The organism is Pseudomonas sp. 05N433 (assembly GCF_056396925.1).
Genome location: NZ_JBFTML010000021.1, coordinates 1 through 57671 on the forward strand (window position 1 = coordinate 1; position 57671 = coordinate 57671).

Below are 57671 nucleotides of genomic sequence, written 5' to 3' on the forward strand. Positions count from 1 at the left end.
TAGCGACAGTTATTCACAGGGCTTAATCCACAGAAAAGGGCTGACCGAGCAAATCCCGGGCACGGAAAATCTGCCCGAACAGAAAAATCTGCTCGGGAGCGGAGGGCTATTTCAGAAGAAGAGGGGCAGACAGGCCAGAACGGCCTGTCTGTGGGTAACGCAGAAGGACTATTTACCGATGCAGAAGCTGGAAAAGATCCTGCCCAGCAGATCATCGGAGCTGAATGCCCCGGTGATCTCGCCCAAAGACTGCTGGGCTTGCCGCAAATCTTCGGCCAGCAGTTCACCGGCACCCGCTAACGTCAGCTGTGCGCGGCCGTGTTCGAGGGACGCACTCGCATGGCGCAGTGCCTCCAGGTGACGCCTGCGAGCACTGAAGCTGCTTTCAGAGGTCTGCTCGTAACCCATGCAGGCCTTGAGATGCTCGCGCAACAACTCCAGGCCTTCGCCGGCGGACCTGGCACTGAGGCTGATCGTGACGTGGCCATCGTTACTGACTTCCAGGGCAATTGCTTCGCCCGTCAGGTCTGCCTTGTTACGAATCAGCGTCACTTTTGCCGGATCCGGGCGGGTTTCGAGGAATTCAGGCCACAAGGCAAATGGATCAATGGCCTCGGGAGCCGTGGCATCGACCACCAGCAATACCCGATCCGCCTCGCCGATGGCTTTCAATGCCCGTTCGACGCCGATTTTCTCGACCTGATCGTCGGTATCCCGCAGCCCGGCAGTGTCGACCACATGCAACGGCATGCCATCGATGTGGATATGTTCGCGAAGAATGTCCCGGGTCGTGCCGGCAATCTCGGTCACGATCGCGGCTTCACGTCCGGCCAGGGCATTCAGAAGGCTGGACTTGCCGGCATTCGGCCGACCGGCGATGACTACCGTCATGCCGTCACGCAGCAAGGCCCCCTGCCCGGCTTCCCGAAGCACTGTGGATAATTCGTCGCGCACTTTGTCCAGCATGCTCAGCACGTGGCCATCGGCGAGGAAGTCGATTTCTTCTTCGGGGAAGTCGATAGCCGCTTCGACGTAAATGCGCAGGCCTATCAATTGCTCGGTTAGGTTATGCACACGCTGGGAAAACGCCCCTTGCAACGAACGCAGGGCATTTCGTGCTGCCTGTGCAGAACTCGCCTCGATCAGGTCGGCAATGGCTTCGGCCTGAGCCAGATCAAGCTTGTCATTGAGGAAGGCGCGCTCGCTGAATTCACCCGGTCGGGCCAGACGGCAGCCCAGTTCAAGGCAGCGTTTGAGCAACATATCCAGGACGATTGGTCCGCCGTGGCCCTGCAGCTCCAGCACATCTTCGCCGGTGAACGAATTCGGTCCCGGGAAATACAGTGCGATGCCTTCGTCCAGCACCTCTTCGTTTTCACTGAGGAACGGGCCGTAATGGGCGAACCGCGGTTTCAGCTCGCGGCCGCTGATGGCTTTGGCCGCCACACTCGCCAGCGGCCCGGAAATACGGACGATGCCCACACCGCCGCGACCTTGAGCGGTGGCAACGGCAGCGATGGTTTCACGAGGAACGCTCATAAACCGGTATCCAGACAAAAGTGACAGATAGCAAAACGCCCCACTAGGGGGCGTTTTGAGTGGTTATCCACAGTGTAAATCAGGCAGCTGCTTTGGTAGCCGCTTCGATCTTACGAGTGATGTACCACTGTTGGGCGATCGACAGGCAGTTGTTCACTACCCAGTACAGTACCAGACCGGCCGGGAACCACAGGAAGAAGAAGGTGAAGATGATTGGCATCAGCTTCATCACCTTGGCCTGCATTGGATCCGGAGGCGTCGGGTTCAACTGCTGCTGGATGAACATGGTTGCGCCCATGATGATCGGCAGAATGAAGAACGGATCCTTGATCGACAGGTCAGTAATCCACAGCATGAATGGCGCCTGGCGCATTTCCACGCTTTCCAGCAGAACCCAGTACAGCGAAAGGAAAACCGGCATCTGCACCAGGATTGGCAAGCAGCCACCCAGTGGATTGATCTTCTCTTTCTTGTACAGCTCCATCATGGCTTGCGACATTTTCTGCCGGTCTTCGCCATGTTGCTCTTTCAGCGCGGCCAGTTTCGGTGCCACTGCACGCATGCGCGCCATGGATTTGTAGCTGGCGGCCGACAACGGGAAGAAAATCCCCTTGATCAGCATGGTCAGGAAGATGATCGAGAAGCCCCAGTTACCAACCAGTGCGTGGATATGTTGCAGCAACCAGAAGATTGGCTGGGCAATGAACCACAGAATGCCGTAGTCGACGGTCAGTTCCAGACCTGGGGATAACTGTTTCAGCACAGCCTGGCTTTTTGGACCTGCGTACAGAACGGCGCTGGTTTCAACTTTGGCACCTGGCGCAGCAGTCAGCGAAGGACCGGTGTAGCCGATGATGTAGTTGCCTTTGCTGTCTTTACGGGTCTGGACGACGTTGTTTTCGCCCTTGGCCGGAATCCATGCGGTCACGAAATAGTGCTGCAACCAGGCAACCCAGCCACCGCTGACGGTTTCTTTCAGCTGAGCCTTGTCCATGTCCTTCATCGACACTTTCTTGTACGGCTCGTTACTTGTCCACAGGGCGGCGCCCAGGTAAGTCGCGGTGCCGGTGGCAGTGCTGGAAGAAGGATCGGAACTGGCGTCACGCTTCAGTTGCGCGAACATTGCACCGGACCAGGGCTGAGCGCTCTGGTTGTCGATCAGGTAGGAAACGGTTACGTCATACAGGCCACGTTTCAGGGTGAAACGCTTGATGTAGTTGACGCCGTCCTTGCTGAACTTCAGGTCCACGACCAATTGGTCCTGACCGTCAGCCAGTTGATAAATCTTCTTCTCGGAGGAGTAAACCGGACGACCGGCAGGACTTGCGTCCGGACCGTTGGTGCCGATCAGGCCGCTCTGAGCCAGATAAGTCCGCTCGTTGCCGTTATCGAACAACTGGAATGGAATTTCCGGATGGTCCTGGCGACGTGGATACAGCGGCAGCGTCAACTGGGCAACATCGCCACCTTGTGGATCGATGGCCAGGTTGAGCACATCCGTTTTGATCTGGATGAGGTCTTTGCTTGCAGCCACTGGCGTTTCAGCAGGTGCAGTTGCACTGGTATCGCTTGCAGCGCGCGGGATGTCGTCACTGGCGGAAGCATTATTGCCAGTCGCCGTATCCGGTAGACCCGGTGCGGTAGTACTGGAAGCAACATTCTGAGTCGGCAGGGCAGCCTGGCCATAGTCCTGGTTCCATTTAAGAACCATAACGTAGGACACGATTGCCAGGGCGACGATCAGGATCGTGCGTTTGATATCCATGATTACTCGGCCATCGAAGAAGAACGGGAGGTAGGGATAGGTGGAACCGGGTCATAACCACCGGGATTCCACGGATGACAGCGACCTAAACGACGAAAGGTCAGCCAGCCACCGCGCAGAAGGCCATGATTTTCTATGGCTTCTAACGCGTAGCAGGAACAACTGGGGTAGAAACGACAGTGATTGGCCATCAGGGGACTAATGGCATAGCGATAAAACTGGATCGGAACGAGTGCCAGTTTACGCATCGGGACTGTCTACCCCTACAGTTTCGGCTTTGACTGCTGGTACCGGCTTGCTGCGTGCCAGACGTTTCCAGAGTTTGCCGAAATGCTGAATCAATTCGGGGTTTTCTACGTCACCCAAACCTTTGCGCGCGACGATAACAATGTCCCAACCGACCAGTGAATCCTGGTTCAGGCGAAACGATTCGCGCATCAGACGTTTGAGGCGATTGCGCTCGACGGAGAGCTTTACGCTCTTTTTCCCGATAACCAGCCCGAGACGGGGGTGATCAAGATCGTTATTGCGCGCAAGGAGCAGGAGATTTTTCCCCGGAACCTTGCCGGTAGGGGAGTCAAAGACTGCCTTGAAATGCCGGGGAGTAAGCAGACGCTTATCCCGACTGAAGTCCTGACTCACCTCCAGTGCCGGATTATCAAACTGCCAGACGCGCACGACCTTTGGCGCGACGACGCGACAGGACGGCACGACCGTTCTTGGTAGCCATGCGAGCACGGAAACCGTGGGTACGAGCGCGTTTGATAGTGCTTGGTTGGAAAGTACGTTTCATTGTCGTGTTACCTGGTTCGTCCACAACGGGCCGGAATGGCCCCCGTTTTAAGAGACCGGGGATTCTAGAGAAAGCAAGCCTCTAGGTCAATTTCCAACCAACGTTTCCTTATAAATAGATCTCCAGAGGATTTGCTCGTCCGCAGGTCGTTCGCTAGATATAGAAATAAAGAAGGGAATTATTTAAAGCTTTTCTGTAAAGCTTGTAAAAGCTAGGCACGCGATCATCTGTGGATAACTGCCTTAAGCCCTTAAAAACCGTGATGTACAGAGAATGACAACTACAGTGGAAAACGGTGATCAGCCTGTGCTGCGCTATCGGATAAGCTGTGTGTGGAAAGGTCAGTTATCCACAGGCAGGTTATCCACCGAGTTTCGCCCCCACTTGTCCAGTGCCCTCATGGGCGGTTATCCACAGAGCTTATGCACATACCGTTGGTCTTCTTTTTGAGAGTTAACGCGTTGATAATTCATGCCCTGTGCGCAACCTGCATGTGGATAAGTGGGCGTCTGGCCGCTACAATGACCGCTTGTTTTTGCCTCACCGGCTTTCAACTTAGGGGATATCCGTGTCAGTGGAACTTTGGCAGCAGTGCGTGGAGCTTTTGCGCGATGAGCTGCCTGCCCAACAATTCAACACTTGGATCCGCCCGCTACAGGTCGAAGCCGAAGGCGACGAGTTGCGTGTCTACGCACCGAATCGTTTTGTTCTCGACTGGGTCAACGAAAAGTACCTGGGCCGCGTCCTTGAACTGCTGGATGAGCACGGCAATGGCATGGCGCCGGCGCTTTCCTTATTAATAGGCAGCAAACGCAGTTCGGCACCGCGTGCGGCACCCAATGCCCCGTTGGCCGCTGCGGCGTCCCAGGCTCAGGCGGCGGCCGCACCGGTCAGCGCTCCAGCCCCTGCTCCGGCGGCGGCACCGACCAAGCGTTCGACGCAAAAAGTTGCCGAGGTCAGTGAAGAGCCGTCCCGCGACAGCTTCGACCCTATGGCCGGCGCCAGTTCGCAACAGGCCCCGGTTCGTTCCGAGCAGCGCACGGTGCAGGTCGAAGGTGCGCTCAAGCACACCAGCTACCTGAACCGCACTTTCACCTTCGAGAACTTCGTCGAAGGTAAGTCCAACCAACTGGCACGGGCTGCGGCCTGGCAGGTGGCGGACAACCCCAAGCACGGTTACAACCCGCTCTTCCTTTATGGTGGCGTCGGTTTGGGTAAAACCCACTTGATGCACGCTGTGGGTAACCACCTATTAAAGAAGAACCCGAATGCCAAGGTCGTGTACCTGCATTCGGAGCGTTTCGTGGCCGACATGGTCAAGGCGCTGCAGTTGAACGCGATCAACGAGTTCAAGCGCTTCTACCGTTCGGTGGATGCGYTGCTGATCGATGACATTCAGTTCTTYGCTMRYAARGARCGWTCGCAGGAAGAGTTYTTCCACACCTTCAACGCCCTGCTCGAAGGTGGCCAGCAGGTCATTCTCACCAGTGACCGCTATCCGAAAGAAATTGAAGGCCTTGAAGAACGCCTTAAATCCCGCTTTGGCTGGGGCCTGACGGTTGCCGTCGAGCCGCCGGAGCTGGAAACCCGTGTAGCGATCCTGATGAAAAAGGCCGACCAGGCCAAAGTCGATCTGCCACACGACGCGGCATTCTTCATCGCCCAGCGTATTCGCTCCAACGTCCGTGAGCTGGAAGGCGCGCTCAAACGCGTGATCGCCCACTCGCACTTTATGGGTCGCGACATCACCATCGAGTTGATTCGCGAATCCCTGAAAGACTTGTTGGCGTTGCAAGATAAACTGGTCTCTGTGGATAACATTCAGCGCACCGTCGCTGAGTATTACAAGATCAAGATCTCCGACCTGCTGTCCAAGCGTCGTTCACGCTCGGTAGCACGTCCGCGTCAGGTCGCTATGGCGTTGTCCAAGGAATTGACCAACCACAGCCTGCCGGAAATCGGCGATGTGTTTGGCGGCCGCGACCACACGACTGTTTTGCACGCCTGCCGCAAGATCAACGAGCTTAAGGAATCCGACGCGGACATCCGCGAGGACTACAAGAACCTGCTGCGTACACTGACCACTTGATGAACACCAGCGCAGCTTATTAAGGCAAGGGACTAGACCATGCATTTCACCATTCAACGCGAAGCCCTGTTGAAACCCCTGCAACTGGTCGCAGGCGTCGTCGAGCGCCGACAGACCTTGCCGGTGCTTTCCAACGTGCTGCTGGTTGTCGAAGGCCAGCAACTGTCGCTGACCGGTACCGACCTGGAAGTCGAGCTGGTCGGTCGTGTGCAACTCGAAGAGCCTGCAGACCCGGGTTCCATCACTGTGCCTGCGCGCAAGCTGATGGACATCTGCAAGAGCCTGCCAAACGACGCGCTGATCGACATCAAGGTCGATGAGCAGAAGCTCGTGGTGAAGGCCGGCCGTAGCCGCTTCACCCTGTCGACCCYGCCGGCCAACGACTTCCCGACGGTGGAAGAAGGCCCGGGTTCGCTGACCTGCAGCCTTGAGCAAAGCAAACTGCGTCGCCTGATCGAACGCACCAGCTTCGCCATGGCGCAGCAGGACGTGCGTTATTACCTCAACGGCATGCTGCTGGAAGTCTCGGCCGGGATCATCCGCGCTGTGGCGACCGACGGTCACCGTCTGGCCATGTGCTCGATGCAGGCCGATATCGGTCAGCCGGATCGTCATCAGGTCATCGTGCCACGCAAAGGTATCCTGGAACTGGCACGTCTGCTGACCGAACCGGACGGCAACGTCAGCATCGTGCTGGGCCAGCACCACATCCGTGCTACCACCGGCGAGTTCACCTTCACCTCGAAACTGGTCGACGGTAAATTCCCTGACTACGAGCGTGTTCTGCCTAAAGGTGGCGACAAGCTGGTACTCGGCGATCGCCAGGCCCTGCGTGAAGCGTTCAGCCGTACCGCGATTCTGTCCAACGAGAAGTACCGCGGCATCCGTCTGCAGCTGGCCAACGGTCAGCTGAAGATCCAGGCGAACAACCCGGAGCAAGAGGAAGCGGAAGAAGAAGTGGGCGTTGAGTACAACGGCGGCTCTCTGGAAATCGGCTTCAACGTGAGCTATCTGCTCGACGTATTGGGCGTGATGACCACCGAGCAGGTTCGCCTGATCCTGTCCGACTCCAACAGCAGTGCGCTGGTGCAAGAGTCCGACAACGACGACTCGGCTTACGTTGTCATGCCGATGCGTCTGTAATCATGCTCAGCAGAAGCTAGATGTCCTTAAGTCGCGTCTCGGTCACCGCGGTGCGCAATCTGCACCCGGTGACCTTCTCCCCCTCCCCCCGAATCAACATTCTTTACGGCGCCAACGGCAGCGGCAAAACCAGTGTTCTGGAAGCCATTCATCTGCTGGGGCTTGCCCGTTCGTTTCGTAGCACCCGCCTGTTGCCGGTTATTCAGTACGAACAATTGGCGTGCACAGTATTTGGCCAGGTCGAATTGGCCGAGGGTGGGCACAGCGCATTGGGGATATCTCGCGATCGTCAGGGAGAGTTCCAGATCCGTATCGACGGGCAGAACGCCCGTAGTGCGGCACAACTGGCGGAGATCCTGCCGCTGCAGTTGATCAACCCGGACAGCTTCCGCCTGCTGGAAGGCGCGCCGAAGATTCGCCGGCAGTTTCTCGACTGGGGTGTGTTCCACGTGGAACCGCGATTCATGTCTACGTGGCAGCGCTTGCAGAAGGCCTTGCGCCAGAGAAACTCTTGGCTGCGGCATGGTACACTTGACGCCGTTTCGCAAGCGGTTTGGGACAGGGAACTGTGCCAGGCCAGCGATGAAATAGATGAATACCGCCGCGCTTACATCAAAGCCTTGAAACCAGTCTTTGAACAGACCTTGAGCGAACTGGTTGAGCTTGAGGGCTTGACGCTCAGCTATTACCGAGGCTGGGACAAAGACCGTGAGTTGAGTGCAGTGCTCGCTGGATCCCTTCAGCGGGATCAGCAAATGGGTCATACCCAGGCCGGACCACAACGGGCTGATTTGCGTCTCCGATTAGGCGCACATAACGCCGCGGACATTTTGTCCCGTGGTCAGCAGAAGTTGGTGGTCTGTGCATTGCGGATTGCCCAAGGGCACTTGGTCAGCCAGGCCCGACGCGGCCAGTGTATTTATCTGGTGGATGACTTGCCGTCCGAACTGGACGAGCACCACCGTCGCGCGCTTTGCCGCTTGCTGGAAGACTTACGCTGCCAGGTTTTTATCACCTGTGTAGATCACGAATTATTGAGGGAAGGCTGGCAGACGGAAACGCCAGTCGCTTTGTTCCACGTGGAACAGGGCCGTATCACCCAGACCCACGACCATCGGGAGTGAAGGCATTGAGCGAAGAAAATACGTACGACTCAACGAGCATTAAAGTGCTGAAAGGCCTGGATGCCGTACGCAAACGTCCCGGTATGTACATTGGTGACACCGACGATGGCAGCGGTCTGCACCACATGGTGTTCGAGGTGGTCGATAACTCGATCGACGAAGCTTTGGCCGGCCACTGCGACGACATCAGCATCATCATCCACCCGGATGAATCCATCACTGTTCGCGACAACGGTCGTGGCATCCCGGTAGACGTGCATAAAGAAGAAGGCGTTTCGGCGGCCGAGGTCATCATGACCGTGCTGCACGCCGGCGGTAAGTTCGACGACAACTCCTACAAGGTTTCCGGTGGTCTGCACGGTGTAGGTGTATCGGTGGTTAACGCCCTGTCCGAAGAACTGGTCCTGACCGTTCGCCGCAGCGGCAAGATCTGGGAACAGACCTACGTCCACGGTGTTCCGCAAGAACCGATGAAAATCGTTGGCGACAGCGAATCCACCGGTACCCAGATTCACTTCAAGCCTTCGGCTGACACCTTCAAGAACATCCACTTCAGCTGGGACATCCTGGCCAAGCGGATTCGCGAACTGTCCTTCCTCAACTCCGGTGTCGGCATCGTCCTCAAGGACGAGCGCAGCGGCAAGGAAGAGTTGTTCAAGTACGAAGGTGGTCTGCGTGCATTCGTTGAATACCTGAACACCAACAAGACTGCGGTCAACCAGGTGTTCCACTTCAACATCCAGCGTGAAGACGGCATCGGTGTGGAAATCGCCCTGCAGTGGAACGACAGCTTCAACGAGAACCTGTTGTGCTTCACCAACAACATTCCACAGCGCGATGGCGGTACTCACCTGGTGGGTTTCCGTTCGGCACTGACGCGTAACCTGAACACCTACATCGAAGCTGAAGGCCTGGCGAAGAAGCACAAAGTCGCCACCACCGGTGACGATGCCCGCGAAGGCCTGACGGCGATCATTTCGGTGAAAGTGCCGGATCCGAAGTTCAGCTCCCAGACCAAAGACAAGCTGGTGTCTTCCGAAGTGAAGACCGCGGTCGAACAGGAAATGGGCAAGTACTTCTCCGACTTCCTGCTGGAAAACCCGAACGAAGCCAAGCTGGTCGTCGGCAAGATGATCGACGCGGCGCGTGCGCGTGAAGCGGCGCGTAAAGCCCGTGAGATGACCCGTCGTAAAGGCGCGCTGGACATCGCCGGCCTGCCGGGCAAACTGGCGGACTGCCAGGAAAAAGACCCTGCCCTTTCCGAACTGTACCTCGTGGAAGGTGACTCTGCTGGCGGCTCCGCCAAGCAGGGACGTAACCGCAAGACCCAGGCCATCCTGCCATTGAAGGGCAAGATCCTGAACGTCGAGAAGGCGCGCTTCGACAAGATGATCTCTTCGCAAGAAGTGGGCACCTTGATCACCGCGCTAGGCTGCGGCATCGGTCGCGACGAGTACAACATCGACAAGCTGCGTTATCACAACATCATCATCATGACCGATGCTGACGTCGACGGTTCGCACATCCGTACCCTGCTGCTGACCTTCTTCTTCCGTCAGCTGCCGGAGCTGATCGAGCGTGGCTACATCTACATCGCTCAGCCGCCGCTGTACAAAGTGAAGAAAGGCAAGCAAGAGCAATACATCAAAGACGACGACGCCATGGAAGAGTAYATGACGCAGTCGGCCCTGGAAGATGCGAGCCTGCACCTGAACGAAGAAGCCCCGGGTATCTCCGGTGAAGCTCTCGAGCGTCTGGTGAATGACTTCCGTCTGGTGATGAAGACCCTCAAGCGCCTGTCGCGCCTGTACCCGCAGGAACTGACCGAGCACTTCATCTACCTGCCAGCCGTGAGCATGGAGCAACTGTCCGACCACGCAGCGATGCAGGATTGGCTGGCTCAGTACGAAGTTCGCCTGCGCACCGTCGAGAAGTCCGGCCTGGTCTACAAGGCCAGCCTGCGCGAAGACCGTGAACGTAATGTCTGGCTGCCAGAGGTCGAACTGATCTCCCACGGCCTGTCGAACTACGTCACCTTCAACCGCGACTTCTTCGGCAGCAACGATTACAAGACCGTCGTTTCCCTGGGCGCTCAACTGAGCACCCTGTTGGACGATGGCGCTTATATCCAGCGTGGCGAACGCAAGAAAGCCGTCACCGAATTCAAGGAAGCCCTTGAATGGTTGATGGCCGAAAGCACCAAGCGTCATACCATCCAGCGATACAAAGGTCTGGGTGAGATGAACCCTGATCAGCTGTGGGAAACCACCATGGATCCGGGCTCGCGCCGCATGCTCAAAGTGACCATCGAAGACGCCATCGGCGCCGACCAGATCTTCAACACCCTGATGGGTGATGCGGTCGAACCTCGCCGTGACTTCATCGAAAGCAACGCCTTGGCGGTGTCCAACCTGGACTTCTGATCCGGCAGGACCGCTAAAACAAAAAAGGCCAACGCTATGCGTTGGCCTTTTTTATTGATCGAAGGAATGTAACAGCTGTTCACTCGCTGGCAGTCGCTACGCTCTCAAGCCGATACCCATACCCGTAAATCGTCAGCAGTTGCCAACCGCGATCAGCCGTCAGACCCAGCTTGTTGCGCAGGCGATAAATATGAGTATCCAGAGGCCGGGAGGACACGATTTCTTCATGGGTCCAAAAGCGTTCATACAAGTATTCACGGGACAAAGGTCGGCCCAGATTGGCGAACAGGCAGCGGGCGAGACGGTATTCCCGTTCGGTCAGGCTGATGGGGGTGCAGGCACGGGTAACAGTGAGTTCGGCGTCGTCGAATTCGAGGTCATTGAATGTGAGTATTTCGGTGGCTGCCGCGCGTTGCAGTCCATGCCGACGAAGCACGGCGCTCACCCGAGCCATCAGCTCGTTGGGACGAAACGGTTTGCTCACGTAATCGTCGGCTCCGGCGTTCAAGGCCTGGACGATATCGCTTTCGGTATCGCGACTGGTGAGCATGATCGCGGCCGGTGGTGAGTCCATGTGTTCCCGGGTCCAGCGCAACAACGACWGACCGCTGATGTCGGGCAATTGCCAGTCGAGGATCAGCAGATCGAAAGTTTCCCGGCGAAGTTGCCGTAACAGGTCCTCTCCCCGCTCGAAACTGTGCAACGTCCACGTCTGCTCCCCCGTGACGGGGATCTGTCGCAGTGTCTGTTCCACCCGGCGGAGTTCGGCGGGTTCGTCATCCAGTATTGCGACACGCATGCCGAGTGCTTCCTTCATCTCGTAAGTGCAACGGTTAAGAAAATTCCTGCGGGAGTTTAGGCTGATTGGTTGAATCTGAACAATTGTGGCGAATTGCTGTGAACTTCCCAAGTGTGGATACGCTGATATCACTTAGCCTGTAGGCGATGAATTATCGGCAGAATGCTCCAGAGGGACTGTGGGAAAAAATGCGTCTAAAGATTATCTTTAACGGGTTTACAAGATTAACAGCGTTGATGTTGGCCGCGGGTCTCGGATTGGGATGCACCACGGTCCAGTCAATATCTGTCATCGAGCAGAATGTTGCACCGCGTTACTTCGGCCCGGCAGAGACGAACACGGTGATGGGCGACTCGCCAGGCTTTGCCCCGGTGCACTCCGCACAGGTGGAAGCCGCCCAGCTCGACATTCGTTCGGCGCAACAACGTTGGGTGTTTTAGGCGCCTTCAGTCAATTCTGAACAAATATTGAGAATGACCGCGCAAGGTCGCTTATGCCGGTAAATTCGTTTTCGCTGAGCGGCACAGGGGCATTGGGATGTGCTCCGACGCAGGGAGCGTCAATGCCAAACTGCAGGACCGTCGATCGCCGGTTTTCGGCGAGTCTGCAGTTCAGGGGAAAAACACATGGAGTGCCTGCTCGGTTCCGACACAGGGATGTGTCATCTCATTTCCTTTGCACCCATGGCTATCTGCCAGAGCATCCGGTCAGGTATCGTGCGTCAGCGCGGGCGTTTCCCGGCATGATTTGTATAAGAGCATAAAAGCCAATCCATGAACCTCATGACCTTATTGCTCCCACGCCGTTCTGGCGTTTGTCTTTTACTGGTTGCCGGGTTGATGGAATTGTTCACCCAGAGTGCATCGGCGGCTGCCGCCTCGGCAAAACGTCTGCCTTATATCGATGATAATCAACAATGTCGCGGCCAACCGCTGCCCGCGACTGTCGAACATCTGACTGGCGAAGCCTGGAAGCTGGATGCCAAAGGTAAACAGACGCCACTGCAGGAAGGCATGCCGATCGACGAGCGGGAAGGCATCAAGACCTCGCCCTCGGCGTTTGTCAGCCTTTCCCTGGGTGATGGCTCGCGGGTAGTGCTGCCTTCCAGCTCCCAGATCACGCTACACCTCAATGAAGAACATTCGATCCCTCAGGTTATCCTCGAGCAGGGTCAGGTCGAGTCGTATGTGATCAAGCGTGCCAGCGACCATGATCGTTTTCAGATCGTCACGCCGGTCGGTGTACTGGGCGTACGGGGTACGCACTTCCGGGTGCGCAACGATGATGGTGGCCAGGCATTACTGGAAGTGCTGAATGGGCAAGTGGCGGTCAATCGTGATGAGGAACTGTCGCGCCCCCGCTCTGCCCGCTCCACTGCCAAACGGACTCAGGGCCCTGAGGATGATGAAGTCCAGGTCATGGCCCGTCAGGGCTTGCGTATTCAGAAACAAGGCACGTTGACGCCAATCGACTTGTTACCTGCCCCACGTTTGTTGGGGCAGGCCGGTCAAACGGGTAATGTGCCTGTCTGGCAATTGATCATGAAGCCCATCGAAGGCGCCACGCGTTATCGGGCGCAAGTGGCCACCGACGCGAACTTTCTGGACATCAAGCAAGAGCAGTTTTCCAGCACGCCCGAGGTCAAATTCAGCGGGCTGAAAGCGTTGTTCTACCATGTTCGCCTGTCGGCGTATGACGCTCAGGGGTTAGAAGGAGAGACCGGGGTGTATGACATTTTCTATTACCCCAGGACCACGCGTGTCCAATAGCGCCCTGGCCGACGACCGATGAAGGGCCGCCCAAGGAAGGACGGCCGCGAGCCGACCCAGGCTCAGCGGCTGTTTCGGCGGATGGTCCGCGAGTGGCTGTGGGTCAGCCTGATCCTGTTGCCGCTGACGGCAGTGCTGTCCATGACCCATGGCCTGGTCTTGAGCAATCTGCTGTACGACAACCTKCGTCGGCTGAGCCCGCTGCCGGTGGACCCACGAATACTCATCGTCACGATCGATGACTACAGCTTGCAGCAGCTAGGCAAATGGCCTTGGTCGCGGGCCATGCACGCGCAGTTGCTTGATCGGCTAGGCGCTGCGAACGCCAAAGGCATTCTGTTCGACGTGATTTTCAGCGAGCCCGATAGCCATCCCGGCAACGATCAGCTTCTGGCCCAGGCGGCCTGCCGTGCCGGAAATGTCTTCGTGCCGTTGCTGCGTGAAGGCGTGGCGCGTTATGGACAGCCTTTGGGGGAAATTGAACCGGTGGCGCCACTGAGCCATTGCGTCAAAGGCATCGGGCACATCAATGCCCAAGCGGATGCCGACGGGATCGTGCGCAGTGTGTATTTAAGCGAAGGACCGGCACAACAAACACGCGCGCAACTGGCCTGGCTGCTGTACGAACAGACCCTTGCCGACAAGGAGAATGTACCGATGCCCGGGACCCCGGCCCTGCCGTCGACGCAAGGCTGGCAGCGAGCCCACAAAATACGGATTCCTTTCATCCGTTCCGATGCGGGTTTTCCCAGTGTGCCCTACGTCAGCGTCTTGCGCGGTGAAGTCCCGCCCGAATTGCTGCGCGATCGCTTGATCCTGATCGGCTCCACCGCTCCAGGTTTGGGGGACCGTTACGTGACACCGCAATCGGCGAGCATGGGCACCACCCCGGGCATCGAAATTCAGGCAAATATCCTCAATGGGTTGCTGCAACAGCGCAACATTGTGGCTCTCGATGAACGTTTGGCGGCGTTGTTATCGGTGGTGATTGTCGGTGAGTTGCTGGGCCTTATGTTGGTGCGTCCGCGTCGCGCGTTATGGCTGACCCTGGGGGCAATGGCGGTCGCGCTGCTGGGTTCGAGCCTGCTGTTGCGTCTTGGTTGGTGGTGGTCACCGGCCGCGAGTCTGCTGGGTATGCTGTTGGGTTACCTGATCTGGAATTGGCGAAGGCTGAATGCGGTGCTCGCCTATTTCGGCTGGGAACTGGCGCGTCTGGACAGCGAGCCGAAAGTGTTTCCCGAACGCCGTCGGACCCAGGCCCCGGCTGGCGATGTGCTGCAAGGGCAAATCGTCGCGCTGGAACAGGCCATGAGCCGGACACGTGACACCCGGCGTTTCATTGCCGATGGCCTTGAGTACTTGCCGGTGGCGACGCTGATCAGCGATCCGAATGGGCGCATTCTGTTGGCCAACCGTAAGGCTCGGGAGATATTTTCCAGCAGCCTGGTGGGCGAGGAGATGCTCGAGCAACTGAGCGAGTTGGGTTACCCGGTGCCGTCCGATGGAACGCTGCCGGCGTTGTCGACCCTGGAGCTGCTGGAGTTTCGTGACACTCAGGCACGCAGCCTGCGTCTGGACCTGGCGCCGCTGTTGCCGGCCGAGGGCGACTCGGTGATTGGCTGGTTACTGAGCCTCACTGACTTGAGCGTCGAACGGGACGCCGAGGAGCAGCGGGCCGTGTTGCTGCGTTTTCTGTCTCATGACCTGAGGGCCCCCCACTCGGCGATTCTGGCTTTGCTCGACGTTCAGCGGCATCAGGTGTCTGGCGACACTCAAGTGTTCAGTCAGATCGAGTTACAAGTGCGCAAGGCGCTGAACCTGACCGAGGCCTTTGTGCAGTTGGCAAAGGCTGAATCCGAGGCCTATCAGTTTCAGCCGAGCATGTTCGCGATGTTGCTGCTCGATACTTTTGACCAGGCCTCGAGCATCGCTCATCTGAAGAACATTCAGTTGCTGCATGACCTCGACGAAGATGCTGAAGCGCTGGTCCTGGCCGATCAGTCGTTACTGACACGGGCACTGTTCAACCTGCTGGAAAACGCCATCAAGTACAGTCCGGCGRGTTCGCGGATCACCGTGCGGGTGAGTTGTACCGAGGGTTGGTTAACGTGCGAGATAGTCGACCAGGGCCGAGGGATTGCCGTCGAAGAGCTTCCCGAGCTGTTCAGTCAGTATCGACGCTTTGCATCGGCTCACGGCAGTGACGGCCTGGGGTTGGGGTTGTCCATGGTCAAGGCGGTGGTGGATCGTCACGGCGGGCGGATTTCCTGTCATAGCGTGGTAGGACAAGGCACGACGTTCAGTGTCCAGCTACCCCTTTTGAGCGAGTGAGCCTGATCATTTTTACAGGCATAAAAAAACCGGCTATATCAGCCGGTTTTTTTACGTCCGAAAAAAACTTATGCACGTTTTCCGAAGTTTTATTTGCTTAAGAAATATGTATAAAAATCAAAAGCTTAAAAACTAAATACAGCGATTTTCAACGAAACGGTACACAGGTTATCCACAGAACTTCAGACAGTCACTTGGTCGGTCGCACTCGGTGCTGCCGGGGCTGCTGGCAGCGAACCCATTTCGCGCTGCATCTGTTCGTTCCAGGCCTGCACCCGGTCATTCAGGTCGGCGATGGCCCGTGGCCCGCTACCCTCGGCGTACATCGGGGCGCCGATGATCACGGTGATCACGCCCTGCTTTTTGGCCCAACCGGTTTTTGGCCAGAACTTGCCGGCATTGTGTGCAATTGGCAGCACGGGCAATGACGCATTGACGGCCAACGCGGTGCCGCCTCGGGAGAACTTGCCGATGGTGCCGTAGGGAACGCGAGTCCCCTCCGGGAAAATCAGCACCCAGACATTGTCCTTGAGCAGTTCATCGCCCTTCTTCGCTACATGCTTGAGCGCGGCTTTCGGGTTGTCGCGGTCGATGGCGATCGGCCGCAGCATGGCCATGGCCCAGCCGAAGAACGGCACGTAGAGCAGTTCGCGCTTGAGCACCTGGCTCAACGGTTCGAAGTAGGCCGAGAGAAAGAACGTCTCCCAGGTGCTCTGGTGGTTCGACTGAATCACGCAGGGCTGTTCAGGCACATTCTCGGCGCCCTTCACTTCGTAGCGAATACCCAGAAAGACTTTGCTCAGCCACAAGGCGCAGCGGCACCAGTACACGTTGATAAAGCGATAACGCGCCTTGAACGGCAGAAACGGCGCGATAAAAAAGCTCAGGGTGCACCAGAGTAACGAACTGGTGCCCAGCAGCAGGTAAAAGAGGAAAGTTCTGATGGCCTGCAGTATCGACATGGCGACATTTACCGTTGCGGGCACTGCCCGCCTATTCAAGCGCACTCCCGATCAGTCCTTGGCCAGGATGTCAGAAGAGCCTTAGTTGTGGATAAGTTCTGCGGCAATCGCCGCCAGATCGTCAAAAATCAAGGTGCCTGCCGGTAGGGTCTTGCCCTGAGTCTTTTCGCCTTTCCCGGTCTTTACCAAAACTGGCTGACAGTCGACGGCTTTGGCGGCCTCCAGGTCACCGAGAGTATCGCCGACGAACCATAGATTCGTCAGCGAAACGTTGTAATGCGCGGCGATGGTTTTCAACATCCCGGGTTTTGGCTTGCGGCAATCGCAGCCATCGTCTGGCCCGTGCGGGCAATAGACGATCAGACCGACTTCGCCGCCCTGCTCTGCCACCAACTCGCGCAAGCGGGCGTGCATGGTCTCCAGGGTGGCGATGTCGTAATAGCCGCGAGCGATGCCCGACTGGTTGGTGGCGACCGCCACCGTCCAGCCGGCCTTGCTCAACTGCGCGATCGCTTCGATCGAACCGGGGAGTGGAATCCACTCCTCCACCGACTTGATGTACGCGTCGGAGTCGTAATTGATCACCCCGTCCCGATCGAGAATCAGCAGTTTCAACAGCAGCTCCTCAGCCCAGCAACGAAATGTCGGCGACGCCGAGGAACAACCCACGCAGACGCGCCAGCAGCGCATAGCGGTTGGCTCGCACCTTGGCGTCTTCGGCGTTGACCATCACGGCTTCGAAGAACGCATCCACTGGTTCGCGCAATGCGGCCAGACGCGCCAGCGATTCGCTGTACTGACGGGCAGCGGCCATTGGCTGCACAGCCTGGTCTGCCTGCTGGATCGCCGAATACAGCGAGAACTCGTTGGCGTTGTCGAAGTACTTGGCTTCAACGACCGTCGGCACGGAGCCTTCGACTTTGCTCAGCAGGTTCGACACGCGCTTGTTCACGGCGGCCAGGGCAGCGGCTTCCGGCAATTTGCGGAACGCTTCTACCGCTTGTACACGCTGGTCGAAGTCCAGGGCCGAACCCGGCTTCAGGGCACGTACCGACAGGTAGGTCGCGACGTCCACGCCTTCGTCTTCGTAACGGGCACGCAGACGGTCGAAGATGAACTCCAGCACGGCATCATTAAGGCCGGCAGCCTTGACCTTGGCACCGAACGCATTCACGGCGAAGGCCACGGCGTCGTTCAGGTCGAGGTCGAGCTTCTTGTCGATCAGGATCCGCAACACACCCAGCGCGGCGCGGCGCAGGGCATACGGGTCTTTGCTGCCGGTCGGCAGCATGCCGATACCGAAAATGCCCACCAGGGTGTCGAGCTTGTCGGCAATGGCCACGGCCGCACCGGTCAGGGTGGTAGGCAGTTCAGCGCCGGCACCGCGCGGCATGTACTGCTCGTTCAGCGCCAGGGCGACGTCTTCCGGCTCGCCGTCGTTGAGGGCGTAGTAGTAACCGGCGACACCTTGCATCTCCGGGAACTCACCGACCATTTCGGTCGCCAGGTCGCACTTGGACAGCAGGCCGGCACGCGCCGCCCAGGAAGCGTTACCGCCGATGCGAGCGGCAATGTAGGCCGCCAGTTTCGACACGCGCTCGGCCTTGTCGTAGACACTGCCGAGTTTTTCCTGGAACACCACGTTCTGCAGACGCAGATTGAATTCTTCGAGTTTTTGCTTCTTGTCTTGCTTGAAGAAGAACTCGGCGTCGGTCAGGCGTGGGCGAACCACTTTCTCGTTACCGGCGATGATCTGCTGTGGATCCTTGCTTTCGATGTTGGCCACGGTAATGAAACGAGGCAGCAACTTACCGTCGGCATCCAGCAGGCAGAAGTACTTCTGATTGTCCTGCATGGTGGTGATCAGCGCTTCTTGCGGCACGTCGAGGAAACGTTCTTCGAACGAGCACACCAGCGGCACCGGCCATTCAACCAGCGCGGTCACTTCGTCGAGCAGGGCTTGCGGAACGATCGCCGTACCTTCCTGCATGGTCGCCAGTTCATTGGTGCGCTTGCTGATCAGCTCGCGACGCTCGTTGGCATCGGCCAGTACATAAGCAGCACGCAGATCGTTCAGGTAGTTGGCCGGCGAGGTGATGCGCACGCTTTCAGGGTGGTGGAAGCGGTGACCACGGGAATCGCGGCCGGCCTTCTGGGCGAGGATGGTGCAGTCGATGACGTGGTCACCGAGCAGCATCACCAACCATTGGGTCGGACGAACGAATTCTTCCTTGCGAGCACCCCAGCGCATGCGCTTGGGGATCGGCAGGTCGTTCAGGGAATCTTCGACGATGGTCGGCATCAGGCTCGCGGTCGGCTTGCCGGCGATGCTTTGGCTGTAGCGCAGCTTCGGGCCGCTCTGATCGATTTCGCTCAGCTCGACGCCGCACTTCTTGGCGAAGCCCAGGGCTGCTTGAGTCGGGTTGCCTTCGGCATCGAACGCAGCCTGACGTGGCGGGCCGTCGAGGTTGATGCTGCGATCCGGCTGCTGGGTCGCCAGCGCGGTAATCAGCACGGCCAGACGACGCGGCGCGGCGTAGACGGTTTTGCTCTCGTAGTTCAGGCCCGCGGCTTGCAGGCCTTTGTCGATACCGGCCAGGAATGCCTCGGCCAGGGTGTTCAGCGCTTTGGGTGGCAGTTCTTCGGTGCCCAGTTCAACCAGAAAATCTTGAGCACTCATTGTGCAGCCTCCAGCTTGGCCAGTACTTCATCACGCAGGTCCGGGGTCGCCATCGGGAAGCCGAGCTTGGCGCGAGCCAGCAGATAGGCTTGCGCGACGGAACGCGCCAGGGTGCGTACACGCAGAATGTATTGCTGACGCGCGGTCACCGAGATCGCCCGGCGCGCATCCAGCAGGTTGAAGGTGTGGGAAGCCTTCAACACCATTTCGTAGCTCGGCAACGGCAGCGGCTGGTCGAGTTCGATCAGGCGCTTGGCTTCGCTTTCATAGAAGTCGAACAGTTCGAACAGCTTCTCGACGTTGGCGTGTTCGAAGTTGTAGGTCGACTGCTCCACTTCGTTCTGGTGGAACACGTCGCCGTAGGTCACCTTGCCGAACGGACCGTCAGCCCAGACCAGGTCGTAGACCGAGTCCACGCCTTGCAGGTACATGGCCAGACGCTCCAGACCGTAAGTGATCTCGCCCGTCACCGGGTAGCACTCGATGCCGCCCGCTTGCTGGAAGTAAGTGAACTGAGTCACTTCCATGCCGTTGAGCCAGACTTCCCAGCCCAGACCCCAGGCGCCCAGCGTTGGCGACTCCCAGTTGTCTTCGACGAAACGGATGTCATGCACCAGCGGGTCCAGACCCACGTGCTTGAGGGAGCCCAGGTACAGTTCCTGGAAGTTGTCCGGGTTCGGCTTCAGCACTACCTGGAACTGATAGTAGTGCTGTAGACGGTTCGGGTTTTCACCGTAGCGGCCGTCAGTCGGGCGACGACTGGGCTGCACATAAGCGGCGTTCCAGGTTTCCGGGCCRATGGCGCGCAGGAACGTGGCAGTGTGGAAAGTGCCGGCGCCTACTTCCATATCGTAGGGCTGAAGTACCACACAACCTTGCTCGGCCCAGTATTGCTGGAGGGCGAGGATCAAGTCTTGGAAGGTACGCACGGCTGGCGTAGGCTGGCTCACGAAATTCACCTGTTTCTTGGGCTGCGATTTAAAGAGCGGGAGTATACCCGATTCGGTCCTGCGCACGCCCCCTGGAGCCTTATGCCACGCTGCTTTTGGTGTACCGAAGATCCGCTGTACATGGCTTATCACGATCAGGAGTGGGGCACGCCGCTACGCGATGCGCAGGGATTGTTCGAGTTGCTTTTGCTCGAAGGGTTCCAGGCCGGGCTTTCCTGGATCACTGTATTGCGCAAGCGAGAGCGTTATCGCGAGGTGCTGTTCGGCTTCGACGTGCAGCGCGTGGCGCAGATGAGCGATGCGGAAATCGATGAATTGATGCTCGATCCGGGGATCATCCGCAATCGTCTCAAACTCAACGCAGCCCGGCGCAATGCCCAGGCCTGGCTGGAGCTGGAAGACCCGGTGGCGTTTCTCTGGTCGTTCGTCGGCGGCACGCCGGTGATCAATCATTTCAAGGATCGCAGTGAAGTGCCGGCGGTGACACCGGCCGCCATCGAGATGAGTAAAGGCCTGAAAAAAGCCGGCTTCACGTTCGTCGGCCCGACCATTTGTTACGCGCTGATGCAGGCTTCAGGCATGGTCATGGACCACACCCTGGATTGCGTTCGCTACGCCACGTTGACGAACGGCGGTTAGAATAGCCGCCTCGCGCACAGCACAAGATCAGGAGTGACCTGTGGATAAGTTTAAAGGCGCCTTGCTGGTAGGCGCTCTGCGGCTGTTTGCCCTACTGCCATGGCGGGCAGTGCAGGCGGTGGGTTCGGCGATTGGCTGGATCATGTGGAAAACCCCCAACCGTTCCCGCGACGTGGTGCGGATCAACCTCGCCAAGTGCTTTCCGCAGATGGACCCGGCCGAGCGTGAGCGTCTGGTGGGTCAAAGCCTGAAAGACATCGGCAAGTCTCTGACTGAAAGCGCCTGCGCGTGGATCTGGCCGGCCCAGCGTTCCATTGAACTGGTGCGCGAAGTCGAAGGCCTCGACGTTTTGAAAGAGGCGTTGGCGTCCGGTAAAGGCGTGGTTGGCATCACCAGCCACTTGGGCAACTGGGAAGTGTTGAACCACTTCTATTGCAGCCAGTGCAAACCGATCATTTTCTACCGTCCGCCAAAACTGAAGGCGGTGGATGAGTTGCTGCGCAAGCAGCGGGTGCAATTGGGTAACCGGGTGGCGGCTTCCACCAAGGAAGGCATCCTCAGCGTGATCAAGGAAGTGCGCAAGGGGGGCGCGGTAGGCATTCCGGCTGACCCGGAACCGGCCGAATCCGCCGGGATCTTCGTGCCGTTCTTCGCCACTCAGGCCCTGACCAGCAAATTCGTGCCGAACATGCTCGCCGGTGGCAAAGCGGTCGGCGTGTTCCTGCATGCCCTGCGGCTGCCGGACGGTTCGGGTTACAAAGTGATTCTCGAAGCCGCGCCAGAGGCCATGTACAGCACCGATACCGAAACCTCCTGCGCGGCCATGAGCCAGGTAGTCGAGCGCTACGTGCGGGCTTATCCGAGCCAGTACATGTGGAGCATGAAGCGCTTCAAGAAGCGTCCACCGGGCGAAGCACGCTGGTATTGAGGTTGCTGTGGATAACTCCGCAGGCTGCGATCTATTGATCTTGGCCTGCGTTACCGCTGATCAGTGCGCCTGTCGCTCAAGCTTTTTCAGAAACACCGTCATCTCCTTCTCCGCCTGCTTGTCGCCATGGGCGCGGGCAGCTTCCAGACCCTGCTCCCAAGCCTGTCGCGCCGCCGCATAATCCGCCAGCGCCAGATGGGCCTTGCCCAAGAGCTTCCAGGCTGCCGAATACTTCGGATCGAACTCGACGCAGCGCTGGAAATGCTCTGCGGCCTTGGCGTTTTCCCCAAGATCCAGATAACCCTTGCCCAGGCCGAAGCGCAGCAATGAGTTATCCACACCCTTGGCGAGCATTTTTTCCAGGGATTCGATCATTGGGTGGCACCTCTGGTTTTTTGGGGGAGTTCGAAATCGCCTTCGCGGGCAAGCCTCGCTCCTACACGGTTCAGTCGTTCGCATAATAGCTGGACGGCTCAAACCTGTAGGAGCGAGGCTTGCCCGCGAAGAGGCCTTCGGATCAGAAGAAGCTCAACCCCACATGGAACAGCTTCTCCACATCCCGAATATGCTTCTTATCCACAAGGAACAGAATCACATGGTCGCCGGTTTCGATCACGGTGTCGTCGTGGGCGATGATCACTTCTTCATCGCGGATGATCGCGCCGATGGTGGTGCCCGGTGGCAGGCCGATGTTTTCGATGGCCTTGCCGATCACCTTGCTCGACTTCGCATCGCCGTGGGCAATCGCCTCGATGGCTTCCGCCGCGCCCCTGCGCAGTGAGTGCACGCTGACAATGTCCCCGCGCCGGACGTGGGCCAGCAAGGTGCCGATGGTCGCCAGTTGCGGACTGATGGCGATGTCGATGTCGCCGCCCTGGATCAGGTCGACGTAGGCCGGGTTGTTGATGATCGTCATCACCTTCTTCGCGCCCAGGCGCTTGGCCAGCAGCGAAGACATGATGTTGGCTTCGTCGTCGTTGGTCAGGGCGAGGAAAATATCGGCGTCGGCGATGTTCTCTTCCAGCAACAGATCCCGGTCTGAAGCACTGCCCTGCAACACCACGGTGCTGTCGAGGTTGTCCGAGAGGTAGCGGCAGCGGGCCGGGTTCATCTCGATGATCTTCACCTGGTAACGGCTTTCGATGGCCTCGGCCAGGCGTTCACCGATCTGCCCGCCACCGGCGATGACGATGCGTTTGTAGCTTTCATCGAGGCGGCGCATTTCGCTCATCACTGCGCGAATGTTCGCTTTGGCGGCGATGAAAAACACTTCGTCGTCAGCCTCGATCACCGTATCGCCTTGGGGCAGGATCGGCCGGTCACGACGGAAAATCGCCGCGACGCGGGTTTCGACATTCGGCATGTGTTCGCGTAACTGGCGCAATTGCTGGCCCACCAGCGGCCCGCCGTAGTACGCCTTGACCGCTACCAGCTGCGCTTTGCCTTCGGCGAAGTCGATCACCTGCAATGCGCCCGGATGCTGGATCAGGCGCTTGATGTAATTGGTGACTACTTGCTCCGGACTGATCAGCACGTCGACCGGAATCGCTTCGTTGTCGAACAGTTCGGCACGGGTCAGGTACGCGGCTTCGCGGACCCGGGCGATCTTGGTGGGGGTGTGGAACAGGGTGTGGGCGACCTGACAGGCGACCATGTTGGTTTCGTCACTGTTGGTCACGGCCACCAGCATGTCAGCGTCGTCGGCACCAGCCTGCCGCAGTACGGTTGGCAGCGAACCGCGACCCTGCACGGTGCGGATGTCCAGCCGATCGCCAAGGTCGCGCAGGCGTTCGCCATCGGTGTCGACCACGGTGATGTCGTTGGCCTCGCTGGCCAAGTGTTCTGCCAGCGAACCGCCGACCTGCCCTGCGCCGAGGATGATGATCTTCATCCAGTCACTCCCTTAAACCCGGTTAACCGCGCGCGGCGGCAATCTTGATCAGCTTGGCGTAGTAGAACCCGTCGTGGCCGCCTTCCTGGGCCAGCAACTGGCGACCATGGGGCTGCTTGATGCCGGCGGCCGTGGCGAGGTCCAGTTCACGGGCGCCTGGCGTGCGGGCGAGGAACGCTTCGATGACTTCGGTGTTTTCGGTCGGCAGCGTGGAGCAGGTGGCGTAAAGCAGAATGCCGCCCACCTCCAGAGTTATCCACATGGCGTCGAGCAGTTCGCCCTGAAGCACCGCCAGTGCGGCGATGTCGTCGGGTTGGCGGGTCAGTTTGATATCCGGGTGACGGCGGATCACCCCGGTGGCCGAGCATGGCGCGTCGAGCAGAATGCGCTGGAACGGTTTGCCGTCCCACCAGGTGGCGGTGTCGCGACCGTCGGCGGCAATCAATTCTGCGCTCAGGCCCAGGCGTGCGAGGTTTTCCCGCACCCGCACCAGACGCTTGGCTTCCAGATCCACAGCCACCACGCCGGCCAGTTTGGGCTCGGCCTCAAGGATGTGGCAGGTCTTGCCGCCCGGTGCGCAGCAGGCGTCCAGCACCCGCTGGCCCGGCGCGAGGTCCAGCAGATCGGCGGCCAGTTGTGCGGCTTCGTCCTGCACGCTGATCCAGCCTTCGGCGAAACCCGGCAGGCTGCGCACGTCGGCAGCAGCATCGAGAATGATGCCGTCGCGACTATAAATGCAGGGCTTGGCGGCCACGCCAGCGTCACTCAGCAAGCCAAGGTAAGCGTCGCGAGTGTGATGACGACGGTTGACCCGCAGAATCATCGGCGGGTGTGCGTTGTTCGCTGCGCAAATGGCTTCCCATTGTTCAGGCCAGAAGGCCTTGAGGGATTTTTGCAGCCAGCGCGGGTGGGCGGTGCGCACCACCGGGTCGCGTTCCAGCTCGGCCAGCAGCGCTTCGTTTTCCCGTTGGGCGCGGCGCAGTACGGCGTTGAGCAAGGCTTTGGCCCACGGCTTTTTCAGTTTATCGGCGCAACCGACGGTTTCGCCGATGGCGGCGTGAGCCGGGACGCGGGTATAGAGCAGTTGATAAAGCCCCACCAGCAACAGCGCCTCGACATCGGCATCAGCCGCCTTGAACGGCTTTTGCAGCAGCTTGGCCGCCAACGCCGACAAACGCGGCTGCCAGCGAGCCGTGCCGAACGCCAGGTCCTGGGTGAAGCCGCGATCGCGGTCTTCGACCTTGTCCATTTGTGTCGGCAGAGAACTGTTGAGTGAGGCTTTTCCGTTAAGGACTGCAGCAAGTGCCTTGGCGGCGGCCAGACGTGGGTTCATTGAGCGTCTGCCGTTTGACCGAGGACGGTGCCGACGGCAAATTTCTCACGACGGCTGTTGAACAAGTCGCTGAAGTTCAGTGCCTTGCCGCCGGGTAATTGCAGACGGATCAGGCACAGCGCCTGTTCACCGCAGGCGACGATCAAGCCGTCCTTGCTGGCGCTGAGGATTTTCCCCGGTGCGCCCTGCCCTTCGGCCAGGCTTGCGGCCAACACTTTCAGCGCTTCGCCGTTCAGCGTGCTGTGGCAGATCGGCCATGGATTGAAGGCGCGAACCAGACGCTCCAGCTCAACCGCCGGGCGGTTCCAGTCGATGCGCGCTTCGTCCTTGTTCAATTTGTGTGCGTAGGTGGCGAGGCTGTCGTCCTGCACTTCGCCTTCCAGTGTGCCCGCAGCCAGGCCGGCAATCGCCTGGATCACGGCCGGTGGGCCCATTTCTGCGAGGCGATCGTGGAGGCTGCCGCCGGTGTCTTCGGCGCTGATCGGCGTGGTGACCTTGAGCAGCATCGGTCCGGTATCGAGGCCGGCTTCCATGCGCATCACGGTCACGCCGCTTTCGCTGTCGCCCGCTTCAACGGCACGCTGGATCGGCGCCGCACCGCGCCAGCGTGGCAGCAAGGAGGCGTGGCTGTTGATGCAACCCAGGCGTGGGATATCCAGCACCACTTGCGGCAGGATCAGGCCGTAGGCGACCACCACCATCAAATCCGGTTTCAGCGCGGCCAGTTCCGCCTGAGCGTCTTCGTTGCGCAGGGTTGGCGGTTGCAACACCGGGATGTTGTGCTCCAGAGCCAATTGCTTGACCGGGCTTGGCATCAGCTTCTGTCCACGGCCCGCCGGACGGTCCGGTTGGGTGTAGACCGCAACGATCTCGTAAGGACTGCCCAGCAGGGCCTTGAGGTGTTCGGCGGCGAATTCCGGGGTGCCGGCAAAGACAATGCGCAGTGGCTCAGTCATGGAAGCTCTCAATTGCAAAGCATCTTGAAAAGAAAAAGGCTTGCCGCGGCAAGCCTTTGAAAGAAGGGCATCAAGCGTTCTGGCGGTGGAGCTTTTCCAGTTTCTTCTTGATCCGGTCGCGTTTGAGCGTGGACAGGTAATCGACGAACAACTTGCCGTTGAGGTGGTCGCATTCATGTTGGATGCACACGGCGAGCAGGCCTTCGGCGATCAGTTCGTAAGGCTGGCCGTCGCGGTCCAGGGCCTTGATCTTGACCTTTTGCGGGCGATCGACGTTTTCGTAGAAGCCCGGCACCGAGAGGCAGCCTTCCTGGTACTGACCCATCTCGTCGGTCAGGGTTTCGAACTCGGGGTTGATGAACACCCGCGGTTCGCTGCGGTCTTCGGAGAGGTCCATCACGACGATACGTTTGTGCACGTTGACCTGGGTAGCGGCGAGGCCGATGCCTGGCGCTTCATACATTGTTTCAAACATGTCATCGACCAACTGACGCACTTCGTCGTCCACTACGGCCACTGGTTTGGCGATAGTGCGCAGGCGCGAATCGGGGAATTCGAGGATGTCTAAAATGGCCATAAGCTTAATTGCTGCACGTGTGAGGTAAAGTCGGGTCGATGGCCTGGCGAGTCCGAAGATGCAGGCTACCGTTGTGAACGTAGCTTCCGGCTTTTCAATAATGAGCCGGAGGCGAGCCACGAGGGCTCTGGCGTTTCACGCGAACGTACATAATAAAGGGATTCACCGCATGAGGAAATCACTACTCGCCTTGCTCCTTCTGGCCTCGGCCGGTTTTGCGCATGGGCAAGTGCAACTCAGGGAAGGTTTTCCACAGCAATACACCGTGGTGGCAGGGGACACACTCTGGGACATTTCCGGCAAATACCTGCGTGAGCCGTGGCAGTGGCCGCAGCTTTGGCAAGCCAATCCACAGATTGAAAACCCCAATCTCATCTATCCCGGCGATACGCTGTCGCTGGTCTACGTCAACGGTCAGCCACGCCTGACCCTCAACCGCGGCGCTTCCCGGGGCACCATCAAGCTGTCGCCACGAGTCCGCAGTTCACCGGTGGCCGACGCCATCCCGAGCATTCCGCTGAAGTTGATCAACAGTTTTCTGTTGAGCAATCGCATCGTCGACAAGGTCGAGGATTTCGACAAGGCGCCCTACATCGTTGCCGGAGATGCCGAACGGGTACTCAGCGGCACCGGCGATCGAATCTTCGCGCGTGGCCATTTCGATCCGGCACAACCGGTCTACGGCATCTTTCGTCAGGGCAAGGTCTACACCGATCCGCAGAGCAAGGAGTTCCTGGGGATCAACGCCGACGACATCGGTGGCGGCGAGATCATTGCCACTGAAGGTGACGTCGCCACCCTGGCCCTGCAACGCACCACTCAGGAGGTGCGACTCGGCGACCGGTTGTTCAGCGGCGAAGAGCGCTCGATCAATTCGACTTTCATGCCCAGTGCGCCAAGCACCGACATCAATGGCCTGATCATCGATGTGCCGCGTGGGGTCACCCAGATTGGCGCGCTGGATGTCGTCACGCTGAACAAGGGGCAGCGCGATGGCCTGGCCGAGGGCAATGTGCTGGTGGTGATGAAAACCGGCGAAACCGTGCGCGACCGGATCACCGGTCAGCCCTTGAAAATCCCCGACGAACGGGCCGGCCTGCTGATGGTATTCCGCACCTACGACAAGCTCAGCTACGGGCTGGTGCTCAACGCATCGCGCTCCTTGGCGGTGATGGACAAGGTGCGAAATCCTTAAGCCTGCTCACAAGTTACCAACAGAGTTATCCACAGTTTATTCCCGATTCGACGGGACCTTATAACGATCAAGGATGATCCATGTCGCTGTCTGCCTGTACGTCCGTTTCCCCTGCGGAACTGGAAGCCCGTTTACGCCTGCACCTTTTGCCTGAACTCGGTCCGGCACGTTTCAAGAAGTTGCTGGAGGCTTTCGGTTCTGCCTCTAAAGCCATCAGCGCACCCGCCAGTGCCTGGCGCGCGTTGGGCCTGCCCCTCGCTTGCGCGGAGGCCCGGCGCTGCAGTGAAATTCGTGATGGCGCCAGCCACGCATTGGCCTGGCTAGAGCGTCCGGGCCAGCATTTACTGATGTGGGACCAACCTGACTACCCCGCGCTGCTGGCGCAAATCAGTGATGCGCCGCCGCTATTATTCGTCGCGGGCGATCCGGGCATTCTGGAAAAACCGCAGTTGGCGATGGTCGGCAGCCGTCGCGCATCGCGACCGGGCATGGATACCGCCAGTGCGTTTTCCCGCAGTCTGGCCGGCGCCGGTTTTGTCATCACCAGCGGTCTGGCCCTGGGCATCGATGCCGCCGCGCATCAGGCGGCTCTGGACGTTGGCGGGCAAACGGTAGGGGTGCTTGGCACGGGACTTGAAAATTTTTATCCACAGCGCAATCGACGACTGGCGGATGCCATGATCGCCTCGGGAAGCGCGGTACTTTCGGAGTTCCCGCTGGACGCCGGGCCTTCCCCGGGCAACTTCCCCCGGCGCAATCGAATCATCAGCGGTTTGTCCCTTGGTGTGTTGGTGGTCGAGGCAAGTATTGCCAGCGGTTCATTGATTACCGCGAGGCTGGCGGCGGAACAGGGGCGTGAGGTGTATGCGATTCCAGGTTCGATTCACCACCCTGGCGCAAAGGGTTGCCATCAGTTGATCCGCGACGGTGCGGTGCTGGTGGAAACCATCGAACACATCCTTGAGGCCTTGCGCGGCTGGCAACGGCTGCCGTTATCCACAGAAACGCCGCAAACGACGGTAACTCATCCACTGCTCATGTTGCTCCACGCGGCGCCTCATACCAGCGAAGCCCTGGCGGTCACCAGCGGCTGGGCCTTGTCGAAAGTGCTGGCAGCGCTGACGGAGCTGGAGATGGATGGCCGGGCGGTCTGTGAGAGCGGTCGATGGTTTGCGCGGGTAAACTAGGTTTTATAAGGAAGATCGGTAAACTGCGCAGAGCCTTATTCCGGAGAGTTTTTTCATGGTTAACAGTTGGCGTGTGCAACAAGCCGCACGAGAAATTCGCGCCGGGGCGGTCATTGCCTACCCAACGGAAGCCGTCTGGGGACTGGGTTGCGACCCGTGGAACGAAGAGGCGGTGGATCGTCTGCTGATGATCAAGGGCCGATCTGTGGATAAGGGCCTGATTCTGGTGGCCGACAATATTCGTCAGTTCGACTTCCTGTTCGAAGACTTCCCGGAGTTGTGGATGGACCGCATGGCCAGCACCTGGCCGGGCCCCAACACCTGGTTGGTGCCGCATCAGAATCTGTTGCCCCAGTGGATTACCGGTGTGCATGAAACGGTGGCGTTGCGGGTCAGCGACCACCCTCTGGTGCGGGACTTGTGTGCGGTGGTCGGCCCGCTGGTGTCGACCTCGGCGAACCCTCAGGGCCGACCGGCGGCACGGACGCGGATTCGCGTGGAGCAGTATTTCCGGGGGCAGGTTGATTATGTACTCGGTGGCAATCTGGGCGGGCGCAAGAATCCGAGTGTGATTCGCGATCTGGCGACGGGGCATGTGGTGCGCCCGGATTGAGACCGCGTCATCGTTCTTCGCGGGCAAGCCTCGCTCCTACAGGGGATCAATGTCGTTCCGTGATCGTGTGAACGACACAAATCCTGTAGGAGCGAGGCTTGCCCGCGAAGAGGCCCTCAAGGCAACAGAATCGTTGAACCAGTCGTACGGCGCGCCGACAACTCAGTCTGCGCCTTCGCTGCATCAGCCAGTGGATACCGCTGGCTGATGTCCACCTTCAGCTTGCCGCTGATGATCATCTCGAACAGTTCATCAGCCATGCGTTGCAGGTTTTCAGCATTGTTGGCGTAGGTCGCCAGCGTCGGCCGGGTCACGTACAGCGAACCCTTGGCCGCGAGAATCCCCAGATTCACCCCGTCTACTGCGCCTGAAGCATTACCAAAGCTCACCACCAACCCCCGAGGCGCAACGCTGTCGAGCGATGTCAGCCAGGTATCTTTGCCTACACCGTCGTACACCACCGGGACTTTTTTACCGTCAGTCAGTTCCAGCACGCGTTGTGCGACGTTCTCATGGCTGTAATCGATGGTCGCCCAGGCACCATTGGCTTTCGCCAGGGCGGCTTTTTCCGCTGAACTGACCGTGCCGATCAGCTTCACCCCCAGGGCCTTGGCCCATTGGCAGGCAAGCGATCCGACGCCGCCGGCCGCGGCGTGAAACAGGATGGTTTCGCCACCCTTGAGTTCATAGGTCTGACGCAGCAAGTACTGCACGGTCAGGCCTTTGAGCATCACGCCGGCGGCTTGTTCGAAGCTGATGGCGTCCGGCAGGTGCACCAGGTTGGCTTCCGGCAAGACATGCGCGTCGCTGTAGGCGCCCAACGGGCCACTGCCATAAGCCACGCGATCGCCAACCTTGAAGCGGGTGACTTCGCTACCGACTGCGTCGACCACGCCCGCGCCTTCGGCGCCCAGGCCCGATGGCAGGGCTGGCGGCGCATAAAGGCCGCTGCGGTAATAGGTGTCGATAAAGTTCAGGCCAATGGCCTTGTTGGTCACGCGTACCTGTTGCGGGCCGGGCTCGGCGGGTTGGTAATCCACGTATTCGAGCACTTCGGGGCCGCCATGGACGCGGAACTGGATACGCTTTGCCATCTGCTCTCTCCTTAGGTCTTTGGCTTCTAGAGTCGTAGCGCCAAGCGCCCTATCGAACTCCCAAGCTTGATCTTCGTCAACTGCGGCAGGCTCGCCTGCGATGTTATGCTACGGACCCATTTGCGCCGGCCCCCCGCTCTGATGGAGCGCCGCGTAGCTTTGCCCGATTCAAGGTGATGCCATGACTACCCGCACCGAGGCCGTAAAAGCCTACCTGCTCGACCTGCAAGACCGTATTTGCGCTGCCCTGGAAGCCGAAGACGGCGGCGCGCGTTTCGTCGAAGACGCCTGGACCCGGCCTGCCGGCGGCGGTGGTCGCACCCGGGTGATTGAGAACGGCGCAGTCATCGAAAAGGGCGGCGTCAACTATTCCCACGTGTTTGGCAGCGGTCTCCCACCGTCCGCCAGCGCCCATCGGCCGGAACTGGCCGGTCGAGGCTTCGAAGCCCTGGGCGTGTCGTTGGTGATTCACCCGCATAACCCCCATGTGCCGACGTCCCACGCCAATGTGCGCTTTTTCATCGCCGAAAAAGAAGGTGAAGAGCCGGTCTGGTGGTTCGGTGGTGGCTTTGACCTGACCCCTTATTACGGCAATGAAGAAGATTGCGTGCATTGGCACCGCGTCGCCGAACAGGCCTGCGCGCCGTTCGGCCCGGACGTTTACCCGCGCTACAAGGCCTGGTGCGACAGCTACTTCCACATCAAGCATCGCCATGAGCCACGGGGCATCGGCGGCCTGTTTTTCGATGACTTGAACGAGTGGGACTTCGATACCAGCTTCGCTTTCATGCGCGCCATCGGCGATGCGTTCATCGACGCGTACCTGCCGATCGTACAACGCCGCAAGAATGATGCGTTCACCGCCAAACAGCGTGAGTTCCAGGAGTTTCGCCGTGGTCGTTACGTTGAATTCAACTTGGTCTATGACCGCGGCACGCTGTTCGGCCTGCAATCGGGCGGGCGTACCGAGTCGATTCTGATGTCGCTGCCGCCGCAAGTACGCTGGGCCTACGACTGGAAGGCCGAGCCGGGCAGTGAAGAAGCACGCCTGACCGAATACTTCCTGCAAGACCGCGATTGGTTGGCCAAGGCCTGAACGAGGAATTCTGATGGACCGTTATGTCGTATTCGGTAACCCGATCGGCCACAGCAAATCGCCGCTGATCCACCGTCTGTTCGCCGAGCAGACCGGGCAGAAACTGGACTACAGCACCTTGCTGGCACCTCTCGACGATTTTTCCGGCTGTGCGTTGGAATTTTTCCGCGAAGGCCGTGGGGCGAATGTGACAGTGCCGTTCAAGGAAGACGCCTATCGCCTGGCGAACAGCTTGACCCAGCGGGCGCAGCGGGCCGGCGCGGTGAATACCCTGAGCAAACTGGCCGATGGCAGTCTGCTGGGCGACAACACCGATGGTGCCGGGCTGGTACGGGACCTGACGGTCAACGCCGGATTCTGCCTCGCGGGCAAACGCATCTTGCTGCTGGGGGCCGGTGGCGCGGTGCGCGGCGCGCTGGAGCCGTTGCTGGCGGAGCAACCGGCGTCGGTGATCATTGCCAACCGCACCGTGGAAAAAGCCGAATTGCTGGCGCAATTGTTTGCCGATCTGGGGCCGGTGTCGGCCAGCGGTTTCGACTGGCTGCGCGAGCCGGTGGACCTGATCATCAACGCCACATCCGCCAGTTTGTCCGGCGATGTACCGCCGATTGCCGGCAGTTTGATCGAACCGGGCAAGACGGTTTGCTACGACATGATGTATGGCAAGGACCCAACCTCGTTCTGCCGTTGGGCCAGTGAACATGGGGCTGGTGTGTCGATGGATGGCTTGGGCATGTTGGCCGAGCAGGCGGCGGAAGCTTTCTATCTGTGGCGCGGTGTGCGCCCGGATACGGCGCCGGTGCTGGCCGAACTTCGCCGGCAACTGGCGCTGTAGTTCTGTGGCGAGGGAGCAAGCTCCCTCGCCACAGGTTATCTGTTTGTCAAAACAGTGGCGTTTAGTCCTCAAACCGGATCGGGCATTTCTCCGCGCCTTCCAGCTTCCTCAATTCCTCCACCACTTGCGGCCGTGCCTGCCGCAGGGTCAGGCTGCGATCCTGACGCAGCAGCCGTCGTGCTTCCTGGTGCAGCATTTCCACGCCCGAGTAGTCGATGAAGTTGATCTGCTGCGCCTCGATCACTACTCGTGGGCCGTGCATCCGTTGCAGGCGCACTTGCAGGTAATGGCTGGCGCCGAAAAAGATCGAACCGCCGACCCTCAGGATGTCTTCGTCACCATTGCGCCAGTGCTGCACCCGTGGCTGTGAGGTGCGTTTGAGGTAGAAGAACAGTGACGCCAGCACCCCGGCGTAGATCGCCGTCTGCAACTCCAGCAACAGGGTGGCGACACAGGTCAGCGCCATGACCAGGAATTCGGCATGGCTGACCCGCAACAAGGCACGAATGCCGCGATGATCCACCAATCCCCAAGCGATCAAAAGGATGCTGCCAGCCATGGCCGGGATCGGGATGTGCGCAATCAATGCCGCACCGAAGATCGCSAACAGTGCCACCCACAGCGCCGAAAAAACCCCGGCCAGCGGTGAACAGGCGCCGGCATCGTAGCTCAGGCCCGAGCGAGTGAAGGAACCGGCGGACAGCGAACCGGAAAAAAACGCCCCGACCATGTTCGAGAAACCCTGGGCGCGAACTTCCTGATTGGCATCGAGCAACTGCTGCGAGCGGGCCGACAGGGAGCGGGCAATCGACAGGCTCGTCACCAGCCCGAGCATGCCGACCGCCACCGCACTGGGCAGCAGGCGCAATATCAGGTCCAGATCCAGCGGCAGCGGGCTGAAGGGCGGCAGCCGCCCGACAAACGCGCTGACCAGCTTCACATGACCGAACATCGCTGGCCACAGCCATACCAGCAAACCGCTCAGGGCCAGAGCGATCAACAGCGTCGGCCAGCGCGGCACCAGCAGTTTCAGCACGATGCCAACCGCGACCGTGGCCAGGCCCAGCAGCAGCGAGGGTTTGTCCACTTCGCCGAGATGATTGAGCAGCATCATCAAGCTGTTGAGCGCCGTGGCCTGGTTGGGCACATCCAGCCCCAGCAGGTTCGGCAGCTGCCCGATGGCAATCACCACCGCTGCGCCGAGGGTGAAGCCCAGCACCACCGAGTGAGAGACGAAATTCACCAGGGCACCGAACCGCAGCAAACCCAGTAACCACTGGAAAATGCCCGCAAGGAAAGTCAGAAGCAGGATCAGCGTGACGTAGTCCTGCGATGCAGGGACGGCCAGAGGACTGACGCTGGCATACAGGACGATGGAAATGGCCGCCGTAGGGCCGCAGATCAAATGCCACGACGAACCCCAGAGGCAGGCAATCAGCACCGGGATGATGGCGGCGTACAGGCCATATTCCGGTGGGAGGCCAGCGATCAGGGCGTAGGCAATCGATTGTGGCAACGCGAGAATCGCACCGCTCAGGCCGACGATCAGGTCACGACCAACGCTGGCGCGGGTTTGCCGGGGCAACCAGGTCAGGAAGGGAAAGAGTGAATGGCGGCTGGGGAAGGCCATGGGTCCTCTCGGTACGGGGTAAATCGTCAGGGTAAAGCATTGGCTCGTAGTGGGCAGATCATTGTGGCGAGGGAGCTTGCTCCCGCTCGGCTGCGCAGCAGTCGCAAATCCGGACAACTCGGTGAGGCTGATAAACCGGGTCTGCCGAAATGGGAGTGCTACGCCCTCCAGCGGGAGCAAGCTTCCTCGCCACAGGGGAACCTTACAACTTGGCTTTGACCGCCGGCAGAGCATCCTTGCCGTCCACGGTCTTCACGCCCTCCAGCCATTTATCCAGCACCACCGGATTGGCCTTGATCCACGCCTTGGCCGCGTCGGCGTTGCTGACCTTCTTGTTCACCACTTCGGCCATGATGCTGTTCTCCATTTCCTGAGTAAAACTCAGGTTGGTGAGCAGTTTGCCGACGTTCGGGCAGGCCTGTGCATAACCTTTGCGGGTCAGTGTATAAACACTGCCGGTGTCACCGAAGTACTTCTCGCCACCCTTCAGATAATGCATTTTCAACTGCACGTTCATCGGGTGTGGCGTCCAGCCGAGGAAGGTCACGAACTTCTGTTTCTTCACCGCGCGGGATACTTCGGCCAGCATCGCCTGCTCGCTGGACTCGATCAGTTTCCACTGGCCCATCTCGAAGTCATTCTTCTTGATGATCTCTTGCAGCGAAATGTTCGCCGGGGCGCCGGAACCGATGCCATAGATCTTCTTGTCGACTTCTTTGGGGTGTAGCTCGGCGTACTTGTTCAGGTCGTTAAAGTTATGCACACCCGCGTCCCAGACGTAATCCGGGACCGCCAGGGTGAACTCGGTGCCGTCGAGGTTCTTCGCCAGCTGCGTGACATCGCCGTTGGCCACGAACTTGTCGTAGAAGCCTTGCTGCGCCGGCATCCAGTTACCCAGAAACACGTCCACCTGGCCATCCTTCAGACCGCCAAAGGTGATCGGCACTGCCAGCGTGTCGACCTTGGCCTTGTAGCCCATGCCGTCCAGCAGAAACCCGGTGATGGCGTTGGTGGCGGCGATGTCGCTCCAGCCAGGGTCGGCCATCTTCACCGTTTCGCAGCTTTGCTCGGCGTAGGCCGAGGTGCTGCCCAGAGCCAGAAGCCCGACTGTCAGTACTGTGGATAACTTTTGCATGGACGTCCCCTTAACATTATTGGTTTTGGCAGGGTTGTGGATAACGGGCTTTACGCTCCAGATCGTCGAGGTCGATGTGGTTGCGCATGTACTGCTGACTGGCATCTACCAGCGGCTGGTGGTCCCAGCTCTTCAGCTTGCCGATGGTCAGGGCGTCGGCGACGAAACGCCGGCGTCGCTGACTGGCGAGCACCTRTTGGTGGATCGCCGGGATATTCCATTTGGCCCGTGCTTCGGCGAGAAAATCCTCGAACAGCTGATGATGTTGCGGCGAATGGCTGAGTTCTTCCTGTTCACGCGGGTCGTTATGCACATCGAAGAGCAGGCAAGGGTCGTCTTCGCTGTAGATGAATTTGTAGGCGCCGCGACGAATCATCATCAACGGGCTGATGGTGCCTTCGGCCATGTATTCACCGAATACCTCGTCGTGACCGCCCTGCCCTTGCAGGTGTGAAACCAGCGAGCGGCCGTCCAGCGGCAGGCCTGGCTCCAATGAGCCGCCGGCCAATTCCACAAAGGTCGGCAGCAGGTCGGCGGTGGATACCGCTGCGCTGACCCGTCCGGCGCCGAATTGCCCCGGCGCGCTGATCAGCAGCGGTACGCGGGCGGCCATTTCGTACCAGTGCATCTTGTACCAGAGACCACGCTCGCCGAGCATGTCGCCGTGGTCACCGGAGAACACGATGATGGTGTCATCGATCAGCCCGGTTTCCTCGAGTGTTTGCAGGAGTTTGCCGACGTTGCTGTCGATATAGCTGCACGCACCAAAGTAGGCACGGCGCGCGTCGCGAATCTTATCCACAGGCAGCGGCTTGTCCCACAGGTCATAGACTTTGAGCAGGCGCTGGGAGTGAGGATCGAGTTCATCCTGTGCGGGTGTTTCCGGCAAAGGGATGTCGGCGTCGTCGTACAGATCCCAGAACGCCTTGGGAATCGTGTACGGGTCGTGTGGGTGCGTCATCGACACGGTCAGGCAGAACGGCTGATCGCCATCTTCGCGGATGTGATCGAACAGGTATTGCTGGGCCTTGAACACCACCTCTTCGTCGAAATCCAGCTGATTGGTGCGTACGCAGGGCCCGGCTTGCAGCACCGACGACATATTGTGGTACCAAGTCGGCCGCACGTCCGGCTCGTCCCAGTTCACCGCCCAACCGTAGTCGGCCGGGTAGATGTCGCTGGTGAGACGTTCTTCATAGCCGTGTAACTGGTCTGGGCCGCAGAAGTGCATCTTGCCCGACAGCGCGGTGCGGTAACCGAGGCGCCGCAGGTAGTGGGCATAGGTCGGAACGTCGGCGGGGAAATCGGCCGCGTTGTCGTAAGCGCCGATCTTGCTCGGCAACTGTCCGCTGACCAGGGTGAAACGTGACGGTGCGCAGAGCGGGCTGTTGCAGTACGCGGCGTCGAACACCACACCTTCGGCGGCGAGCCGGCTCAGATTCGGCAGTTTGATGGGCGAAGGGCCGTAGAACGGCAACATTGGCGCGGCCATTTGATCGGCCATGATGAAAAGAATATTTTTGCGCTTCATGTGATCGCGGCATTCCATAGTGGATATTTATGCGAGAGTGCTGTGGTCGAGCATGCAACCCATGGAATTTGTGGTAAAGCCCACGCCAGGCAATGACTAGGATAAGCACAGCTTATGTATGACGCCCTCGGTGATTTGTCTCTGGACCTGTTGCGCGCCTTTGAAGCCGCGGCCCGCCAGCGCAGTTTCACTGCCGCTGCAGTGGAGCTCGGCACCACGCAACCGGCCATCAGTCAGCAGATCAAACGATTGGAGGAGCAGCTCGCTACACGATTGTTTGACCGCATTTATCGCGGTATCGAACTGACCGAGGCTGGCGCGATTCTGTTTGAGCAAGTTCAGCTCGGTTTACAGAATATCGACGCCGGATTGAGCGCGATCAGTGCACAGCAGCAACACGAAGTGTTGCAGGTGGCCACCGACTTCGCCTTCGCCGCGTACTGGCTGATGCCACGGCTGCACCGCTTCCATACCGCCCATCCTCAAGTGGACGTCAGCCTGGTTACCAGTGAGCGCAGCCACAACATGCTGCGCACTGATATCGATGTGGCGGTGCTGTTCGGCGATGGCCGGTTCAAGCAAGGCGAGAGCCATTGGTTGTTCAGTGAAGAAGTGTTTCCGGTGTGCAGCCCGCTGCTTTTGAAGGATCGTCCCCTGCCCTTGCCGGCTCAGTCATTGCTGGAGTTTCCGCTGTTGCACCTGCGTGGCGAACACAGCAGCAACTGGTTCGACTGGAGCGGCGTGTTTCGCGAACTGGGGATCACGTCGGCGCCAGCGCCGGGGCAACTGCGCTTCGACAATTACACCTTGCTGATTCAAGCGGCGATTGGCGGCCAAGGCGTTGCGATCGGTTGGCGGCACCTTGTGGATAACTTGCTGGCGCAAGGTCTGTTGTGTCGACCGATTGCCGAGACAGTGATTTCCAGGCTGGGTTATTACGTGGTCCTGCCCCAGCGCAAACGGCGCGGGGCGTTGATTCAAACATTTGTGGATTGGTTGATGGCGGAACAGGCCAGCAGTGCGCAATCGCTTAATGGTCTTCCTTTGCCATCGATTGCGGTATGAGGGCTTTACGGTTCCGAAGTCGCGACAAAATTCACATGCTGACCGACATGCAAATTCAGCCATAACTCATCGGCAATCCCGACGGCAACTCGGTTCAGCCGTTCCAGCGGTTCGGCCAGGCCAGGTTCCAGGCTCGTGCTGACGTGACTGAAATGCTCGATGGACAGTCCTGGTACGCCGCGTGGGGCATTCACCAGGGTCCAGTGCAATGGGCTGCTTTGCAGCGCCTCGCGGATTTCTTCAGCGGCGTGGCGTTGCAGTTCGTCTTCTATCTCCGGATCGTCCAGCACCTCGAAATCACCCACCACAAACAACCGCGCGATACCCGCGGCCTGCATGCCGTCAATCAGTGCATCCACTGCCAGCACCTGCTCGACCGGGCCAGGCACGATGGATTTTTCGATGTGTTCGCTGTTCATCGGCAACCCCGGCGCATCCAGCAGGCAGATCACCGCCGAACAGCCGGCCACGCTTTGCTTGACCCGTTTGGCATCGAACAGATTGCCGGCCTTGGTGCGCAATCCGGGGCGTGGCGCGAGTGCCGTCAGGTCATCGAGAATCGCGATCACTTCATGTTGGCGCCGCAGCATTTCCGCCATCAGCGCACTGCCCAGGCTACTCATGGCACCATAAAGCACTACCTTTACTACCGGGGTTTCGGCATTTTTCATGGCTGTGCTCCGAACGTCCTGCCTATATAACGTAAGACCTGTGGGGAACGGTGTGGGTTCGACCAGGTTCAAAGGGGTTTCAGATGCAACAGATCAAGGGCTACCACGCCCATGTCTATTTCGACGCCAATACTCTCCCGCAGGCCCGGGCCTTGTGTGAGCAGGCCGCACAATTGTTTCCACTGAAGATGGGCCGCGTGCATGAACGCCTGGTTGGCCCGCACCCGGACTGGAGCTGCCAATTGGCTTTCGAGCCGCAATACCTTGGCGAGGTATTGCCGTGGCTGGCGCTCAATCSCAAGGGGTTGGTGGTGTTCCTGCACCCGGAGACCGGCAACGATCTGCTCGACCACACCGAACACGCGATCTGGATGGGTGCGATCCGGCCGCTGGACCTGTCTGTTTTCTGATCAGAGTTGTTCTTCGGGCTCGCCGGACGGCAAATCGAGCAATGGCAGTGGGCGATATCCTGCATGGGGTCGCCAATGTCTTGCTCCCGACCCACATCTACAGACTTTCAACCCGGCCGACGACCGGTCGTACATTCGGTCAATGCTTTCATCCGCGAAAGCTGGCTGAAAGCTTCCCCGATTAGGATCGCCTCACTGCCGGCAACAGACCGGTTGGCCAACGCGAGTGTTTCATTGCCCGCCCGGCCCATTTAACAACAACAATGGTGATTCTGATGTCCGCTCCTATCCGCCTCTTCGCTGCACCTCCGCCCGTACGTTTCGTGCTTCCCGTTCTGCGCTGACCTCATCGGTTCGCCCATTCCCTAGCCGCGCTACGCCTGGAGTATTCCTATGCTGACTTTCCTTGGCTTTGCCATGGTCATCACGTTCATGTTCCTGATCATGACCAAGCGCCTGTCCGCGCTGATCGCCCTGATTATCATCCCGATCATCTTCGCCCTGTTCGGTGGCTTCTCGCCGAAGATCGGCCCGATGATGCTCGAAGGCATCACCAAGCTTGCGCCGACCGGCGTGATGCTGATGTTCGCCATCCTTTACTTCGCCCTGATGATCGACTCCGGCCTGTTTGACCCGGCCGTGCGCAAGATCCTCAAACTGGTCAAGGGCGACCCGTTGAAGGTGTCGGTTGGTACCGCCGTGCTGGCGCTGATCGTGTCCATGGACGGTGATGGCGCCACCACTTACATGATCTGCGTGGCCGCCATGCTGCCGCTCTACAGCCGCATCGGCATGAGCCCGCGGATCATGGCCGGTCTGATCATCCTCGCCGGTGGCGTGATGAACATGACCCCTTGGGGCGGTCCGACCGCTCGTGCGGCCAGTGCGCTGCATGTGGACCCGTCCGCGATCTTCGTGCCGATGATTCCGGCGATGCTGGCCGGTGTGGTGGCGATTCTGGCGATTGCCTATGTCTACGGTAAACGCGAGCGTGCGCGTCTGGGTGAATTGCATCTGGTCGGTGATGAAATCGACCACAGCGAAATCAGCGTTTCGCAGTTCCCGGACGCCCGTCGTCCAAAGCTGATCTGGTTCAACGGCGCGCTGACCCTGGCACTGATGGGCACCTTGATCGCCGGCCTGTTGCCGCTGCCAGTGCTGTTCATGGTGGCGTTCAGTATCGCGATGATCGTCAACTATCCTTGCCTGCAACAGCAGAAGGACCGCGTTGCGGCCCACGCCGGTAGCGTGTTGGCGGTGGTCGGGTTGATCTTTGCCGCGGGTATCTTCACCGGTATCCTGACCGGCACCGGCATGGTCGACGCCATGTCCAAGAGCCTGCTGGCAGTCATCCCGGATTTCCTCGGCCCGTACCTCGCCGTGATCACCGCGCTGGTGAGCATGCCGTTCACGTTCTTCATGTCGAACGACGCATTTTATTACGGCGTGTTGCCAGTGCTTGCTGAAGCCGCCAGTCATTACGGTATAACCGCGGTAGAAATGGCACGTGCCTCGATCGTCGGTCAGCCCGTCCACTTGCTGAGCCCGCTGGTACCATCGACCTACCTGTTGGTGGCCCTGGCCGGTATCGAATTCGGTGACCATCAGCGGTTCACCTTGAAGTGGGCGGTGCTGGTTTGCCTGTGCATACTGGTGGCGGCCTTGCTGATGGGGATATTTCCACTGTTCAGCACGCTATAAGCCAAGACTCGCCATGAGGGGTCCAGGCTTTGTTTGAAGCCTGGGCCCTTCGTGGTTTAAACACATCCTCAAAGGAATACACATGGAATGGCTGACCAACCCTGAAATCTGGGTTGCCTTCTTCACCCTGACCGCCCTGGAGATCGTCCTGGGCATCGACAACATCATCATGATCTCGATCCTGGTCAGCCGCATGCCCAAACACATGCAGGCGCGTACCCGGATCTTCGGCCTGGCGCTGGCCATGGTCACCCGGATTCTGTTGCTGCTGTCGATCACCTGGGTCATGCGTCTCACCGCGGACCTGTTCGAAGTGTTCGGCCAGGGTATTTCCGGGCGTGACCTGATCTTGTTCTTCGGTGGTCTGTTCCTGCTGTGGAAAAGCTCGCAAGAGATGTATCACGCGCTGGAAGGCGAGGATGAAACCAGCGACGAGCCAAGTGGCAAGGGCGGTAACTTCCTCTACACCATTATCCAGATCGCGATCATCGACATCGTGTTCTCGCTGGACTCAGTCATCACTGCCGTTGGCATGGTGTCCCACGTACCGGTCATGGTCGCGGCAATCATCGTCGCAGTGCTGGTGATGATGTGGGCTTCCGGCACCATCAGCGAGTTCATCGACAAGCACCCGTCGCTGAAAATGCTGGCGCTGTCTTTCCTGTTGATCGTCGGTACCGTGCTGATTGCCGAATCCTTCGATGTGCATGTGCCGAAAGGCTACGTCTACTTCGCCATGGCGTTCTCGCTGGCAGTGGAAGCGATCAACATCAGGATGCGCACCGCGATTGCGAAAAAACGCACACAGCAAGAGCCGGTGAAACTGCGCAAGGATGTTCCGGGTCAGTAACCCGAACACCCTGCTGTGACAAAGGGGCCTTCGGGCCCCTTTGTCATGTCTGCATCAAACTGTTTTCATGACAGTTTTGTTTCAATCGCTTCTTTAGCTATGCGATGCTGGCGTCCAGACCGTTAGCCAACTACAGCTTAAGTACAGAACGTAGAAGAACGCGGCATCGTTAACTTGCCCCGCTGGGGCGCTACCACCACAGGGGGCCTGTATGCTCACCCTGCTCAATTTGTTATCGGCCGTGGCCTTGCTGATCTGGGGCACGCACATCGTCCGAACCGGCATCCTGCGGGTTTATGGCTCCAACTTGCGCCATGTGATCGGGCAGAACATGGCCAGGCGCTGGCTGGCGTTTATCGCCGGGATCATGGTGACCGCCATGGTCCAGAGCAGCAACGCCACCGCCATGCTCGTCACTTCGTTTGTCGGTCAGGGCCTGATGGCGCTGACCCCGGCCCTGGCGACGATGCTCGGTGCCGACGTCGGTACCGCACTGATGGCGCGGGTACTGACCCTCGACCTGTCGTGGCTGTCACCGCTGCTGATCTTCCTCGGGGTGATTTTCTTTCTGTCGCGCAAGCAGACCCGGGTCGGGCAGATGGGGCGGGTCAGCATCGGTCTGGGGCTGATCATTCTGGCGCTGCAACTGATCGTCGAGGCCGCCACGCCGATCACTCATGCTCAGGGAGTGAAGGTGATTTTTGCCTCTCTGACCGGCGATATCTTGCTCGATGCGCTGGTCGGTGCACTGTTCGCGATGATTTCATACTCCAGCCTGGCCGCCGTATTGCTGACCGCGACCCTCGCCGGTGCCAGCGTGATCAGCCTGCCAGTGGCCATCGGCCTGGTGATCGGCGCCAACATCGGCAGCGGCGTTCTCGCCTTCCTCAGCACCAGCATGCAGAACGCCGCCGGCCGTCAGGTGGCGCTGGGCAGCCTGTTGTACAAACTGATTGGTCTGCTGCTGATCATTCCGGTGCTCGATCCACTGGTGCACTGGATCGACAGCTTCGACTTCAGCGCTCAGGAAATGGTCATCGGCTTCCACCTGCTCTACAACACCGCGCGCTGCCTGATCCTGTTGCCCAGCGTCGGGCTGATGGCCAGGCTCTGTGCTTGGCTGCTGCCGGAACGGCCGGACATCAACGGCACGGCCAAGCCGCGGCACCTTGACCCGACGGCATTGGTGACCCCCAGCCTGGCGCTGGCCAATGCCGCCCGGGAAACCCTGCGCATCGGCGATCTGGTCGACAACATGCTCGAAGCCATGCTCGCCGTACTGCGTGGCAAACAGACCGCCGTTACCCAGGAAATCCGTCGCCTGACCGATGATGTCGAAGCGCTCTACAGCGCGATCAAACTCTATCTGGCGCAAATGCCTCGGGAAGACCTCAGCGAACAAGATAGCCAACGGTGGGCTGAAACCATCGAGCTGGCGATTAACCTGAAACTGGCCAGTGACCTGATCGAACGCATGCTGCGCAAGGTTCAGCAGCAGAAAACCGCGCAGCGGCGGTCGTTTTCCGAGGTCGGTCTGGAAGAATTGGCGGGCCTGCACAGCCAGCTGATTGCCAACCTGYGCCTGGGGTTGTCGGTGTTCCTCAGTTCCGATCCGGAAAGTGCTCGCCAGTTACTGCGTGAGAAACGTCGCTTTCGCGCACAGGAACGCCGCCTGGCCCACGCTCATGTCAGTCGTTTGCACCGTAAGATTGTGCAAAGCATCGAGACCAGTTCGCTGCATCTGGAGCTGATCGCTGACATGAGGCGCCTCAATTCGCTGTTTTGCAGCAGTGCCTATGCGGTGTTGGGCACTTCGGACACCGGTGCTCTGGCGGTCGACGATTTGGCTGACATCACTCATTCACCCTGAACGTCCACAGTTGCCTGAAGTCTGTTGTACTTACGCTGTCGTACGGAAACTCGTTATGCGCTGTCTGCTATTCGCTTGTCTGTTGCTCGGCGCCCTGCCCTCATTTGCCCTGGATCGCTTTCAGGTCGAGGGCTATACGCTGCCCAACGGCCTGCAATTGGTCCTCAAACCGGGCACCGAGCGCGGGCATGTGGCGATTCGGCTGGTAGTCGGCGTGGGTCTGGATGATTTCAGCTGCGCCGACAAGGAGCTGCCGCATCTGCTCGAACACTTGCTGTTCAGCGGCATCGACGCCACCGGCGAAGGTGGTCTGGAGGAGCGCATGCAGGCCCTGGGTGGTGAGTGGAACGCTTACACCAGCAACGCCGACACCACGTTCGTCATCGAAGCACCGGCGAAAAACCAGCGTAAGGCCCTCGATCTGTTGTTGGCTCTGCTGACCCAGACCCGTATCGACGACAACGCTATCAACGTCGCCAAGCAGGTGGTCGAGCGCGAAGACGGTGGCCATTATTCGCACCTGCAACGCTGGCTGGATCGCCAGGACCTGGGCCACACCGCCAGTAATCAGTTGGCGGTGGAACTGGGCCTCAAATGCCAGGAGCGCGCCGAAGTCAGTCACCTGACCCGCGAGCAACTGGAGAAGGTGCGCAAAGCCTGGTACGCGCCCAACAACATGACCCTGATCGTGGTCGGCGAGCTCGACCGCCTGCTGCCGGCCTATCTGGAACGGGCGTATGGCGCGCTCGTAGCCGTCGAGCCTGCCGATCACCTGCCCTTGCCGACAATCCAGGCCAGCGCGGCCCACGAGCGTACTCTGAGCCACGGTTTTGTCGGTGGCGGCGCCAAGTTGCACTGGCTGGTGCCGGAACCGGTGCAGGAAGACCAGCCCGACGAAACGTTCGATCTGCTCAAGGACTACCTGGACTGGGCGCTTTATCGCCAACTGCGCCTGGTCCATGGGTTGTCCTATGGGCCCTCGGCCGAGCGTGAGGTGTTTGGCGGAGTGGGCTTCATGAGCCTGAACGCCGACCTTGAACGCGGCGACGTGCCGGCAGCTGAACAGGTGCTGGATGAGCTCAAAGCCGGTTTGCTCAAGGACGGTCTCGACGCCACCACCTTCGCCCGCCTCAAGCAGGCCGCCATCGCCCGTCAGGCCTGGGCCGTGCAAGGCAATAGCGCCCTGGCGGATTACTACTGGAGCGCCCTTGGGGACTACGAGGACGGCCATTTCACCAACCCGGCCAAGGCACTGCAAGAAGTGACGCTGGCCGAGGCGAACCAGGCGATGCGTGAGTTGCTGCTGCAACCGGGGTATTTGCGGATCGAGAAGCCGTTGGTGAGTTATGACCAGTTGATGTGGGCGATTGCCGGGGTATTTGGATTGATGGTGCTTGGGGCATTGGGTTGGCGTGTTCACCGCAGAAAGTAGTTATTTCCCTGTGGCGAGGGAGCTTGCTCCCGCTCGGCTGCGCAGCAGCCGTAAACCGGTATCGGAGATCTACTTGAAATTACGCGGTGGGTGGTTTTAGGGCCGCTTCGCGACCCAGCGGGAGCAAGCTCCCTCGCCACAGGGTTTGGGGTTGGTCAACGTAACCGGAACCCTCGCCACAGGCCCCCTCGGACGGTACCCTGTCGGGGATTTTTCCCACGACTATTGTGAACCGCCGAATGCCGACTCTGACCCTGTACATACAGCGCATCCTGGAATTGATGAAGCGCTACCCCGGGGTCATCGCGCTCGGCGGTTTCATTTCCGGGGTCGGCAGCTTCATCTTGGTGGATCGCCAACAAAGCCTGGCGACCTGGATCACCACCATCATGCTGGTCAGCTGGGTCTGGCTGATGCTGGAAAACAGCCTCACTGAGTTGTTCGCCAAGGTCTTCAAGCGCGAAATACCCCAGCCCCTGCTGCGTTATGCGACGCAGATGATCCATCAGGAAAGCCTGTTCTTCGTCCTGCCGTTCTTTTTCATCACCACCACCTGGAACAGCGGCCAACTGTTTTTCACGGGGTTGTTGGGCATGGCGGCGTTGATCTCGATCACCGACCCGCTCTACTACAAATGGCTGGCGCCGCGCCGCTGGGCGTTCCTGGCGCTGCATACCCTGACCCTCTTCGCCGCCCTGCTGACCGCCCTGCCCGTCATCCTGCACCTGACCACCTCCCAGAGCTTCAAACTGGCGCTGGGCATCGCCATGGTGCTGTCGTTCCCCAGTCTGGCGTCGATCTTCCCGATTCGGACCGTGCGCAATGCGTTGGCGATCCTCAGCATCACCGTGGGCATCGGCGCTGTCGGCTGGGTGCTGCGTTCCTGGGTTCCGCCGGCCACCCTGTGGATGACCGATGTGGCGATCAGCACCCAAATGCAGGACCGCACCCCCGGCAAGAGCCTGGAAGAAGTCAGCGCCGAGCAGATTCGTGGCGACGGTTTGTACGCCTACACCGCGATCAATGCCCCACGGGGGCTGGACGAGCGGATTTATCACGTCTGGATGTTCAACGGTAAAGAGGTCGACCGCATCCCTCTGGATATCCACGGCGGGCGCAAGGAAGGCTACCGCGCCTGGACCCACAAGCAGAATTTCCCCGGCAATCCCGCGGGTAAATGGCAAGTTCGGGTGCTCACCGAAGACGGCCAGTTGATCGGCGTGCTGCGCTTCAAGGTCATGGACAGCACACCCATCAAAGATAAGTAACGCGGTTCGTGCTATTAATCTGGTCTGCGCAATTGCCGAACAAGCAGGAGCTTATGACCAGCAGCACAACGCCTGGCAATGTCCGACTGGATACCTCGCACATCCCTGCCCTGCTGCGGGTCACGGGTGACTGGACGCTCGCTCATTACGCCGATCTCAGCCACCTGAGCGAAAAGCTCCGTGGCCAATACGACAACAACACCCCCATCGACCTCAACGGCCTCGGTGCCCTGGACACGGCGGGTGCATCGCTGTTGGTGGAGTTGCTGGGTTCCGAGCGTCTGGGCAAGTCCGCCGAACACCCTGATTGCACCCTTTCCTCCGCCGATCGCGCCTTGCTGCAGACGGTGTATTGCTCGCTGACTGATTTCTGCGTACCGATCAAAGAGCCGGAAATCAGCGTCGGCATTCAACTGCTGACCCGTATCGGCCGTGCGGTCGATGCGGTCTGGCAGGACGCCCTGCAGGTGCTGGGTTTTGTCGGCCTGATCCTGCAAACCATCGCGCGCGGGCTGTTTTGTCCCAAGCGCTGGCGCCTCACGCCGATGGTCGCGCACATTGAGCAGACTGGCCTCGACGCCGCTCCCATCGTCGCCCTGCTGACCTTTATGGTGGGCGCCGTGGTAGCGTTTCTCGGTGCGACTGTGCTGGCGAGCTTCGGCGCGAGCATTTTTACCGTGGACCTGGTGGCGTTTTCTTTTTTGCGCGAATTCGGCGTGTTGCTCACCGCGATCCTGATGGCCGGCCGCACCGCCAGTGCGTTCACCGCGCAGATCGGCTCGATGAAGGCCAACGAAGAAATCGATGCGATCCGCACCCTCGGCCTCGACCCGATGGAGTTGCTGGTGGTGCCGCGGGTATTGGCGTTGCTGGTGGCGCTGCCGATGCTGACCTTCCTGGCGATGTTGTCGGGGATTGTCGGCGGTGGCGTGGTGTGTGCGCTGTCGCTGGATATATCGCCGGCGATGTTCCTGTCGCTGCTGCAATCGGACATCGGTGTTCAGCACTTCCTGGTGGGGATCGTCAAAGCGCCGATTTTTGCGTTCCTGATCGCCGCCATCGGCTGTCTTGAAGGCTTCAAGGTCAGCGGCAGCGCCGAGTCCGTCGGCGCGCACACCACGTCGAGTGTGGTGCAGTCGATTTTCGTGGTGATCGTCCTCGATGCCGTGGCCGCATTGTTTTTCATGGAGATGGGCTGGTGAGTCGTCTACCCCGAGCGCCTTCCGAGGCGGTGATCGAAGTCCGTGGGCTGTGCAATCGCTTCGGCCGCCAGAGCGTGCACGAGAACCTCGACCTGGATTTGTACAAAGGCGAAATTCTGGCGGTGGTCGGCGGTTCCGGCAGCGGCAAATCGGTGCTGTTGCGCAGTATCGTCGGCTTGCGCCAGCCCAGCGAAGGGCTGGTGAAGGTCTTCGGCAAGAACTTGCCGAGCTTGTCGGAGCACGAGCGCTCGCTGGTCGAACGGCGCTTCGGTGTGTTGTTCCAGAAAGGCGCCCTGTTCTCTTCGCTGACAGTGACCGAGAACGTCGCCCTGCCCCTTATCGAACACGCCGGCCTGAGCCGTACCGATGCCGAGCACCTGGCGGCGGTGAAGCTGGCGTTGGCCGGATTGCCGTTGTCGGCGGCCGACAAGTACCCTGCTTCACTGTCTGGCGGCATGATCAAGCGCGCCGCCCTGGCCCGGGCGCTGGCGCTGGACCCGGACATTCTGTTTCTCGACGAGCCCACCGCTGGTCTCGACCCGATTGGCGCGGCGGCGTTCGATCAATTGATTCTGACCCTGCGCGACGCGTTGGGTTTGAGTGTGTTTCTGGTCACCCACGACCTCGATACGCTCTACACCATCACCGACCGGGTGGCGGTGCTGGCGCAAAAGAAAGTACTGGTGGCGGATGCCATCGACAAGGTTTCGGAAACCGACGACGCGTGGATTCACGAATACTTCCATGGCCCTCGCGGCCGCGCGGCGCTGACGGCCGCTAACCAGCTCAACGAGGTCTGACATGGAAACCCGAGCCCATCACGTATTGATCGGCCTGTTCACCGTCATAGTGGTGGCAGGCGCCCTGCTCTTCGGTCTGTGGCTGGCCAAGTCCAGCGTCGACACCGAATTCAAGGATTACGAAATCGTCTTCAACGAGGCGGTCAGCGGTTTGTCCAAGGGCAGCGCCGTGCAGTACAGCGGGATCAAGGTCGGCGACGTAGTGACGCTGCGCCTGGACCCGAACGATCCACGCCGGGTGTTGGCGCGGATCCGCCTGGGCGGCGATACCCCGATCAAGGAAGACACCCAGGCCAAACTGGCGCTGACCGGGATCACCGGCACCTCGATCATTCAGCTCAGCGGTGGTACACCGCAAAGTCCGACACTCAAGGGCAAGGGCGGCAATTTGCCGACCATCGTGGCATCACCCTCGCCTATCGCCCGTTTGATGAGCGACAGTAACGATCTGATGACCGGTGTGAACGTGTTGATGCAGAACGCCAATCAGATGTTTTCTTCGGAAAACGTCGAGCGCATCAGCAAGACCCTTGAGCATCTGGAGCAAACCACCGGCATCATCGCCGACCAGCGCGGCGACATCGGCCAGGCCATGCAGCAACTGGCGTCGATCAGTAAACAGGCCTCCGCCACACTCGAACAAACCGCTGGGCTGATGCGCAACGCCAACAGCCTGCTCAACGATCAGGGCAAGCAGATGTTTGGCAGTGCCGAGCAAGCCATGAAGTCCCTGGAACGGAGCAGCGCGACCATCAACTCATTGCTTACCACTAATCAGGATTCCCTCAACAACGGCATGCAGGGCCTCAATGGCCTGGCGCCGGCAGTGCGTGAGTTGCGCGACACCTTGAGCTCGCTGCGCACCATTTCCCAGCGGCTTGAGGCCAACCCCAGCGGTTACCTGCTGGGCAGTGACAAGAACAAGGAGTTCACGCCATGAAGCTGATCCCGTTAGCCTTGGCTGTCGGTTTTGCCCTGACCAGTGCCTGCTCGATTCTGCCCAAGTCCGAGCCATCCGATGTCTACCGGTTGCCCTCGGCCCAGAGCGGCGCACCGGCCAATCACAGCACGGCGCTGCACTGGTCGCTGCGGCTGGCCAAGCCGCAGACCAGCGAAGCCTTGAACAACCCGAAGATCGCCGTGATCCCTCAAGGTGACCTGATCAGCAGCTACAAGGCTTCCCGCTGGAGCGACCCGGCGCCGGTGCTGCTGCGCAATCGTCTGCTCGATGGTTTCCAGCGTGACGGTCGGGTGCCGTTGCTCAGCACCGATGACAGCAATTTGCAGGCGGACCTGGAGCTGGGCGGCAATCTGCAGGCGTTCCAGACCGAATACCAAGGCACGACGGCGAGCGTGGTCGTGCGGCTGGATGCATTGCTGGTGCGTGGGTATGACCAGCGCATCCTCGCCAGTCGGCGCTTTGAAGTGCGTCAGCCGTTGAGCGATGTGAAGGTGCCGGCGGTGGTCGCCGGGTTCGGCCAGGCCAGCGACCAGTTGACGGCACAGGTGGTGGCCTGGACGGTGGAGCAGGGTCAGAAAGTCGTGCCGCCGCTGAGGCCCTGAAGCCACCGCTGAACCCTGTGGGAGTGGGTTTGCCCCCACAGGGTTTTCGTTTAGCCGAAGAACCAGTAGCAAACCCCGATGGCCCCCAGCACCCCGCCAAGCTCCGCCAGCAGCGCACAGCCCACTGCATGCCGTGCACGCTGGATGCCCACCGCGCCGAAATACACCGCCAAGACATAGAAGGTCGTTTCGGTACTGCCCTGGACTGTCGCCGCCACCAGCGCCGGGAAGCTGTCCACCCCCTCGGTCTTCATGGTTTCAATCAGCATTGCCCGGGCGGCACTGCCGGAGAACGGTTTGACCATGGCCGTCGGCAGCGCATCGACGAAGCGTGTGTCCCACCCGGCCCACGCCACCAGGTGACGAATCCCGTCCAGACCGAAGTCCAGCGCCCCGGACGCCCGCAGCACACCCACGGCGCAGAGCATCGCCACCAGATATGGCAGCAGGTTCTTGGCGACGTCGAAGCCTTCTTTGGCGCCTTCGACGAATGCCTCGTAGACCTTCACCTTGCGTAATGCGCCGATGATCATAAACAGCATGATCAAGCCGAACAGCGTCACGTTGCCGAGGACCGATGACAGGCTCGCCAGCGCGGTCGCCGAGAGCGTCGCCAGCAGTGCCATGAAGCCGCCAAGGGCGAGGGCGCCGGGAATCAGGTACGCCAGCACCACCGGGTCCCAGATGCGCAGGCGTTGCATGAACGCTACGCTCAGGAAGCCGACGATGGTTGAGCAGCTGGTGGCGAGCAGGATCGGCAGGAACACCAGCGTCGGATCGGGCGCGCCTTGCTGGGCGCGGTACATGAAGATCGTCACGGGCAGCAGGGTCAGGGAGGAGGCGTTGAGCACCAGGAAGAGGATCTGCGCGTTGCTGGCGATCGTTGCACTGGGGTTGAGCTCTTGCAGCGCCTTYATGGCTTTGAGGCCGATCGGTGTGGCGGCGTTGTCCAGGCCCAGGCCGTTGGCGGCGAAGTTCAGGGTGATCAGGCCGATGGCGGGATGGCCGGCCGGCACTTCCGGCATCAGACGCAGGAACAGTGGCCCCAGCGCCTTGGCCAGCCACTCGACGATCCCGGCCTTCTCGGCGATCCGCAGAAAGCCCAGCCAGAGGGTGAGGGTGCCGAACAACAGGATCATGACCTCGACCGACAATTTGGCCATGGCGAAAATACTTTCCACCATCGCCGCAAAGATCCCGGCGTTACCACCGATCAGCCACTGCGCCAGCGCCGATACGGCTGCCACGATGAAGAAGCCAAGCCACAGGCCATTAAGCATCAGTCAAATCCCCCGGAAGATGCGGCGAATGATAGCGGGGTAGGCAGAAACGACAAACCCCGGATTTCTCCGGGGTTTGTTGGGGGCTCTTGTGGGAGCGGGCATTAGTTGCTGGAGGTTTCACCAACCGGCAGCTTTTCCTTGCTGCGCCAGTGCGGCAGGGAGTTCCAGTAGCGCTGGCCCTTGGCGTCGTCGTACATGCCTTCCCAACGCGAGATGACCAGCACGGCCAAGGCGTTGCCGATCACGTTCAGCGCGGTACGGGCCATATCCATGATGCGGTCRACRCCGGCGATRAAYGCCAGGCCTTCCAGCGGAATACCGACGCTGCCCAGAGTGGCCAGCAACACCACGAAGGACACACCCGGTACGCCGGCGATGCCTTTAGAGGTGACCATCAGGGTCAGCACCAGCAGCAGTTGCTGGCTGATCGACAGGTCGATGCCGTACAGCTGGGCAATGAAGATCGCCGCGATGCTCTGGTACAGGGTCGAACCGTCGAGGTTGAACGAGTAGCCGGTCGGTACCACGAAGCTGCAAATGGCTTTCGGCGCACCGTAGGCTTCCATCTTCTCGATCACGCGCGGCAGCACGGTTTCGGAACTGGCGGTGGAGTAGGCCAGGACCAGCTCATCCTTGAAGATGCGCATCAGCTTGATCACCGAGAAGCCGAACAGGCGAGCGATCAGGCCCAGCACCACGAAGGCGAAGAAGGCGACGGCGAAGTAAACCAGGACGACCAACTTGGCCAGTGGCAGCAGGGAGGCGAAGCCGAAGTTGGCCACGGTCACCGCGATCAGTGCGAACACGCCGATCGGGGCGTAGTTCATGATCATGTGGGTGACTTTGAACATGCTTTCCGACACGCCCTGGAACATCTTCACCAGAGGTTCGCGCAGGTCCGATTGCAGGCTCGACAGACCGAGACCGAACAACACGGAGAAGAAGATGATCGGCAGCATCTCGCCGCGCATCATGGCCGCAAAGATGTTCGACGGGATCAGGTTGAGGATGGTTTCGATGAACGCGTGTTCATGCTGAACCTCGGCAGCAGTGGCCTGGTACTTGGAAATATCCACGGTACCCAGGGTGCTCATGTCGATGCCGCTGCCCGGATGGACCACGTTGGCCAGCACCAGACCGACCAGAATGGCGATGGTGGTGACGATCTCGAAGTAAATGATGGTCTTCAGACCGATACGCCCGAGTTTTTTCGCGTCCCCAACGCCAGCGATGCCGACGACCAGCGAGGAGATTACGATCGGGATCACGATCATCTTGATCAGACGGATAAAGATATCGCCTGCTGGTTGCAGGACGTTGCTGATCCACCAGGCCTTTTCAGCGCTGAAGTGGTTGAGCAGTGCACCTATTGCTATCCCCAGAACCAGACCGATGAGGATCTGCCAGGCGAGGCTAAGCTTTGCCTTCTTCATATCTTTACCCTTACTTGCGTTTGACTCAGGCCGATGCATGAACTGCAACGCTCAATGGCGAAGCCGTCTTGCACCAACCCCCGTATAAGGTCCCCGCGAGCGAGCATTTACAGCTCTCTGGCAGCGAAAAAGGCGCAACTATTCCGATGCGGGGAAGCGCCGTCTAATGCCGTAAACGCCTACCCTATGCCGAATCGGCATGAGATTTTTCAACTGAAACCCACGTCCCAGCCGGTTCGAATGCGACATTTCGGCAGGTATAAGTGCCGTGAACCGGCCATTTCAGCGCCGGTTGATGTTTTTTTGAACCAGTGAAAATTTAGGAGATGTCCTACGTTCGACTGCGATTTTTCTTCTCATGAAAGTCAGAGCTTTCTCGATATACGGTCACGAAGAAACACCGCGAAACGGTTTTGCGGGGAATATGCAGCAAGAACATATGAGCAGAATGCTCTAGATCAACGTTTTGCACGTTGAAGCTCTCCGCAAGTCCGTCGAGCCACGCTAGGCCGACGAACTTGCGTCGCAGCTTCACCTGACCCGGCCCTTGCGCGGCTACTCCCTGTACCCGTAGGTCACTCCGACCCTGAAGCAGTCAGAACGTCCCGACCCCTTGGTCATGCGTCTACCGTCCTCGGGTAGCGCAGTGGAAAGAAGCGTGAGGCCTCTTTCGTGTTTCGAACTCAATACCGGCGTGGATCTTTCTTCAGTCGCGCCATCCACATCTTCTGCATGCCTTCGTCCGGTTTACCGAGTAAGCGGTAGTCGGCATGTCGCGTGGGTGGCCGCGATCGTCATGGCACTGCCGCCCAGAAGCAGGGCGGCCGCCAATGTCTTTAACCAAAACACACATATCAACCTCGACCGCGACGGCCAAAGAAGAAGGAAGCAATGAACATCACCAGGAATACGACAAAGAGAATCTTGGCGATACCCGTGGCGGTGCCCGCGATACCACCGAAGCCCAATACTGCAGCGATGATGGCAATGATCAGGAATGTGATTGCCCAGCTCAACATGGTGATTCTCCTTACGCTTCTATTTAAGGATGTTGCTTGTGGTGCATTTCCCGGCGCGTTGAGCGCGCCAAGTTCGTTTGCTTAAAACACCCAACGTTCCTGGGAGGGCGTCTCGTCCACAGGCCGGGCCTGGTCGACGCCCATCATTCGTATTGAGGCGTTGTCAGCCGGGTTGCTGCTGACGGCGCTGAAGTGGCTTTGGGGGGGATGTGGAATCGAAAGGTGCACTGGCGCCGGTTGCGCGCTTTGCTCCCAACGCATGTACTGCTGGCCACCAATCAGGGTGATCAACAACGCCAACAGGGCAAACAAGCCTTGCTGGACATGCAGTGGCGAAAGACGCAATTGGGCGGCACTTTGGCGATTCATCCTGAAGTTCCTCCCATACGGGTAGTGATCTTTGGCGGGCGCTGGTTCATTAAATGCCCTGATTACCTAGACCATTGCAGCCTGCATGCCAGCTTTAATAAAGAATAAATACGATAGAAATCAAAAGGTTATTGTGTTTGTAGAAAACGTTTTAGACGCATCCTGCACGATGATCCGTTTGCAGTCGTGCGTAATGCACGATGAGTTCGCAGGCACTTTCAATATTTTTGGAATTGCGGGGAGGGCGTAGATGTCAGAAAGGGACGCAGGCAATCGCTGAAAGAATGGTCTGTAAATAAAAGTTCAAATAAATCAGCGTATTAGCTGAACTTTGAGTAGATAGATAGCCTGTTGTGGCTGGAATCGACCAGAATCAATCATGCAACTTGCCCGATTTTTCCGGGACTAACCAAGAACACCTATTAAAGGAGCGTAGGAACATGGAATCAGCCACTGAGCATCAAGGCCGCATTCTGCTGGTGGACGACGAATCCGCCATCCTTCGAACCTTTCGCTATTGCCTCGAAGACGAAGGCTACAGCGTGGCCACCGCGACCAGCGCTGCTCAGGCCGAAGCCTTGTTGCAGCGTCAGGTTTTCGATCTGTGCTTCCTCGATTTGCGCCTGGGTGAAGACAATGGCCTCGATGTGCTGGCCCAGATGCGAATTCAGGCGCCCTGGATGCGTGTGGTGATCGTCACCGCTCACTCCGCCGTAGACACTGCCGTGGATGCAATTCAGGCCGGTGCCGCCGACTATCTGGTCAAACCTTGCAGCCCTGATCAGTTACGTCTGGCCACCGCCAAACAGCTGGAAGTGCGGCAACTCTCGGCACGCCTGGAAGCCCTCGAAGGTGAAGTGCGTAAACCCAAGGAGGGGCTGGACTCCCACAGCCCGGCGATGAAAGTGGTGCTTGAAACCGCACGCCAGGTCGCCAGTACCGACGCCAACATTCTGATTCTCGGAGAGTCCGGCACCGGTAAAGGTGAGCTGTCACAGGCCATTCATGGCTGGAGCAAACGCCAGAAGAAATCCTGCATCACCATCAACTGCCCCTCCCTGACAGCGGAATTGATGGACAGTGAACTCTTCGGCCACAGCCGTGGCGCGTTCACCGGTGCCAGCGAAAGCACCTTGGGGCGTGTCAATCAGGCTGATGGCGGAACGTTGTTTCTCGACGAGATCGGCGATTTTCCCCTGACCTTGCAGCCAAAGTTGCTGCGTTTCATCCAGGACAAGGAATACGAGCGTGTGGGTGACCCGGTGACCCGTCGCGCCGACGTGCGAATCCTCGCGGCTACCAACCTCAACCTTGAAGACATGGTCCGCGACGGGCGCTTTCGTGAGGATTTGCTCTATAGGCTGAACGTCATCACTTTGCACCTGCCGCCGCTTCGCGAACGCAGGGAAGACATCCTGAACCTGGCTGACCGTTTCCTGGCGCGCTTCGTCAAGGAATACTCGCGTCCGGCCCGGTGTTTCAGCGACGAGGCCCGCGAGGCGCTGCTCAGCTACCGCTGGCCCGGCAATATCCGCGAGCTGCGCAACGTGGTGGAACGGGCGAGCATTATTTGTCCGCAGGAGCGGGTCGAGATCAGCCACTTGGGCATGGCCGAAGCTCCGACCAACAATACGCCACGCATTGGCGCCGCGTTGAGCTTGGATGAGTTGGAGAAAGCCCACATCGGCGCGGTCCTTGCCACCGCCGATACCCTGGATCAGGCGGCCAAGACCCTGGGTATCGACGCCTCGACCCTGTACCGCAAACGCAAGCAGTACAACCTGTGAGCTGCACCCGATGAAACTGGCGATGACATTGCGCACCCGGTTGTTCCTGAGTATTTCAGCCTTGATCACCGTGGCGCTGCTCGGGCTGTTGCTAGGCCTGGTCAGCGTGATGCAGATGGCTGGTACACAGGAGGCCCTGATCCGTGACAACTTCGTCAGGCTGGACCTGGGATTGAAGCTGCGCCAGACCCTGGGTGATCAACTGATCATCATGCTCGGCGAGAAGCCTGATCCCGCGGCGCTCGAGGCATCCCGACAGCATTACCTCGAATTGCTCGATGAAGGCATTGCTCGCGAGCCGTCCAGCGAGGGCGCCCAGTACGGGTTCAAAAAGGCCAAGGCTGATTACCAGAGCTTTCTGCAGGCCTACGATCTTTCCCGCGATACGGCACAGGTGCTCACTGGGGGCGGGGATCTCACGGAAAAATTCAACACGTTGCGCAACGGTTTGATCGCCGAACAGAAGCGCGCGCTGGATAACATCAGTGAAACCGAACGCCAGGCCCGGGACCGCGCGTTGCTGATTGCCGGCCTGCTCGGGTTGATCGGGGTGGGGGTGCTGTTCATCGGGTTCATTACCGCCCATGCGATCGCCCAGCGTTTCGGAGCTCCGATCGAGGCCCTGGCGGCGGCGGCTGACAACATCGGCCAAGGCAATTTCGAAGTGACTCTGCCGATTTCCTCCGCAGTGGAAATGAACCAGCTGACCCGACGCTTCGGAATCATGGCCGAGGCCCTGCGACAGCACCAAGCCACTAATATCGACGAGCTACTCGCCGGACAGCAGCGTTTGCAAGCAGTGCTCGATAGCATCGACGACGGTTTGCTGATCATTGATCGTCAAGGTCAGCTCGAGCACCTCAATCCGGTGGCTCAGCGCCAGTTAGGCTGGGACACCGAGCGTCTCGGCCAAGGGCTGGGCACGGCACTTGAGCGTCCCGAACTGGATGAACAACTGCACCTGGTGCTGCGCGGCGGCACCCTGGAGCGAGTGCCGGACGACCTGAGCATCGAGGTTGACGGGGAGTCGCGATTGCTGACGTATAGCCTGACGCCGGTCAGCCATACCCAGGGGCATATTCTCGGCGCCGTGATGGTGTTGCATGACGTCACCGAGCAGCGTGCCTTCGAACGGGTGCGCAGCGAGTTCGTCTTGCGTGCTTCCCATGAGTTACGCACGCCAGTCACCGGGATGCACATGGCATTCGGCCTGTTCCGCGAGCGGGCGCATTTTGCCGAGGATTCCCGTGAGGCCGACTTGCTGAACACCGTGAATGAAGAAATGCAGCGCTTGATGCAGTTGATCAACGACCTGCTGAATTTCTCTCGCTATCAGAATGGCCTGCAAAAACTCACCCTGGCGCCGTGCTCCATCAAAGATTTACTGGAGCAGGCCCAGGCACGCTTTGCCGGCCCGGCGCAGGAGAAGGGCATTGAGCTGTTGGTGGAAGTGCAGGGAACGTTGCCACGGCTGCAAGCTGATCAGGCGCAACTGGAGCGGGTGCTCGATAACCTGATCGACAACGCCTTGCGTCATACCTCCCGCGACGGGCTGATACGTTTGCAGGCTCGACGTCATGGGGAGCGGGTGATTATCAGTGTCGAAGACAACGGCGAAGGCATTGCCTACAGCCAGCAAGGAAGGATATTCGAGCCTTTTGTTCAGGTCGGCCGCAAGAAGGGCGGCGCCGGGCTCGGTCTGGCGCTGTGCAAGGAGATCGTGCAGTTGCACGGTGGGCGGATGGGCGTGTATTCACGGCCGGGGCAGGGTTCGCAGTTCTACATGGCGCTGGCGGTATAAGCCTGAACCCTCTCAGTCTTCGTCATCCAGACGCCGCGTTGCCTGTCGGCGGCCACGGGTAATCAATTCGATGAATTGCACAGCGCTCAATGGGTGCGCGAACAGCCAGCCCTGACCGAACTTCACCCCCTCGCTGCTCA

The 57671-nt window shown here is 59.5% G+C and carries 52 protein-coding genes and 1 pseudogene (1 of these 53 running past the window's edge); 27 read left to right on the forward strand and 26 right to left on the reverse strand.

Annotated elements, in window-relative coordinates; all coding sequences use genetic code 11:
- Positions 1-168: 168 nt before the first annotated feature.
- The 5 genes from mnmE to rpmH all read right to left on the reverse strand — a co-directional run bounded on the left by mnmE (position 169) and on the right by rpmH (position 4097).
- Entirely contained in the window at positions 169-1539 is a 1371-nt protein-coding gene (gene mnmE, locus AC1DIS_RS13435; protein ID WP_064621183.1) for a tRNA uridine-5-carboxymethylaminomethyl(34) synthesis GTPase MnmE, read from the reverse strand.
- A gap of 79 nt (positions 1540-1618) precedes the next feature.
- Positions 1619-3304 carry a membrane protein insertase YidC gene (gene yidC, locus AC1DIS_RS13440; RefSeq protein ID WP_018927323.1) on the reverse strand — a complete coding sequence of 562 codons (1686 nt, stop codon included), beginning with the start codon at positions 3302-3304 and terminating at the stop codon, positions 1619-1621.
- 2 nt (positions 3305-3306) lie between these two features.
- Positions 3307-3552, reverse strand: coding sequence for a membrane protein insertion efficiency factor YidD (yidD, locus tag AC1DIS_RS13445; protein WP_003213574.1), 246 nt, complete (start codon positions 3550-3552; stop codon positions 3307-3309).
- Complete coding sequence (gene rnpA, locus AC1DIS_RS13450; RefSeq protein WP_026286513.1) at positions 3545-3946, reverse strand: ribonuclease P protein component; 402 nt, start codon at positions 3944-3946, stop codon at positions 3545-3547. Before rnpA ends, yidD begins: the two co-directional genes overlap by 8 nt.
- Positions 3947-3962: 16 nt before the next feature.
- On the reverse strand, positions 3963-4097 hold the full coding sequence (rpmH, locus tag AC1DIS_RS13455) for a 50S ribosomal protein L34 (protein ID WP_003213577.1): 135 nt from the start codon (positions 4095-4097) through the stop codon (positions 3963-3965).
- Positions 4098-4665: 568 nt separating this feature from the next.
- Here rpmH and dnaA point away from each other — a divergent pair.
- From dnaA to gyrB, 4 genes are read left to right on the forward strand one after another with little or no spacing between them, the layout of a single operon-like run.
- Entirely contained in the window at positions 4666-6186 is a 1521-nt protein-coding gene (gene dnaA, locus AC1DIS_RS13460) for a chromosomal replication initiator protein DnaA (protein ID WP_477780918.1), read from the forward strand.
- A 39-nt stretch (positions 6187-6225) separates the two neighbouring features.
- On the forward strand, positions 6226-7329 hold the full coding sequence (dnaN, locus tag AC1DIS_RS13465; protein ID WP_477780919.1) for a DNA polymerase III subunit beta: 1104 nt from the start codon (positions 6226-6228) through the stop codon (positions 7327-7329).
- 20 nt (positions 7330-7349) lie between these two features.
- Complete coding sequence (gene recF / locus AC1DIS_RS13470) at positions 7350-8453, forward strand: DNA replication/repair protein RecF (protein ID WP_018927321.1); 1104 nt, start codon at positions 7350-7352, stop codon at positions 8451-8453.
- A gap of 5 nt (positions 8454-8458) precedes the next feature.
- A complete protein-coding gene (gene gyrB, locus AC1DIS_RS13475; RefSeq protein ID WP_007934319.1) occupies positions 8459-10876 on the forward strand; it encodes a DNA topoisomerase (ATP-hydrolyzing) subunit B in 2418 nt (805 codons plus the stop codon).
- A 79-nt stretch (positions 10877-10955) separates the two neighbouring features.
- Here the strand turns inward: gyrB and AC1DIS_RS13480 are convergent, their stop codons facing one another.
- Positions 10956-11675: a response regulator transcription factor gene (locus AC1DIS_RS13480; protein WP_477780920.1), complete on the reverse strand. Its 720-nt coding sequence runs from the start codon at positions 11673-11675 to the stop codon at positions 10956-10958.
- 236 nt (positions 11676-11911) lie between these two features.
- Between AC1DIS_RS13480 and AC1DIS_RS13485 the strand changes: the two genes are divergently transcribed.
- The 3 genes from AC1DIS_RS13485 to AC1DIS_RS13495 all read left to right on the forward strand — a co-directional run bounded on the left by AC1DIS_RS13485 (position 11912) and on the right by AC1DIS_RS13495 (position 15775).
- Positions 11912-12115, forward strand: coding sequence for a hypothetical protein (locus AC1DIS_RS13485; RefSeq protein ID WP_172901216.1), 204 nt, complete (start codon positions 11912-11914; stop codon positions 12113-12115).
- 342 nt (positions 12116-12457) lie between these two features.
- The gene (locus AC1DIS_RS13490; RefSeq protein WP_064615640.1) at positions 12458-13444 is read left to right on the forward strand and encodes a FecR family protein; all 987 of its coding nucleotides are present in this window, start codon (positions 12458-12460) and stop codon (positions 13442-13444) included.
- Between the two features lie 18 nt (positions 13445-13462).
- The gene (locus AC1DIS_RS13495; protein ID WP_477780921.1) at positions 13463-15775 is read left to right on the forward strand and encodes a CHASE2 domain-containing protein; all 2313 of its coding nucleotides are present in this window, start codon (positions 13463-13465) and stop codon (positions 15773-15775) included.
- Between the two features lie 182 nt (positions 15776-15957).
- Here AC1DIS_RS13495 and AC1DIS_RS13500 read toward each other — a convergent pair whose 3' ends face one another.
- From AC1DIS_RS13500 to glyQ, 4 genes are all read right to left on the reverse strand, one after another.
- Positions 15958-16737: a lysophospholipid acyltransferase family protein gene (locus tag AC1DIS_RS13500; protein WP_018927315.1), complete on the reverse strand. Its 780-nt coding sequence runs from the start codon at positions 16735-16737 to the stop codon at positions 15958-15960.
- A gap of 81 nt (positions 16738-16818) precedes the next feature.
- Positions 16819-17358, reverse strand: a complete 540-nt coding sequence (gene gmhB, locus AC1DIS_RS13505; RefSeq protein ID WP_167331188.1) for a D-glycero-beta-D-manno-heptose 1,7-bisphosphate 7-phosphatase — start codon at positions 17356-17358, stop codon at positions 16819-16821.
- Positions 17359-17362: 4 nt separating this feature from the next.
- Positions 17363-19417, reverse strand: a complete 2055-nt coding sequence (glyS, locus tag AC1DIS_RS13510) for a glycine--tRNA ligase subunit beta (protein WP_019651238.1) — start codon at positions 19415-19417, stop codon at positions 17363-17365.
- The gene (gene glyQ, locus AC1DIS_RS13515) at positions 19414-20367 is read right to left on the reverse strand and encodes a glycine--tRNA ligase subunit alpha (RefSeq protein WP_003213601.1); all 954 of its coding nucleotides are present in this window, start codon (positions 20365-20367) and stop codon (positions 19414-19416) included. Before glyQ ends, glyS begins: the two co-directional genes overlap by 4 nt.
- Before the next feature lie 81 nt (positions 20368-20448).
- On the opposite strand from glyQ, the gene tag reads away from it, so the two are divergent.
- Together tag and AC1DIS_RS13525 are read left to right on the forward strand one after the other, a co-directional pair.
- A complete protein-coding gene (gene tag, locus AC1DIS_RS13520) occupies positions 20449-21006 on the forward strand; it encodes a DNA-3-methyladenine glycosylase I (protein WP_477743524.1) in 558 nt (185 codons plus the stop codon).
- Positions 21007-21046: 40 nt separating this feature from the next.
- Positions 21047-21934 carry a lysophospholipid acyltransferase gene (locus tag AC1DIS_RS13525; RefSeq protein WP_019580330.1) on the forward strand — a complete coding sequence of 296 codons (888 nt, stop codon included), beginning with the start codon at positions 21047-21049 and terminating at the stop codon, positions 21932-21934.
- Between the two features lie 60 nt (positions 21935-21994).
- Here the strand turns inward: AC1DIS_RS13525 and AC1DIS_RS13530 are convergent, their stop codons facing one another.
- The 5 genes from AC1DIS_RS13530 to def form a co-directional block, all read right to left on the reverse strand.
- Positions 21995-22309, reverse strand: coding sequence for a tetratricopeptide repeat protein (locus tag AC1DIS_RS13530; protein ID WP_018927310.1), 315 nt, complete (start codon positions 22307-22309; stop codon positions 21995-21997).
- Positions 22310-22451: 142 nt separating this feature from the next.
- Positions 22452-23825 carry a Trk system potassium transporter TrkA gene (trkA, locus tag AC1DIS_RS13535; protein ID WP_018927309.1) on the reverse strand — a complete coding sequence of 458 codons (1374 nt, stop codon included), beginning with the start codon at positions 23823-23825 and terminating at the stop codon, positions 22452-22454.
- Positions 23826-23847: 22 nt separating this feature from the next.
- Positions 23848-25158 carry a 16S rRNA (cytosine(967)-C(5))-methyltransferase RsmB gene (gene rsmB, locus AC1DIS_RS13540; protein ID WP_026286510.1) on the reverse strand — a complete coding sequence of 437 codons (1311 nt, stop codon included), beginning with the start codon at positions 25156-25158 and terminating at the stop codon, positions 23848-23850.
- Positions 25155-26114 (reverse strand): methionyl-tRNA formyltransferase, encoded by a 960-nt coding sequence (fmt, locus tag AC1DIS_RS13545; RefSeq protein ID WP_477743523.1) that lies wholly within the window; start codon positions 26112-26114, stop codon positions 25155-25157. The genes rsmB and fmt overlap by 4 nt, the downstream gene beginning before the upstream one ends.
- A gap of 70 nt (positions 26115-26184) precedes the next feature.
- Entirely contained in the window at positions 26185-26691 is a 507-nt protein-coding gene (def, locus tag AC1DIS_RS13550) for a peptide deformylase (RefSeq protein ID WP_007941507.1), read from the reverse strand.
- Positions 26692-26860: 169 nt separating this feature from the next.
- Here def and AC1DIS_RS13555 point away from each other — a divergent pair, with 169 nt between their 5' ends.
- The 3 genes from AC1DIS_RS13555 (at position 26861) to tsaC (ending at position 29686) form a co-directional block, all read left to right on the forward strand.
- Positions 26861-27886, forward strand: coding sequence for a LysM peptidoglycan-binding domain-containing protein (locus tag AC1DIS_RS13555; RefSeq protein WP_477743522.1), 1026 nt, complete (start codon positions 26861-26863; stop codon positions 27884-27886).
- Between the two features lie 80 nt (positions 27887-27966).
- Positions 27967-29073, forward strand: a complete 1107-nt coding sequence (gene dprA, locus AC1DIS_RS13560) for a DNA-processing protein DprA (RefSeq protein ID WP_018927305.1) — start codon at positions 27967-27969, stop codon at positions 29071-29073.
- Between the two features lie 55 nt (positions 29074-29128).
- On the forward strand, positions 29129-29686 hold the full coding sequence (gene tsaC, locus AC1DIS_RS13565; RefSeq protein WP_018927304.1) for an L-threonylcarbamoyladenylate synthase type 1 TsaC: 558 nt from the start codon (positions 29129-29131) through the stop codon (positions 29684-29686).
- Positions 29687-29802: 116 nt separating this feature from the next.
- Here tsaC and AC1DIS_RS13570 read toward each other — a convergent pair whose 3' ends face one another.
- Positions 29803-30780, reverse strand: coding sequence for an NADPH:quinone reductase (locus AC1DIS_RS13570; protein WP_086945248.1), 978 nt, complete (start codon positions 30778-30780; stop codon positions 29803-29805).
- A 181-nt stretch (positions 30781-30961) separates the two neighbouring features.
- On the opposite strand from AC1DIS_RS13570, the gene hemF reads away from it, so the two are divergent.
- A complete protein-coding gene (gene hemF, locus AC1DIS_RS13575; protein ID WP_018927302.1) occupies positions 30962-31876 on the forward strand; it encodes an oxygen-dependent coproporphyrinogen oxidase in 915 nt (304 codons plus the stop codon).
- Positions 31877-31889: 13 nt separating this feature from the next.
- Positions 31890-32711 carry a shikimate dehydrogenase gene (gene aroE / locus AC1DIS_RS13580; protein WP_477743521.1) on the forward strand — a complete coding sequence of 274 codons (822 nt, stop codon included), beginning with the start codon at positions 31890-31892 and terminating at the stop codon, positions 32709-32711.
- 61 nt (positions 32712-32772) lie between these two features.
- Here aroE and AC1DIS_RS13585 read toward each other — a convergent pair whose 3' ends face one another.
- The 3 genes from AC1DIS_RS13585 to betC form a co-directional block, all read right to left on the reverse strand.
- Positions 32773-34341, reverse strand: coding sequence for a SulP family inorganic anion transporter (locus tag AC1DIS_RS13585; protein WP_477780922.1), 1569 nt, complete (start codon positions 34339-34341; stop codon positions 32773-32775).
- Between the two features lie 202 nt (positions 34342-34543).
- Entirely contained in the window at positions 34544-35476 is a 933-nt protein-coding gene (gene choX / locus AC1DIS_RS13590) for a choline ABC transporter substrate-binding protein (protein ID WP_064615651.1), read from the reverse strand.
- Positions 35477-35492: 16 nt separating this feature from the next.
- Positions 35493-37007: a choline-sulfatase gene (gene betC / locus AC1DIS_RS13595; protein WP_477780923.1), complete on the reverse strand. Its 1515-nt coding sequence runs from the start codon at positions 37005-37007 to the stop codon at positions 35493-35495.
- A 114-nt stretch (positions 37008-37121) separates the two neighbouring features.
- Here betC and AC1DIS_RS13600 point away from each other — a divergent pair, with 114 nt between their 5' ends.
- Positions 37122-38072, forward strand: coding sequence for a choline sulfate utilization transcriptional regulator (locus tag AC1DIS_RS13600; protein ID WP_018927297.1), 951 nt, complete (start codon positions 37122-37124; stop codon positions 38070-38072).
- Between the two features lie 5 nt (positions 38073-38077).
- On the opposite strand, the gene AC1DIS_RS13605 is transcribed toward AC1DIS_RS13600, so the two are convergent.
- On the reverse strand, positions 38078-38743 hold the full coding sequence (locus AC1DIS_RS13605) for an NAD(P)-dependent oxidoreductase (protein WP_018927296.1): 666 nt from the start codon (positions 38741-38743) through the stop codon (positions 38078-38080).
- Positions 38744-38826: 83 nt separating this feature from the next.
- Here AC1DIS_RS13605 and AC1DIS_RS13610 point away from each other — a divergent pair, with 83 nt between their 5' ends.
- The 10 genes from AC1DIS_RS13610 (at position 38827) to AC1DIS_RS13655 (ending at position 49839) form a co-directional block, all read left to right on the forward strand.
- Positions 38827-39153, forward strand: a complete 327-nt coding sequence (locus tag AC1DIS_RS13610) for a DOPA 4,5-dioxygenase family protein (protein WP_477780924.1) — start codon at positions 38827-38829, stop codon at positions 39151-39153.
- A 393-nt stretch (positions 39154-39546) separates the two neighbouring features.
- Positions 39547-40854, forward strand: a complete 1308-nt coding sequence (locus AC1DIS_RS13615; protein ID WP_018927294.1) for a CitMHS family transporter — start codon at positions 39547-39549, stop codon at positions 40852-40854.
- 82 nt (positions 40855-40936) lie between these two features.
- A complete protein-coding gene (locus AC1DIS_RS13620; RefSeq protein WP_018927293.1) occupies positions 40937-41704 on the forward strand; it encodes a TerC family protein in 768 nt (255 codons plus the stop codon).
- A gap of 211 nt (positions 41705-41915) precedes the next feature.
- Positions 41916-43574: a Na/Pi cotransporter family protein gene (locus tag AC1DIS_RS13625; protein WP_477780925.1), complete on the forward strand. Its 1659-nt coding sequence runs from the start codon at positions 41916-41918 to the stop codon at positions 43572-43574.
- 55 nt (positions 43575-43629) lie between these two features.
- On the forward strand, positions 43630-45006 hold the full coding sequence (locus AC1DIS_RS13630) for a M16 family metallopeptidase (protein ID WP_018927291.1): 1377 nt from the start codon (positions 43630-43632) through the stop codon (positions 45004-45006).
- A 239-nt stretch (positions 45007-45245) separates the two neighbouring features.
- The gene (locus AC1DIS_RS13635) at positions 45246-46274 is read left to right on the forward strand and encodes a DUF5924 family protein (protein ID WP_477743519.1); all 1029 of its coding nucleotides are present in this window, start codon (positions 45246-45248) and stop codon (positions 46272-46274) included.
- 53 nt (positions 46275-46327) lie between these two features.
- Positions 46328-47476, forward strand: coding sequence for an MlaE family ABC transporter permease (locus AC1DIS_RS13640; protein ID WP_018927289.1), 1149 nt, complete (start codon positions 46328-46330; stop codon positions 47474-47476).
- Positions 47473-48276 (forward strand): ABC transporter ATP-binding protein, encoded by an 804-nt coding sequence (locus AC1DIS_RS13645; protein ID WP_018927288.1) that lies wholly within the window; start codon positions 47473-47475, stop codon positions 48274-48276. The genes AC1DIS_RS13640 and AC1DIS_RS13645 overlap by 4 nt, the downstream gene beginning before the upstream one ends.
- A 1-nt stretch (position 48277) precedes the next feature.
- Positions 48278-49216 carry an MlaD family protein gene (locus AC1DIS_RS13650; RefSeq protein WP_018927287.1) on the forward strand — a complete coding sequence of 313 codons (939 nt, stop codon included), beginning with the start codon at positions 48278-48280 and terminating at the stop codon, positions 49214-49216.
- A complete protein-coding gene (locus AC1DIS_RS13655; RefSeq protein ID WP_019651219.1) occupies positions 49213-49839 on the forward strand; it encodes an ABC-type transport auxiliary lipoprotein family protein in 627 nt (208 codons plus the stop codon). The genes AC1DIS_RS13650 and AC1DIS_RS13655 overlap by 4 nt, the downstream gene beginning before the upstream one ends.
- A gap of 50 nt (positions 49840-49889) precedes the next feature.
- On the opposite strand, the gene AC1DIS_RS13660 is transcribed toward AC1DIS_RS13655, so the two are convergent.
- The 5 genes and pseudogenes from AC1DIS_RS13660 to AC1DIS_RS13680 all read right to left on the reverse strand — a co-directional run bounded on the left by AC1DIS_RS13660 (position 49890) and on the right by AC1DIS_RS13680 (position 53943).
- Complete coding sequence (locus AC1DIS_RS13660; RefSeq protein WP_477780926.1) at positions 49890-51119, reverse strand: nucleoside recognition domain-containing protein; 1230 nt, start codon at positions 51117-51119, stop codon at positions 49890-49892.
- Positions 51120-51223: 104 nt separating this feature from the next.
- Positions 51224-52555, reverse strand: a complete 1332-nt coding sequence (gltP, locus tag AC1DIS_RS13665; protein WP_018927284.1) for a glutamate/aspartate:proton symporter GltP — start codon at positions 52553-52555, stop codon at positions 51224-51226.
- A 683-nt stretch (positions 52556-53238) separates the two neighbouring features.
- Positions 53239-53343: pseudogene (locus AC1DIS_RS13670) on the reverse strand (Ivy family c-type lysozyme inhibitor); the annotation flags it as partial.
- A 66-nt stretch (positions 53344-53409) separates the two neighbouring features.
- A complete protein-coding gene (locus tag AC1DIS_RS13675) occupies positions 53410-53574 on the reverse strand; it encodes a DUF1328 domain-containing protein (protein ID WP_003177151.1) in 165 nt (54 codons plus the stop codon).
- 81 nt (positions 53575-53655) lie between these two features.
- Positions 53656-53943: a hypothetical protein gene (locus tag AC1DIS_RS13680; RefSeq protein ID WP_064615662.1), complete on the reverse strand. Its 288-nt coding sequence runs from the start codon at positions 53941-53943 to the stop codon at positions 53656-53658.
- Between the two features lie 440 nt (positions 53944-54383).
- Here AC1DIS_RS13680 and algB point away from each other — a divergent pair, with 440 nt between their 5' ends.
- Positions 54384-55730, forward strand: a complete 1347-nt coding sequence (algB, locus tag AC1DIS_RS13685) for a sigma-54-dependent response regulator transcription factor AlgB (RefSeq protein ID WP_018927282.1) — start codon at positions 54384-54386, stop codon at positions 55728-55730.
- Between the two features lie 10 nt (positions 55731-55740).
- Positions 55741-57531, forward strand: a complete 1791-nt coding sequence (locus AC1DIS_RS13690; protein WP_018927281.1) for a KinB sensor domain-containing domain — start codon at positions 55741-55743, stop codon at positions 57529-57531.
- 12 nt (positions 57532-57543) lie between these two features.
- On the opposite strand, the gene AC1DIS_RS13695 is transcribed toward AC1DIS_RS13690, so the two are convergent.
- A protein-coding gene (locus tag AC1DIS_RS13695; RefSeq protein ID WP_477780927.1) for an EAL domain-containing protein crosses the window boundary here: on the reverse strand, positions 57544-57671 show its 3' portion. 1489 nt of this gene lie beyond the right edge of the window; 128 of the gene's 1617 nt are visible here — the last part of the coding sequence; its start codon lies off the right edge, out of view — the gene reads right to left on this strand; its stop codon occupies positions 57544-57546.

Excerpts from the sequence above, each read along its gene's own strand:
- mnmE (WP_064621183.1), bottom strand. The coding sequence starts at position 1,539 with ATGAGCGTTCCTCGTGAAACCATCGCTGCCGTTGCCACCGCTCAAGGT.
- yidC (WP_018927323.1), bottom strand. The coding sequence starts at position 3,304 with ATGGATATCAAACGCACGATCCTGATCGTCGCCCTGGCAATCGTGTCC.
- yidD (WP_003213574.1), bottom strand. The coding sequence starts at position 3,552 with ATGCGTAAACTGGCACTCGTTCCGATCCAGTTTTATCGCTATGCCATT.
- rpmH (WP_003213577.1), bottom strand. The coding sequence starts at position 4,097 with ATGAAACGTACTTTCCAACCAAGCACTATCAAACGCGCTCGTACCCAC.
- recF (WP_018927321.1), top strand. The coding sequence starts at position 7,350 with ATGTCCTTAAGTCGCGTCTCGGTCACCGCGGTGCGCAATCTGCACCCG.
- AC1DIS_RS13485 (WP_172901216.1), top strand. The coding sequence starts at position 11,912 with ATGTTGGCCGCGGGTCTCGGATTGGGATGCACCACGGTCCAGTCAATA.
- AC1DIS_RS13490 (WP_064615640.1), top strand. The coding sequence starts at position 12,458 with ATGACCTTATTGCTCCCACGCCGTTCTGGCGTTTGTCTTTTACTGGTT.
- AC1DIS_RS13500 (WP_018927315.1), bottom strand. The coding sequence starts at position 16,737 with ATGTCGATACTGCAGGCCATCAGAACTTTCCTCTTTTACCTGCTGCTG.
- glyS (WP_019651238.1), bottom strand. The coding sequence starts at position 19,417 with ATGAGTGCTCAAGATTTTCTGGTTGAACTGGGCACCGAAGAACTGCCA.
- tag (WP_477743524.1), top strand. The coding sequence starts at position 20,449 with ATGCCACGCTGCTTTTGGTGTACCGAAGATCCGCTGTACATGGCTTAT.
- AC1DIS_RS13530 (WP_018927310.1), bottom strand. The coding sequence starts at position 22,309 with ATGATCGAATCCCTGGAAAAAATGCTCGCCAAGGGTGTGGATAACTCA.
- trkA (WP_018927309.1), bottom strand. The coding sequence starts at position 23,825 with ATGAAGATCATCATCCTCGGCGCAGGGCAGGTCGGCGGTTCGCTGGCA.
- rsmB (WP_026286510.1), bottom strand. The coding sequence starts at position 25,158 with ATGAACCCACGTCTGGCCGCCGCCAAGGCACTTGCTGCAGTCCTTAAC.
- fmt (WP_477743523.1), bottom strand. The coding sequence starts at position 26,114 with ATGACTGAGCCACTGCGCATTGTCTTTGCCGGCACCCCGGAATTCGCC.
- def (WP_007941507.1), bottom strand. The coding sequence starts at position 26,691 with ATGGCCATTTTAGACATCCTCGAATTCCCCGATTCGCGCCTGCGCACT.
- AC1DIS_RS13555 (WP_477743522.1), top strand. The coding sequence starts at position 26,861 with ATGAGGAAATCACTACTCGCCTTGCTCCTTCTGGCCTCGGCCGGTTTT.
- dprA (WP_018927305.1), top strand. The coding sequence starts at position 27,967 with ATGTCGCTGTCTGCCTGTACGTCCGTTTCCCCTGCGGAACTGGAAGCC.
- tsaC (WP_018927304.1), top strand. The coding sequence starts at position 29,129 with ATGGTTAACAGTTGGCGTGTGCAACAAGCCGCACGAGAAATTCGCGCC.
- AC1DIS_RS13570 (WP_086945248.1), bottom strand. The coding sequence starts at position 30,780 with ATGGCAAAGCGTATCCAGTTCCGCGTCCATGGCGGCCCCGAAGTGCTC.
- hemF (WP_018927302.1), top strand. The coding sequence starts at position 30,962 with ATGACTACCCGCACCGAGGCCGTAAAAGCCTACCTGCTCGACCTGCAA.
- aroE (WP_477743521.1), top strand. The coding sequence starts at position 31,890 with ATGGACCGTTATGTCGTATTCGGTAACCCGATCGGCCACAGCAAATCG.
- choX (WP_064615651.1), bottom strand. The coding sequence starts at position 35,476 with ATGCAAAAGTTATCCACAGTACTGACAGTCGGGCTTCTGGCTCTGGGC.
- AC1DIS_RS13600 (WP_018927297.1), top strand. The coding sequence starts at position 37,122 with ATGTATGACGCCCTCGGTGATTTGTCTCTGGACCTGTTGCGCGCCTTT.
- AC1DIS_RS13605 (WP_018927296.1), bottom strand. The coding sequence starts at position 38,743 with ATGAAAAATGCCGAAACCCCGGTAGTAAAGGTAGTGCTTTATGGTGCC.
- AC1DIS_RS13615 (WP_018927294.1), top strand. The coding sequence starts at position 39,547 with ATGCTGACTTTCCTTGGCTTTGCCATGGTCATCACGTTCATGTTCCTG.
- AC1DIS_RS13620 (WP_018927293.1), top strand. The coding sequence starts at position 40,937 with ATGGAATGGCTGACCAACCCTGAAATCTGGGTTGCCTTCTTCACCCTG.
- AC1DIS_RS13630 (WP_018927291.1), top strand. The coding sequence starts at position 43,630 with ATGCGCTGTCTGCTATTCGCTTGTCTGTTGCTCGGCGCCCTGCCCTCA.
- AC1DIS_RS13635 (WP_477743519.1), top strand. The coding sequence starts at position 45,246 with ATGCCGACTCTGACCCTGTACATACAGCGCATCCTGGAATTGATGAAG.
- AC1DIS_RS13640 (WP_018927289.1), top strand. The coding sequence starts at position 46,328 with ATGACCAGCAGCACAACGCCTGGCAATGTCCGACTGGATACCTCGCAC.
- AC1DIS_RS13650 (WP_018927287.1), top strand. The coding sequence starts at position 48,278 with ATGGAAACCCGAGCCCATCACGTATTGATCGGCCTGTTCACCGTCATA.
- AC1DIS_RS13655 (WP_019651219.1), top strand. The coding sequence starts at position 49,213 with ATGAAGCTGATCCCGTTAGCCTTGGCTGTCGGTTTTGCCCTGACCAGT.
- AC1DIS_RS13675 (WP_003177151.1), bottom strand. The coding sequence starts at position 53,574 with ATGTTGAGCTGGGCAATCACATTCCTGATCATTGCCATCATCGCTGCA.
- AC1DIS_RS13680 (WP_064615662.1), bottom strand. The coding sequence starts at position 53,943 with ATGAATCGCCAAAGTGCCGCCCAATTGCGTCTTTCGCCACTGCATGTC.
- algB (WP_018927282.1), top strand. The coding sequence starts at position 54,384 with ATGGAATCAGCCACTGAGCATCAAGGCCGCATTCTGCTGGTGGACGAC.
- AC1DIS_RS13690 (WP_018927281.1), top strand. The coding sequence starts at position 55,741 with ATGAAACTGGCGATGACATTGCGCACCCGGTTGTTCCTGAGTATTTCA.